The following is a 57,671-nucleotide window of genomic DNA, read 5'->3' as shown; positions in this document are numbered from 1 at the left end:
ATTTTGACATCTGGAATAGTAATTAGTGAATATCCGGCGAGAACTGCACCCAACCGCACCCATTTTCCCCGTCGAAATCGCATTATTGCTGGTTTAAGCCGTGCATTATTAGTAATGGAAGCACCCATAAAATCAGGTGCATTAATTACTGCTACATACTCTAATGAATTTGGTAGAGATGTTTACGCATTACCGGGAAGAATTGATGATCAACCATCACAAGGTTGTTTAAAATTAATTAGTCAAGGTGCGGGTTTAATTAATCAAGAACTCAGTGAATTATTAATTATGTTGGGAGCAATTCCCCAAATAGATATAGAAACACCAATAGTTAAATCTGTTCCTATCCCTAATTTACCACCAGAATTACAACAGGTTATAGATACCTTGTCTATTGATGCTTTATCGTTTGATTTTATTATTCAAAAAACAGGTATGGATGCTGGTTTAGTTTCCAGTTCTTTATTGCAATTGGAACTCATGGGTTTAGTTACCCAACTTCCTGGAATGCGATATCAAAAATGTTAAGAAAGCTGGGAAACTTAGAAAATTTAGTCGAATAATGATTCTAAATCTCGATAACCACTAGCAATACGAGTAATATTAATTTCCATTTTCTCTTCTTGAGGATAGTAAAATATGATGTAGTCATCAACAACAAAACCACGCAGATTTTTTGCTAGTCTTCCATAACTTTTACCCATACTTGGAAAACTAGCAACTAATTTACACTTACTTCTAATTTTATCAAAAAGTTGACTAGCAGCTTTGGGATTACTATTACCAAGATACTCACAAATTTCTTCTAAATCTTGAATAGCTTCATCAGAAAATGAGTATTTACCCATTGTCTAATTCCTCTTCTATCTGTTTAATTTTTGCTTGTAGTCTAGCAAAAACCACCTCACCGTCTGTTACTTGTCCATTATGAATTTGTTCAGTTCCTACTGCTATTTTTTCCCTTAGTTCCTCTAATCTTCTTTCTCTACCCAGCAGTAAATTAAAAGCCTCATTTACTGCATCTTCTATATTTTCAAATCTACCTGTGGCAATATAAGCTTGTATTAATTCCTCTGTTTCCGGGTTGAGTTGAATATTCATGATATGTTCTCCATTTGATAGATAGCCTTAAAGCTGTTCTAACAACAAATTCACATTTTTTCTGCAACAGATTGGAATTTTGAATTGTTTTATTGGGGTGGGTAATATTGTGGAGTTGTTATAGGAGGTGGATAAGCGCCTACAGGTGGATTATTAACCATCCCATTAGGTGCAATTGGATTCATGAGCGGTGGTTGAATAGGTTGCTGAATTAAGGGTTGAACAGGTGGTTGATAATTTGTAGAATTATTTGGTGTAACTGTGGCTTGGCTAAAGTGTTGGTAAGCAGCACTAGAAATAGAACTAATTAATTTTCCCGCACGAGGATCATTATGGGGACGTTGTACCATGATAGCGGCGATATAACGCTTACCAGTGGGGACATCCACTAAACCCGCATCTCCTAACATTGTGCCAATATCACCTGTTTTGTGGTAAGCACTTGCTCCTTTTCCTAAACCAGCAGGTAAGAGATTATCCCGTTGAGTGCGACTCATGATATTAAGTATTAAATCACGCGATCGCATACTCACAACACTACCTTGATTCACCATTGAGATTAAATTTCCCAATTCTCTGGGACTGGTAGTATTAGTTCCTGGTAAATCTGGGAGAGGATTACGAATCATCGTCGTAGTCAATCCCCAACTGCGAAAACGCCCATTGAGTACCTCTTGTCCACCTAATTTAGCAATTAGCATATTTGTGGCGGTATTGTCGCTAATTGTCATCATTTTCGTAGCTACATCAAGAGCAGTGTACTTACTGTCTGGGGGTTGATATTGCATATTTCCCGAACCCCCAGCAATCATCTCTTTTTCCAGAGTTAACATTTCATCCAAGCGGATTTTACCAGCATCTACATCTTGGAAAAAAGCAATCAAAATGGGGATTTTAATGGTACTGGCAGCAGCAAAACTAGCATTACTATTAATATCTACATAACCACCATTATCTAAGTCTAATAAAAACACACCTGGAATGAGATCAGCGTTAGTTGTAGAGAGAGTTTGCAGAGTATTTTTTAAAGGTGCAATTTCCTGGGAAAGATATAAGCTGGTATTCTGAGATTGAGTTGCTGCTTGAGATGGTTTAGTTCCAGATACAGACGCAACTGAACTGATGCGATTAGCGGGGTCTAGGACTGACAAGAACGTGCCAACGATCGCACCCACACCTATCCCTACAATCAACAACCGCAAGGCATATAACATGGTTCTAGCCATGGGTTTTAACCTGGTCTTGCGTGATCCCCTTCTTTCTATTTTCGGCTTTTCTATACGTACAGTTTTTAACCTCACCGTTCCTGGTGGGGAAAGTTGAGTATTCTTCCTAACTTTGGGTATGGGTTTAACTCCTGGTGGCATCATCACCCGTGATGGTGGTCTTCGCCCCCCAGTCGCTATAGGAACAGGACTGTTATGATTATTTATACGTATTAATGTTGCAGCTTCTCTTTGGCTAGAAACTGGCTGTTGACTAATAACTTTTTTCTGTCCTGTCTTGGAGACTGGACGCTTACGCCGGCGACGCTGTACAGGTTGCCTTCGTGATAGAGGTATGAGTTTGTCACTTGATTCTGACATAGCTACTCCTTGTCACCTTCGACCCAGATTTTTAATTGATGCACCACTCTACTCAGTCTACCTTGGGGGACTAAGTAGTATTTTCGTATCCAGTTTACGCTATATTTGTATTTTTGGGTAATAACTGGGTATTTAATTATCCATTTTGTTAGTTATCTTGTTGTGCTGATTAATTGCCCATTCTACCTGCCGTAAAATCCCCCGTAACATTCCTACCTCGGCAGTTTGTAAATATGCCCGGTTATATAGGTGGCGAAATTTTTCCATGCGACTAGCTGCGGTATGAGGATAAAGATAACCAATGGAAAGCAATAAAGATTCCAATTGTTGATAATAAGCTTCTATTGCATCTAAAGGAGCAATTTCTGTGGGTGTGATATTTTGATCTGTGTATAAGTCTATAGATTGCGACAATTCATAACAACAAATAGAAACCGCAGTAGCTAAATTTAAAGATGGATATTCTGGATTAGTGGGAATAAAAACTAATTTGTGGGCATAATTTATTTCTTCATTAGTTAATCCCCGATCTTCTCTACCAAAAATTAAAGCTACAGGTTTTTCTGCGGCCGCTAATAGCCAGGGTAAAGCCATGCGGGGGGTTTCTAAAGGTATTTCTCCACTGTATTCACGCCCCATGGTAGCGATCGCTCGCACACATCCTTGCAATGCTTCTGGTAATGTCTTGACGATCAGCGCCGATTCTAAAATATCTTTACCATGAACCGCCATTTTTACAGATTCTAAAGATGAGCGATCGCATTGAGGATTTACTAATATTAATTGAGATAAGCCAAAATTTTTCATAACTCTGGCTACTGAACCTACATTCAACGGACCCGCTGGTTCTACTAATACTATTCTGATTCCAGCCAATCCCATATTTTACCTCTATAGAGTATCCTTTCGGACTATTTTACTCGGATTTCTCACAAGTCACGGAGTAATGAACCACGAAGAAGCGAAGAAAACGAAGGAAAGAGAGTTTGAGAGATATTTTGCGTAAGTCCTATAGATGTTTCTCAGGAATTTTAGTGAGCGATTCCCTTCAATCCTTACCTCCTCCACTGCCCAGATGTGTCAAAATAAAGAATTGTAATAAAAAATATTGTTAAGGAAATTTAGTGACTTCAACTGCTCAAGCTAGTGCGAGTGCGCGTCGTGCGGTCTTTCCATTTACAGCCATCGTCGGCCAAGAAGAAATGAAACTGGCGCTGCTGTTAAATGTCATTGACCCCAAAATTGGTGGTGTAATGATTATGGGCGATCGCGGCACCGGCAAATCTACAACTATCCGCGCCTTGGCGGACCTCTTACCAGAAATCTCTGTTGTCGCCAATGACCCCTTCAACAGTGACCCCAATGACCCGGACTTAATGAGTGATGAAGTTCGTCAACAAGTCGCCCAGGGTATGGAAATTCCCATCGCTCACAAAAAGGTGCAAATGGTAGATTTACCATTGGGCGCTACCGAAGACCGGGTTTGTGGGACAATTGACATTGAAAAGGCTTTATCTGAAGGTGTGAAAGCTTTTGAACCCGGACTACTAGCCAAAGCCAACAGAGGCATTCTCTACGTTGATGAGGTCAACTTGTTAGATGACCACTTAGTAGACGTACTCCTCGATTCTGCTGCTAGTGGTTGGAACACCGTGGAACGGGAAGGGATTTCTATCCGTCACCCAGCCAGGTTTGTTCTCGTCGGTTCGGGAAACCCAGAAGAAGGGGAACTCCGTCCCCAACTCCTCGACCGTTTTGGAATGCACGCGGAAATTCACACTGTCAAAGAACCAGCTTTGCGGGTACAAATTGTGGAAGAACGGGGCGAATTTGACCAAAATCCTCCTGAATATTTACAAAAACACACAACCCCCCAAGAAGCATTACAACAGCAAATTGTCAATGCTCAGGAATTATTACCACAAGTTAATTTAGACTATGATTTTCGGGTAAAAATTTCCGAAGTTTGTTCAGAATTAGATGTGGATGGTTTGCGGGGTGATATCGTTACTAACCGCGCTGCTAAAGCCTTAACTGCGTTTGAAGGACGGACAGAAGTTACAGTAGACGATATCCGTCGGGTAATTACTTTATGTCTGCGTCACCGTCTGCGGAAAGACCCCCTAGAATCCATTGATACTGGCTATAAAGTGGAAAAGGTCTTTTGTCGCGTTTTTGGTGTTGAACCACCAGAAGATGCTACACAGAAAAACGGTGCAGGGATGAAAGCCGGCGTTCGTTAGTTAATATAAATGTGAGTCAGTGGTTAGTATTTATTTTATTGACCACTGACAACTGACAACTGACCACTGACTATTAACAAATTATGAGAACCTGGAATTTTTGGTTAAATAGCTTGATTTTATCTAGTCAATATCATCCGCCACGATTTGTAGAATTATTAATGTTGACATTAGCGATCGCTATGTTAACAATTTCTACAATTATACCAGATCCGCCTTACATAATATTAGGTTTAAGTCTCGTAGTTGGCGCATCAACTTCTATTTTAGTCCGAGAATCAATCTCTCCCAATGAACACAGTCACATAGTTTTCACTCAACAACGCATCACCCAATTTACAGCATTACTCCTATTAGGAATTAGCATTTACGGTTTTGCAGATTTAATTCACACACTCTAAGTTTTCTCGGTGCATCATCCTTTACATTAAACTTTCAGGATCAATTCCTAATTTTTTTAACATCTCTGTTAATTTATGAACTTTTTCCTCACTTTCCTGAATCCGTTCTTCTGGTGTTAAAAATCTTTTTCCCTGTTCATCAAACCAATATAACCATTCCCTAGTTATTCCTTGATAAGTTCCTATCTCTTTACCAATTCCTAAACCTATTTCTGGTAGCCAAACTGGATTTCTGGGTTGTAAGATATATTCTCCATTTGTTAATTTATAAACCTCTAATTTTTCTTTTATTGTTCTTAGAGGACAATATATTACATAATATAAAATTTCCAAATCTTGAGCATATATGTTTCCTTTAGTTATATGTTCTTCTCGATAAGTTTTAGATACTATTTCCAATGCTAAAATTGGGGACTTTTTCTCTTCCCATAATACATAACTTGGACGTAGATCTTCATTAATACCTTTAACTCTAGGAACACCAATACTTAAAAACCCTTCTGGGACAATAGCAGGTTTCTTCGGATCATAATATATTCCCATACCTGCGCCAAAAAACCAATCTTGTCTTTGTGACCAGATTAAGGCTAAAATACTTTCTAATAATCCCGGAACAAGATGCTGTAATTGATTATCAAGTGGTGTGTCTTTAGAGTCAGGTAATGTGTGAGATGAAGGTAAACAATGTAAAGAGTCGTAATCTAGCATGATTGATACTACCAATTTTACTTAAATTAAACTTTCAGGATCAACACCTAATTTTTTTAACATCTCTGCTAATTTCTGAGCTTTTTCTTCAGATTCTAAACGTTTTCTTTCAGATTCTAAACGGTTTCTTTCAGATTCTAACTGTTTTCTTTCAGATTCTAAACGTTGTTCTTCACTTTGTAGAATCCGTTCTTCCGGTGTTAAAAATCTTTTTCCCTGTTCATCAAACCAATATAACCATTGTCTAGTGATTCCTTGATAAGTTCCCTTTTCCCAACCAATTCCTAAACCTATTTCTGATAACCAAACTGGATTTCCTGGAATTAAAACATATTCACCATTGACTAATTGATAAACTTCCAAAGATGCTTGTTCACTTAGTAAGGGATTATAAACTACATAATATAAGACTCCCAACTTTTGAGCATACATTTCTTTCTTAGTTTCATATTCATTTCTATAGGTTTTAGAAACTACTTCTAATACTAAAGTTGGTAATTTTTTCTCTTCCCATAATACATAACTTCGACGTAATTTTTCATTAATAATTCTGGGAACGCCAATACTTAAAAATCCATCTGGGACAATTGCAGGTTTATTGGTATCATAATGTATTCCCATATCTACACCAAAAAACCAATCTTGTCTTTGTGACCAGATTAAAGCTAACATGGCTTTTAATAAACCGGGAATTAAATCTTGTAGTTCGTTATCCACTGGTGTGTCGTCAGAGTCGGGTAATTCTTCAGATGAAGGTAAACAATTTAATTGGCTGTATTTTAACATGATTGATATTACCAATTCTTTTTATAGTATAATTCATTATTTCGATATAGTATTCGATATTTCGATATGCTACTCTTAGAACTAGATACCAACTTCTTAGATCATTTCATAATTTATAGCTTTACCGTTCTCTTTATGTAAAACAACATTTATTGTAGGTTGGGTTGAGGAACGAAACCCAACACTCGTATCTTAGAAGTATGTTAGAGGAAGTGGTAAAACCGAATTTATTTACAAAATGAAAACAGAAGTCGGGGATATTTTTATCCTTGAATTATCGCTTTTTCTGCTTCGGTTAAACCATATAATTTATAAACAATTTCATCAATTAACCAATCATATTGTTTTAGTTGCTTTTTGATTGGTAAGAGTGTATTTAAACTTGATTTATATTCTTTTTCTAATGTTTCTTGTTCTTTTCTCGCGGTGGGATCTATTTTTAGTTTTTTCTGATTCTTCTTGAGGATACCAATTAATTCATCAAAGGTTAAATGGTTATCTGCTTGTTTTTGTTTGGAATAATCACCTAAATAATTTTGAATTTTCGATTTATTGGTAAGATTATCAATATCAACACCGATAAATCTTTCTAACCATGTTAAAAAGCCTTTGATTTCTGTTTGTTTTTGTTTATTTAATTCTATCATTTGTTCTGCTAAATATGCGAGGAAATTATGAATTACATCTGCTTCTGATAGTTGTTGATTTAGGTGATGATCAATTTGGGTAAGTAAAATATCTGGTTGATGATTGATTTGATATTGTTGGTAAAGATTAATTGTGTTTTCTAGATATTCTTGGCGTTTTTCTGGGGAAGTTGTAAAGGAAATTTTAGGAACTGGTATTCTTGATAAATAAATAACTTTAACTTCAGCAAAAGGCTTACCAACCATCTGGAAATTTTTCTTTTGATACCACCATTTAATATAAAAAGAATTTAATATTGATAACAAAAAATAATCAGAAAAACTACTCTCTTCTTTTTTAATGAGACAATGTACAGAGTTTTGACAAATTCTGAAATCACAATCAATACTTGCAATAATTAAATCGTCAGTGCGTCGAACTATGATTTTTTGATTTCTAAATATACTTTCATTTCTTGGTGCAGCTAACCATGTACCATATTTAACATAAATAAGATCATTTTTAATTGCATATTTTTGTATATCTCCACCTGTAATTATTGGTTCAAAATCTGGTAGTAAGTTATTTGATGTATATGGTTTTTCCTTCAAAATTAACGGTGTTTGAGGGGGATTACCTTTTCCTTTTTCGTATAATTTTGTACCTGCATATATATTTACTAATTCTTCTAACTTAATACCTTGATTAGTAGACTTGTTCAAAATATTAATTTCTTCCATATTTAAATAATAATCAATCACATATCCTTCATTTAAAAACCATTCAGATGTCAAACGAGAATATTTAGAAATTATTTCTTGATTCGCAAAATTTAAAACTTCTGTATTTTCAGAACTATTAATATTTTTAGAAACTATTAAAGCAGCAGTTTCTACAATTGCATCTTGAAAAGCTGATCTAAATTCAGCTATTTTAATTAATTGCGTGGTTTGTAAAATTAATTTTCTAAACTCACAACCACTTTCTAGAGTCATCCATGTATTAGGAGTAATTAAGCCTATAGTACCAATTTTGGAAATTATATTTAATGATAATTCAATAAAAAATAGATAAATATCTTTGGAAGTGACAGTATTACTAATATATTGTAATTTAGCACTTGTATAGTCTTTATACGTTGATCCATAAGGTGGATTTCCAATCACAGCATCAAAACCGGGATTTTCTTTCCAACTTGCATTTTCTAAATCAATAAAAACCTCCGGAAATTCCAAATCCCAATGAAAAAACCGCTTTTCTTCAAACAACTTTCTCGCATCTTCATATACCGCAATATCAGCAGTATTCATAGTTTCAGGATTAATATTAATCGCATTAGTACCATAAACCCGTAAAAAATGATCAGCACGTTTCAAACCAAAATATTTAGAAACATAAATATCTAATAACCGTTTATAAGGTTTCGCAGCTTTATCAAACTCCTTAAATAATCTTTCGCTAGTTTCCACCTCCGCAAAAGTTGCATCACTTAACGTACTCACACCGCGCATAATTTCCGCAGCAAGTAACAACCCCACAAATGGACCAGTTAATAAATTTAATTGTCCACTTTCTTCCTTTACCATATTTGCTTCTGCTTCTCGCGCAGTCGTACCAATCAGCGAATTACCGCAACGTAAATGATGATCTAAAAAACTCAAAGGTGCGCCAATTGTGAAAGAATGTAACCATAAACTCACCTTAGCTAATTCTACCGCCATTGGGTTCAAATCCACACCATAAATACAGCGTTTCATTACCACACGTTGCAAAAGTTGAGTATCTTCTAATTTATTGGCATCAATAGTAATTCCCTGTTGTTGTAAATTTGCTAAAATGCTTTCGCGGGTTTTTGATAACATATCTAAAACCGGATTATGTTCAGGATATTCATTTAAAATAATGATTAATTCATCTGTAAAATAATCAACAGCTTCCACTAAAAAATGTCCGCTTCCCATAGCAGGATCACATATTTTAATATCCAGTAAAGTATTTGTACTTTTTCTTTTTAAACGTTGTAAATCCTTTTGTAACCCGTTACGACTTTGTACTCCTAATCTACCATCTGCCATTTTTTCATGTAATTGGCTAATTTGCACCATTAAATCCGCAAATTTTTGTTTTTTCTCCTCTAAAATCGGTTTGAGAGTATGACTAATAATGTATTTAACAATATAATCTGGTGTGTAATAAGAACCCGTTGCTTTTCGTTCACCTTTATCATTTGCTAAATGGACTTTTCCGGTATTTCCATCTTCAATAACTAAGCGATATTCTAATAAACCTTCATAAATCGAACCCAATTGTCGCACACCTAAAAAGCTGTAGTCAATGGGAAGTTTTTCAAACCGTGCTAATTTATCCAAAGCTGGAAATAAGACAGCATCAGATAATTGATGTTCATACAGAAAATAATTATCTGGATAATCTTTGATATCTTCAGTTTCATGAAAATCAAAATGAAATAAACCACCATTATAACGAGGTACTTCTAAAGCTGCATCACCTCTATCTACTATTTCAAATAAACCTAATAAACTCTTATAAATCTTTGTCGAAGTTTGACTTAATGTTCTTTGTTTATCAACGCTTTCCGCTATTTCTTGAGTAATTTTAATCAAACTATAATCACGGTAAGCGGTGGTAATTGGTAATAAATTTCTCGCTTCGGCATATAATAAAAATAACAACTTATATAAAAATGATAAAGTAGCTGCATAAACCTGTTTTGGTTCTCCAGTTTTTCCCCGTCGCATTGCGTCTGCAACAAAACCCCCTGCTAAGTCAGGAAATATCTGATCAAATACTAATGTTTTTAATTCGTTTCCTACTTGAGTCGCATAAGTTGTACTTCCTTCTCTGACTCTTTCTAAAAAGTTTTTATTGTAGCTGTCTTTTTCAAAAGCTGCACTTCTAAAAAATAACCAAAAGGATTTAAATTTCTCTAAATCTTCACTTTCTAATAATTCTACTAAATCAATGGGATAAAATTCCGTTGCGGTTGAAGATGCTTGACGATAATATAAACGCCATTCTCTACCATTGGTTAAAATTCCCCAATCAACTCCTGTACCTGTGAGATAACTAGAAATCTGAAAAGATGGGTTTTCGTTCTTAAAAATATCCCGTTTATCATTAGCAGAAACTTTACTTAATGGTCTTTCCCAATATTTAGCTTCTGCTATTACTAATACTTTACCATAAAAAGCAGTTTCATTATTTTGAAAAGAGTAAGCTATATCCCTTTCACTTTCATTTGCAAACAACGCATAATCAGGGCGTTCGGCTCTACCTTTCCCACGAGTAACGACTTGAGGAATATTAGAAAACCCTAAAATATCTAATACAGGTTTAATAAATACATCTTCAGTTTGTGCTTCATTGAGAGTAGGTAAAATTGCTATTTTTGATAAATAAAGATTTTTTAATTGCTCAAATTCTGCTTGAATATTTAATTGCCATTCTGGAGATTCTTGAATCCGATAGTCTAAATAATGTTGAGAGAATAATGGTTTATTGATATTTTTTGAATCTATCATAATTTCAACTCCAAAATAATGTATATAGATCTACTAAATCTTAAATAGGATTTTCTGATCATATCAAGTAAGTAACTAAACAAAAATAACTCAACTTAGATTAAGTAATGTAAAAAAGATTGAGATGATTTGGTAGTAAGGGCTTCAGCCCTTAAATGAGGACTAAAGTCCTCACTACAAACCTGGGTTCATATTGTACCTACATCAATTCCCTTTTCTTGCAACTTTGTTAATAATTCTTGATACTGTTGAATAGCTATTTCCTTTTCTTGACGTTCTTGTTTAGCAAGTTGATCAAATTCCACAGATGTGAGAAACTTTTTACCATCAGGATAATAAATTTCTAAATTATCAGATGTAATTTGAAAACGTATTCCCAATCTTGGACTTACCCAATTATAAATATCTTCAATAGCTACAAAACCATCTTCAGAATGCACAAAACCGGATAATTCTAAAGTATCAGGATCATAAATATAATATTCTTCCACACCATAACGTTGATAAAAAAGCGATTTATTAATCATCGCTGAAGTTCTATTTCCTGGAGATAAAATTTCAAAAACTACTTGAGGAGGAATATTATTCTCTTTCCACTGTTGATATGAACCTCTATCTCCCTTTGGTCTACCAAAAACTACTAATACATCAGGTGCTTGACGAATTTTCGGATTTCCCTCGACAGGATACCATAGTAAATCACCAGCAATAAATACATCTGGATTTGATGCAAATAATATTTCTAAATTTTCTTTAATTTTAACAATCCATTGATATTGTTTGGTATTATCTGCCATTGCTTGACCGTCGCTGTCAGGGTAGATGATTTCTGGTGTGGTTTCTGCTGATAATTGCTGTACCATAGTGGACATATCTCCCATAGGGATAGATTCTGATATCTACTGAATCAGGACTTACGCACAAGTCACGAAAGAACGAACCACGAAGGAGCGAAGGACACAAAGAAAATAGGGTTTCAGAGATATTTTGCGTAAGTCCTATGAATTAATCATAATAGACATCCCGTAAAAAAAAATGTAGAGACTTTCCATATCGCATTTCTACTGTAAAACGAAAAAATTAGATTTCTTTAACTCTTATTCTTTGCGTCTTTGCGCCTTGGCGTGAGGCTAATTCATACATTCAATTAGCAAAGCCAAAAAATCTCATAATTTTCACTTAATATATAAAATTAAAGCGAAAGATAAAACCAAACAAACAGACTCCATGCGTATTTCTCTAAACTGGTTAAAAGAACTCGTAGAAATCAAACAGACTCCAGAAGAACTGGCGGAAACCTTGACAATGGCAGGGTTTGAAGTAGAAGATATAGAAGATCGTCGCACTTGGGCAGATGGTGTTGTTGTGGGAAGAGTGCTAGAACGTCAACCACACCCCAATGCAGATAAACTGAGCGTTTGTACAGTTGATATTGGTGCTGCTGAGACTGTAAATATCGTTTGCGGTGCTGGAAACGTCCGCGCAGACATCTATGTTCCCGTCGCAACTACAGGAACTTATTTACCCAACATTGATTTAAAAATTAAACCTGCAAAACTGCGCGGTGTTCCCTCCAACGGCATGATATGTTCTTTGAAGGAACTAGGTTTACCCACTGATATTGACGGTATTCATATCTTCCCGGAGGAAAATCTTGTTCTGGGTAGTGACGTGCGTCCCCTGTTGGGTTTGGAAGATGTGATTTTAGATGTCACCGCTACCGCTAACCGTGCTGACGCTTTATCTATGGTGGGTATTGCGCGGGAAGTAGCAGCTTTAACTGGGGGAAAATTATCAATTCCCCAAATTGCAGAAGTGGAAAATACCAAAACTGCAAAAAATCTCACTTTGAAAATTTCCGAAACCCAAGCTTGTCCGGCTTATATTGGTACAGTTGTTGAACAAGTAAAAATTGCACCTTCTCCTGAATGGTTACAACAACGTTTGCGTTCTGCGGGTGTCAGACCAATTAATAATGTAGTTGATATCACTAACTATGTGTTGTTAGAAAGAGGACAACCTCTCCACGCTTTCGACAAAGAGCGTTTACAATCTGTAGGTGGGGGAGAAAATTTAATTATTGGTGTGCGGTTTGCGGAAACGGGAGAAACTTTAAAAACCTTAGATGGAAATAACCGGAATTTATCAACCCAAAATTTATTAATTACTGCTAATAATCAAGCGGTGGCTTTAGCAGGTGTCATGGGTGGTGCGGAAACGGAAGTTCATGAAGGTACACAAAGTTTAGTTTTAGAAGCTGCATTATTTGATTCTGTGGCTATTCGTCGTTCTTCTCGGAGTGCGGGGTTAAGAAGTGAGGCTTCTGGCAGATATGAAAGAGGAGTAAATCGGGCAGAATTAGAAATAGCTTGTCACCGCGCTTTATCTTTAATTAGTGAGTTAGCAGCAGGGGTAATTGTTCAGCAGGAAATTTCCGATTATCGTCCAGATGCTTCCACTTGGTCACATTCTATTACCTTGCGTTTGGATAGAGTCAATGAAGTGCTAGGTCCAATTGAATTAGCAGGAGAAACAGGAGAACTACAAGCAGAAGATGTAGAAAAAATCCTCACTGCTTTAGGATGTAAATTAATCACAATTGAAGAACAAATTTGGCAGGTAACAGTACCTCCTTATCGTTATCGGGATTTAGAACGGGAAATTGATTTAATTGAAGAAATTGCTCGTTTATATGGTTATGATAAATTCTGCGATACTTTACCAGAAAAATCTGAAGCTGGTTATTTACCTTTAGATCAAGAATTAGTTCGTAAGTTAAGATCGTGTCTAAGGGCTGAAGGTTTGACGGAATTAATTCATTATTCTTTAGTTAAACCAGGTGAAGATAGACAAATAGTTTTAAGTAATCCTTTGTTTGCTGAATATTCAGCTTTACGCACTGATTTGATTTCTGGTTTAATTGATGCCTTTCAATACAATTTACAACAAGGAAATGGGGCATTAAATGGTTTTGAAATCGGCAGGATTTTCTGGCGCGAAGAAGAAGGTTTAGAAGAAGCGGAAATATTGGCTGGGATTATTGGTGGTGATATAACTTCTGGTAAATGGTTACGGGGTGGGAAAGAAGAACCAATTACTTGGTTTGAAGCAAAAGGCATTTTAGAAAGTGTCTTTAGACAACTGGGTTTAGAGGTGGAATTTCAACCAGAAAATCGAGATTCTCGCTTACATCCTGGACGCACTGCTTCACTTTGGGAAAGAGGAAATAGATTGGGTACATTTGGTCAAGTTCATCCCCAATTACGGCGAGAAAAAGATTTACCAGATGCCGTTTATGTGTTTCAATTAGATTTAGATGCGTTATTAGATGCCGTAAGTAGTGAAGAGTTATTAACTCCCAAATTTACATCTTACTCTACTTATCCAGCCAGCGATCGCGATATTGCCTTTTTTGCCCCAATTAAAATCACAGTCTCGGAAATTGAAAAGGTCATTAACAAAGCCGGTAAGGGGTTATTAGACTCAGTAGAAGTGTTTGATGAATATCGTGGTGAAAATGTCCCCACAGGACAACGCAGTTTAGCTTTTCGCTTAGTTTATCGTGTGAGCGATCGCACTCTGACTGAAACTGAAATTGAACCAGTTCATGATAAGGTGAGGACGGCTTTAGTCGAGAAATTTGGTGTTAGTCTCAGAAGTTAGAATTTGGTAATTGGTAATGGGAAAAAGGTAATTCCCAATTCTCATTACCATTTGGGGTATATAGCAATTCCCATTTAAGTGAGGTACAAGAACAGGACTTACGCAAAATTATGAAGAAATGAACCGCAGAGGACGCAGGAGAGAAATTTCCTTCTCTCTTCTTCCTCCTGACTTCTTTACCTCGGTTTTCCTAGTGTCGTAATGTAGATAACGGCTTCATCAGTAGGGATACCCAAAACTTCGTTTACTTGGTCATCAAAGAAGCCAGCGATACCACTGACACCCAAATTGAGCCGAATAGCTGCTAAATTTAGTCTTTGTCCTAAAATACCAGCATCTAAATGTAAATAACGGTAAACACGATCTCCATATTGAGCGATCGCATTTTTTAAATCAGCGGTATGAAATAATACTGCTCCTGCATCCCTACCTAATTCCTGTCCCAAACACAGAAAATGTAATTCTCGACGGAAATTTTTAAAGCGAATTTGTCGTAATTCTTGCGCTTTTGGTGCGTAATAATAACAACCAGCATCTAATCCTTGCACTCCAGAAACAACAATAAATGTTTCTATTAAATTCAAATCGAAATGATCAGGATGAGGATCTAAATTTTGATCAATGTAATTTTGAGGTTGATAAGTAAAATCCAGTAAAGCTTTGAGTTCATCAAAATTCAAATTTTCACCATTATACGCACGGGTAGAACGGCGTTTATAGATAGTATTTGATAATTCTGATAAATGTTCTCCCCAATAAATTGGTGCAGTTCGAGTCGGAATCTTTTCACAGAAAGGAAAATTGTATTTATCTTCTAAAGACTTTTCTGGTTGGACATTTGGTAGATTTAACTTATCAGTTGTTGTAGATGAAATTTGGGTATGTAAATGAAAATATTTCAGCAATTCACCATCAGGAATAGATGGATAATTAGTATCAGTTGTTGAAGGTAAAGCAGTTCGTCCTAGAGGTAAATTTTGACGCACATCTAACAAATCTGCCAAAGCTAAAACAGCCGTTGTTCCTTCTTGTTCCTGATCAATATAAAGTAAATCATTAACAGCTTCATCCACAAAACCGCCGATTAAATGAGCGCGATAATCAGCAATATTAGCAGCCAACTCAATATTACTTAAAAGATGCCCAGTATCGAGAAAAATTCGGCGGTAAGCCCTGTCTTCATAACGCCAAGCAGAACGATAAAAAACCGCAGTAGTAATAATAGCTAATTGGGTACTTTCTAAAGCAGGATGCCAAAAACAAGCCGCTTGTAAAGTTTGCCAAACATCACTTTCCCAAAAGTGCATTAAAGAATGACTTCGACATTGATAGTTATAGAGTCCCGGTGGTAATAATGGCGTACCACGAGAAACTAAATATACCTCAGCCGGATACAACCCCCCAGCACTGGGAGCAGACCGTAGGTATACAGCACTACCCATAGAAGGCATTTTTGCCGTGAGTCCATAACTGTGAAATAATAGTTGAGAAAGTCGCCACCACCATTGGGTATCTGATTTATTGGCAACTGTTTCCACCGTTTCTTGCAGATAGGGTTTGAGGTCAATATCAGCACCAATTTTGTACTCTTTAAACGGTACAGGCTGTTTAGCCCAGTCTAAATTATGACTTTTAGAAGCCAGGGTTTGGGGGTCATATTTAGTCCGGTCGTGATAATGTTGAGCTATGGATTGATCGATTTCTGGCATAGTAATTTTAATATCCTCGTATTCCTATTCTTGATTTTGACATTCATTTGCTCGATTAATTCGTGCTAATCAGTACAATTTTCAACCATGCAAAATTAGAAACTAAAAGTTCAAACCTGAAAATTTATTTTTTCTGCTAAAATTCCCTCTCAGTTGTCCTCGAAAAGATTAAGAAAATGATACCTGTCCGTCACACTCTATCAACATCTGATATTCAACTTTCTTACCTGGAATGGAATCAAGGTCAAGAACCATTACTGTTGTTACATGGTATGGCTGATAATGCTTTGGTTTGGTCTAGTTTAGGAGATTATTTAGCAGCAGATTATCATATAATTGCACCAGATATGCGTGGTCATGGTGAGAGTAGTAAACCAGAAAAAGATTATACTTTTGACAGTGCGATCGCTGATTTGGAAGCATTAATGGATAAACTGGGATGGTCTGCGGCTCATATCGTCAGTCACTCTTGGACAGGGAAATTAGCCGCTATTTGGGCTAGAAAAAACCCAGCCAGGTTAAAAAGTATCACACTAGTAGATCCCATTTTTATCTGGAAAATGCCCAGTTTCCTCAAAATCACATTTCCTCTATTGTACCGCGTCTTACCTTTCCTCAAAAGCATGGGACCTTTTGCTAGTTACGAAGAAGCCGAACAAAAAATTCGACAACTCAGCCAATATCTAAATTGGAGTTCTTTACAACAGCAAGTTTTTCAAGCCGGAATTGAACAAAAATCCGATGGTACTTGGGGTAGCAAATTTACCATTGCCGCCCGTGACGGGATTTTTGACGCAGTAATGGACGTACCAGGTTTCATTAACCCAGTTGATACACCTGCCCTCTTTATACAACCAGAAAAAGGTGTCAACCGCCAAAATTGGCAAATTCAACCCTACAAAACCAACCTCAAAAACTTAAATTTCCTGCAAGTTCCCGGAAATCATTGGCCATTTTTAAGTAACCCCACAGAATTTAATCAAACAGTCGCTGCTTTTTTAGCAACCCAAAAATGAGATAATCATCTCAAGTTGTCAATTATCAATTATCAATTGTCAATTATTTATGAGCCTCTGCATTAATCCAGTTTGTCCTCAACCCAACCACCCAGATAATGATGAAAACCGCTTTTGTCAAAGTTGTGGTTCGCAATTGGAATTGATAGGACGTTATCGAGTCTTACGTTTATTGAGTGACAAAACTGGTTTTAGCAAAGTTTATGAAGCTTACCAGCAAGATACACCAAAAATTCTCAAAGTCCTCAAAGAAGAACTAGCAAATGATTCTAAAGCTGTTTCCCTATTTCAACAAGAAGTAAATGTTTTAGAACAATTAAATCATCCTGGTATTCCCAAAGCGGAAGGTTACTTTCCATATCAAACCAGAAATAATGTGATCTTACATTGTATGGTCATGGAAAAGATTGAAGGACCGAATTTAGAACAGTGGTTAAAGCAACAACAAAATCGCCCAATTTCCGAAGCTCAAGCCATAGCTTGGTTAAAACAATTATTAGAAATTTTAGATTTAGTTCACAACAAACAATATCTCCATAGAGATATTAAACCATCAAATATTATGATTCGTCCTGATGGACAATTAGTATTAATTGACTTTGGTACAGCCAGAGAAATCACCAGAACCTATCTAGCAAATGGTGGAGGAATGACAGCCATTTCATCATCTGGTTATAGCCCTCCCGAACAAATGCGAGGACAAGCCATAGCCCAATCAGATTTCTTTGCTTTAGGAAGAACTTTTGTATTTTTATTAACGGGATTTCAACCCGGACAATTATATGATCCTCATTTAGATATTTTACAATGGCGAAATCATGCAAATCATGTTTCTCCCATATTATTAGATTTCGTTGATTGGTTAATGTCAATGGAAGTGAATAAACGTCCTCACAATGTTGAAGAAATTTTGAGCAGATTAGCAGAAATTGAATGTCAACTAACAGAAAATACATCTGCAACTGTGAATATTGGAGGAAATTTAAAAACCGCAATAGTTAACAAAATAACTACTAATCACACCGTTATTCCACCCCAAAAACAACCAGAAAAGTTACCAATATTAGCCTGGTTTACTGCTTTAATTGTTTCCTTATTATTACTTTGGTGGATAGCATTCGCAAACAGAAATAATAAATTTACCGTTCTTCCTCCTGACTATGGACAAGCACCAGTTAAAAAAGGCAATGTTGATTATTTTCCTTATGAAGAAGGGAAAGATAGTCAAGGCAGAGTTGCCGAATTTAATATTGCGGTTTTATCAGTAGAATATAAATGGCAATTAGGTAGCACTTACCAAATTAAATATCAGGATCAAACTATTACCCTTGATTCCTTAAAATCTAACTTAGAACAAGAAGGTATCCAGAAAATTATGGAAAATCCCAGCGAGATTATTTCCGTAGGAACAGCATCTTGTGAAGGTGATATCGCTGCTGAACAAAGACGTGCGTTAGAACGTTCTCAGCAAATCCAATTATTAGGAAAAAAGATATTTAGTAATACACCCAGCGTTACAGGTTATCGCTTATTAAATCTGGGACAATTTCAAAGAAAAGATTGTCAATCTAGCCAAGACTCAACAGCTTATCAACGCAGTATTATTATTATTGGTGTCAAAAAACAAGCCGAAGGAGTAATATTAGATGAAGCTTTAAGAGATAGATTAGAGAGAAAGCCTTTTGCTGATTTTAAATTAGAAGATTATTCTCTAGGTTCACCAGATAAGTTTAAAACCATACCCAGTAATTTATAGTAGTTCTTTATGATTAAAAAAGCAGATATCAGCACCAAAAAATTAATCAGCCTCGCTCCCGAAAATTGGGTAAAATGGGTAACACAAATCCCCGATATTACCACCGGAGAAATTCTCAACTCCGAATTTCAATGGATAAGTAGAGAAAGTGATGTATTAATCAAAGCTACCAGTCCTCAGTACGGCGAATTTCTTGTTCTCAATGAGTTACAATTACGGTATAAGCCAGAAATGCCCAAAAGAATGCGGGCTTATACAGCATTAGCGGAAGAAAAATATGATCTTCCCATCTACCCCGTATTAATTAACATCCTGAAAGAAAGTGAAGCAGAAATTCCTAAACGTTATGAATCAGAGTTTGCAGGTTTACGGGCGCGTCAAGACTATCAGGTGATCAATCTTTGGGAAGTTGATGTAGAAATAGCTTTAAGCCAACCTATTCCCTCGCTGCTTCCCTTTGTACCAATTCTCAAAGGTGGAGGAGGAGAATCAACAGTTAGACAAGCATTACAAATGCTTCGTGCTGATGAAAAATTAAGCCAGTTAGAAACAGTTATGGCTTTTTTTGCTACATTCGTATTAGATAGCGCCTTAGTTCAACAAATCATGAGGTGGGATATGGAAATATTACAAGAATCTCCTTGGTATCAACAGATTAAGGAAGAAGGAAGACGAGAAGGAAGAGAAGAAGTAAGACAGGTAATGCTGTCATCTATTGAACTAATTTTAGAGTTGAAATTTGCTCAAGAAGGTTTACAATTCATGCCCAAAATATCAAAAATTGCTGATTTAGAACAGTTAAAAAATATTCAAAGAAGCATTCTAACTGTAAATACTCTTGATGAATTAGAGCAGTTTCTGCAAAGAAATTAAACTTGTGTTTTTAAATTAGTATTACTCTCCTAATCAGGGGAGAAATAATATCCAATTAGATAATTTCGTAGAGGGAGTATAGAGGTGTTAGAAAAATCTTTCTTTTATCAGGAAATTTTGCATAAAGGTAGAGAAGAAGGACGGTTGCAAGAAAGGCTTTCTGCTATTGAGTTATCTTTAGATGTAAAATTCGGCAGAGAAGGGTTAGAACTAATATCCGAAATCTCCCAAATTTCTGATTTGGAAAGATTAAAAATTATTCATAAGGATATTCTCACGGTACATAGTCTTGATCAACTACGGGAAATTATTCAGAACATTCACATTTCTGAACCAAATTAAATTATCAATAATTTATGCTCCCATTCCTGAATACTTCTTCAAACCCAAACGCCATAAAACACGATTAGCACCTAAAAATATTAAAAACCAACCTAATATTGATAAAAATCCTCTTGTTAAATCTACAGGTAATCCTACCAAAATCCTAGCGGGAAAATCAATAATATAGGGAAAAGGTGTTAACATAACTATGTTACGGACATCTTCAGGAAAAACATCTAAAGGTGCAATCAAACCCGATAAAAATAGAAAAAACAAAAACCATAGATTTTCTAAAGCGGTAGCTCTTTCTGTCCAAAATGCAAACATAGCAAAAGTATATTGCATAATAAACCGTAAAGCAAATGCCATAATTCCTGCCAATATGAATAGCAATAAATTAGCTATACTCGGCAACCAAAAAGCTTGAGGATATAAAACAAAAAATAACATTGATAAAAGCAATATAAAAGGTATTCGAGCTAATCTTTCAGCAGCATGATAAGCTACATCATGCCAAACTGGATCTATAGGTTGTAATAATTTTGGTGAAAGTTTACCTTCTACTACTTCTTTTTCAAATTCATAAATTACCCAGACAACGCTGATTTGTCTAGCTAGGAAAACCGCGAAAAAATACCGAGCAAAATCTACAGGTTCTAAGCCAAATATACCACCTTCAGCAGCTTGTACCCAAACACCCATCATGATAATTGGTAGAGAACCAGATAAAACCCATAATATTAATTCTGACCTATATTCCAACATATAGGCATAGTATACTGATAAAAAAATCAAGGCTTTTTTTAAATTTTTTTTCATGGTTATTAATAATTAGTTAAACCCTTTTTGAAAAACTCGGCCAATTACTTCTTCTACTGGTGGTTCTGTGACTGTTAAATCTACCACTTCTAAATCTGCTAAAATTTGGGAAACAGTGCGAGTCAATGCTTCTTGTTGCACAATAAATCTAACGGCTCTTCCTTCCACCATTTGCACATCACCATAGGACATAAGTTTTTCTAGTGGTAATGCTTGAACTAACTCCACATAAATTTCTCGATAAGGGGCAAAATTTTCTAATAATCCATCTAATCTGCCATCATACATGAGTTTTCCTTCGTGTATTAATAACACCCGTTCACACAAAGCTGTAATGTCAGCCATGTAATGACTAGTTAATAATACAGTTGCTTGATAAAGCCGATTATATTCTTTTAAAAAGTCACGGACTCCGACTTGAGCATTAACATCTAATCCTAAAGTTGGTTCATCGAGAAATAAAACTTGGGGACGGTGTAAAAGTGCTGCTAATAGTTCAGCTTTCATCCGTTCACCTAATGATAATTTTCGCACAGGTTGGGTGAGTTTACCTGATAAAGCCAGCATTTCTGTTAATTCACCTATTCGACGTTGAAATTCTTTGTCAGAAATATTATAAACTGCGGCGTTAATTCTCAAAGAATCAAGGGCTGGTAAATCCCAAATTAATTGCTGTTTTTGTCCCATCACTAAAGTGATTTTTTGCAAAAATGCTTCTTGACGATTAAAGGGAACAAATCCGCCAACTTTAACTGTACCATGAGAAGGATGTATTAGCCCTGTTAGCATTTTTAAAGTGGTAGTTTTACCAGCACCATTAGGTCCTAAAAAACCAACTATTTCCCCAGGTTCAATACTAAAAGAAACATCTTTAACTGCTGGAATTGAGCGATAAGTTCGGCGAAAAAAGTGGGTGATTGTTCCCCTGATCCCTGGATCTTTAATTGCTACTGGATAGGATTTACTGAGGTTTTCTGCTGTAATAATTGGCATAAAAATTTTGTCCCCTGCTACTTAATGACCTGGAGTTTTTCCACTCTACTAAGGATCGCACAGATGGCGTATAGAAAGCTTCTCTCCAGGAGAATCATTTTTTTCTAAATTTTTTAATTCCTGATTATTCTGCAAGTAATCTTTTATCCAATTACAAGCATAATCTAATTCGTTAAGAGCAAATATTTTGGGTAAATTCCAGATAATTGCCGTGCGATCGCGGCTAGTGGAAACTAAGGTGTTACCATCAGCACTAAAGGCTAAGGAAGACACAGCGTCAAGATGTCGAAACAGTGTAATTATTAGTTTTCCTTGCAGATCCCAGATTTGAATTGCATTTGTGCTATTTCCACCGGCGGCAAAAATTGTTTTTCCATCTCGGCTAAATCTTAATGGTCCTAATTTATATTTTGAATTTACCAATGTTCTTAAAAATTTCCCATCACGTTGCCATAATTTAATGGTGCGATCGTCGGAAGTCGAGGCTATCAACTGTCCATCTGGACTAAAGGTGACATCAAAAACTGCTAGATTATGCTCTTCTAAGGTCTTTAACAGCTTCCCCTCTCGACTCCACAGGCGGATGGTTTTATCATAACTGCCTGTTGCTAATACCTGACCATCGGGACTAAATGCTACACCCAGAATTGGCTCACTGTGTGCATCAATAATTTTTTGCAATCGAAAGCTAAACGGTTTTTTGTGATCTCGTTGCCAAAGCCGTAAGGTTCGATCAAAACCACCCGAAGCAAGAATTTGACCATCTGGACTAATTACTATGTCTTCAACGCCCCCAGTATGCCCTGGGAGTGTATCTATCAGAGTGCCATCAGTTTTCCAGATTTTGATAGTTTTATCCCAACTCCCAGTCACTAAATACTCGCTATCACGACTAAAGACAACAGAGGTTACGCCATTTTCATGTCCTTTAAGACTTCTGAGTAACGTACCATCAGGTTTCCAAAGATTGACGACGTTATCCCAATCTGTGGTAGCGATAATTTGATCATTGGGACTAATGGCAACTTTTGCCAGGTCTGATTGATGACCTCTTAAAACTTTGATTAAGGGATTTTGCAACTTCCAAAGTTTAACACTATTATCCAGACTAGCTGTAGCTAGAATTTTACTATCAGGACTCCAAGCGATCGCCCACACAGCTTCTTTATGTCCTGTCAAAGTATCCAAATCTTTACCATCAAGACTATAAATTTTTACCACTTTATCCCAACTAGCAGCAGCAAGGGTTTTATGATCAGGACTAAATGCCATGGCGATGATTGAATATCCGGCTTCAATGTTTTTCAGCTTTTGGCCATTAATACTCCAAAGCTCAATTTTTTTATTATTACCACCTGTAGCCAGCAATTTACCATCAGCAGAAATTGCTAAACCACGTACACCATCTTGACCACGATTGAAACTAACTAATTTTTTACCGTTAAGACTCCAAAGAACTGCTTTCCCGTCAGCACTACCAGTAATTAATTTCTGACCATCGGGCGTAAACAAAACTTTAGAGATAGTCGTTTGATGCGCTTTAATAATCTTGAGTTTTTTATCTGCTAACTGCCATATTCCTAAAGTACCATTATTTATCCCTATTGCTAGTAGTTTTCCATCAGGACTAAAAGCTATACTTTTAACTTCTTCACTAACACTAATATTTGCTAACTCTTGACCATCTAATGACCAAAGTTTAATAGTTTTATCGGCACTACCGGAAGCAATCATTTGACCATCGGGACTAAAAGCCACTGCCCACACTGTGGACTTCTGCGGTGTAAATTTGCGAATTAATTTACCATTTTGTTGCCATAACCAAATTTCATTCTGACTAGAAATGACTATCATCTGGCTATCAGGACTCCAGGCTAAACTCCAAATCAAACTAAGACCATCTGTCCAGAGACGATTCCATTCTTGCGCTCCATAAATTGTTTGACGCAGAACATTATTTGTTAGTTTTTCTAGTTCAGGATTGTTAATTTTTAAATTGTTTAATTTAGTTTTAGCTTGAATCGCACCCTGTAGTGCTTCTAATTCTTGATGGGAAGTAAATTGAGCCGCTGATGAAGATGCTAGGGCTTCAATCTCGCTCATTTTTGCTAATTTTTCATTTTGAAGAGATTGACGATATAACCAGAAAGTTATCCCTCCTAAGCTAACAGCAGTTAAAAAAGCTGTACTAATGACTCCCAAAATAACTTTTTGTAAGCGAGCATTTTTTTGTTGTTCAAGCAGTTGAATTTCAATATTTTTGGCTCTTTCTGCTACTAAAACAAGCTGTTGTTCTCTCCGTTCTAATTCTGCACTTTTAGCTAAAAATTGATTATCTAAATTTGTTAAACTTTTATCCCAAGCCCAAGCTTGAGCATCTTCAAGTGCTTGTCCTCTTAATAAACGAGATTCATCAGTTTGTTGGGAATTTACCCACGCAGCAAAAGTTTGAGAGTAGGGACGTAAATTAGCTAATTTTTTTTCTACCCAATCTAGATTAAATACTTTGGCATAAATGCGATTTTTAATAATTAATAATCCTGCTTTTTTCACTACCAAACCGGAAAGCAATAATTCTATTTGTTCTCTACTATCATCGCTTTTCACTGTTACACCTTGCAAAATTTGTTTATAAATTCCCAATAATCTGCCGACAAGCTGTTGATGATAAAGTAGCCGTTCTCTGATAGTTCTTAAATGTTCTGGTTCATCTTGGGATTCCCAATTATTAATAATATATTCATTAACAATATTATCTAGCCAAAACTCTTCATAACCTTTAGCAAAATCTAGATGATGATCACTTATTTTAAAGTTAATGATTAAATTACATAACTTTTGAGTTAAAAAAGGCTGCCCTCCTGTCCAATCTAAAATTTGTTTCATGACTGGTTGTGGATTAGGTATCACTAACTCTAATCCTTTAATTAAAGAATCTACCTCGGCTATTTGAAATCCTTTTAACTCAATGGCTTTACCAATATTAAAAGGTGTTCTCTGCACATCTTGAATTAAATCTGATGGAGTAGCTACTCCAAAAATTGCAAATGTCAATCGCTGATATTCTGGATCTATTGCTCTTTGATTATAGCAGTATCTAATTAATGCAAAAAAATCATCTACCGGAAACTCTAAGCGGAGTATACTATCAATTTCATCTATAAAAATAATTAACTTTTCTTCGGGAAATTGAGTTAATAATTCCGCAATAAACCGACTTAAGTTTTGTAGCAAGGAAATATCATCTCCTGTTTGCCACCATGATTTTAAGTTCAATTTCCCTAAAAGTTTAAACCCTCTGCATAAATCAGCAACTATTCCCTTATACCATTGAGTTGGGGTAATATTTTCACTCCCAATATTCGTCATATCCAGAGATGTACATTTCAATCCTTCTTGCTCTAAATGATGTTTAGTTCTCACTAATAAGGATGATTTACCCATTTGACGACAATTGAGAACATAACAAAATTCACCCTGTTTTAAAGCGTTATATATTTCTATATCTGCTTGTCTTTCTACATAACTAGGAGCATTATTTATGAGACTACCACCGACTTGATATGTATGAGTATTCATAGAGTTTATTTAAAACATTTTATGGTTATGGCGACTAGAAGTCGCTACTACACAAACAAAGTCCACACTATGGCTAACGCCACGCTACGCTATCAACAGGCTCAGTGACCACCTGCGTGGACTAAGATAAAATGAAGGTTTCTACCCCATGTAGATGGGTTTTATCTGTTTAGCTGCGACTTCTAGTCGCCAAGGCTTAGTATTGATTATTCATAATAGCCAAATTTAAATTTAGAACTTAAAATAGTGCGATCGCGTCCTAATTGCTTGGCTTGATACAGTGCTTGATCAGCAGCTTCAAAAAATTCTGTTATAGAAAAATATCCTGACGGAATAACACAAACAATTCCTAAGCTGATAGTTAATCTAGTTTTGTGCATTGCTTGAGTTTTATTAGTTAATCCAGAAATATTAATTCTCAATGATTTTACTGTTTCTCTGATTTCTTCAGCAATTATAATGGCTTCTTCTGCCTCTGTTTGTGGCAGAATTAAAGCAAATTCTTCACCACCATAACGAGCAACTAAAATATTGGGATCTTTGATTACTGAATTAATCGCTTGAGCAACTTGACGCAAACAATCATCACCACTTTGATGCCCGTAAGTGTCATTATAAAATTTAAATTCATCCACATCTGCTAATATTAAAGAGAGAGGTTCTTGGATATTTGCCATTCTTTGCCATTCTAATTTAAAGTTTTCGTCAAAACATTTACGATTGGCAATTTGAGTCAGTTGATCAATATTAACTAATACTTGTAATTGCTCATTTTCTTTTTTTAATTTATCCAGCCTAATATTATTATCATCTATGAATAAATTTTGTTGAAAAAATAACCGATACATTTCACAAAAAGGTTGATAATTCTTCTCGCCATTTAATTTAATCAAACCTAAACTATCTAATTTATAAACCAAATTTGTTGACAAATATATATTGCCATCTGTAGAATTGACAATTTGATTATATGCCTGAGATAATTCTGGATTTTTTTGTAATATATTTAGTAAACTTCTTAAATATTCACTGTAAATCCCATTATTAAGCACACAATTATCTAGGATTTCTGGTAAAGAAATTTTCTGCTGGTAGAGATAATACAAACCTTGATGAATTAAATAGGGATGTCCTCCCACCAAATTCATTAATTTTTCTACAGCTTGACTATCAAACCAATCTATTTCGTATTGTTTCGCTAATTTTGTCACTTGTTCAACTGTAAATTCTGGTAATTTCAATGACAAACCAACATTAAACGGAGATTGATTGATATTTAAAGGGATATAAACTTCGGTGGAGTGTAATAATACCAACCGGACTTTTTCCCAAATTGGAGTTTGTTTAGCTTGTTCATGCCAACTGCGTAGTAGAAGTAGAAAATCTTGGGCAATATGTTGATGCTCAAAAATATAATCTATTTCATGTAAAATTAAAACTAATGGACTCTGAATTTGCTCTAATAAATAACTCTCAAAATAAATTGAAGCACTAACTTTACTGCCAATTTCCTCATCCCAATAATCATCTAAAAGTGATATAACTGATAACTTTCGAGCTACATTCGCACAAAACCAACGTAAAAAATTATTAAGACTAAAAAAAGTTTGTCTATCTACTAGTTTAAAGTCTATGGTAACTATTGAATATCCCTCTGTCTGAGCTTGATCAATTAGCCGTAACATCAAAGAACTTTTGCCCATGTGTCGTGGTGCTTTAATGCGAATTAAACTCCCTGGTTTGAGTAATTCTGTATAAGCATCGCTTTCAATGGGAGGGCGTTCAATATAAAATCGGGAATTAGATGGTAGTGGATCACCTGGTAAAGTAATATTTTTCTTCATTTGCAATCTATCTTGTTAGTTTGGTATTAATCTTTGATTTCCGTTACGAAATCTGAAATAATAAAATTTTAAGTATAATCCCTCATTTTTTAACTTATGTAAGCACATTAGATAAATTAGTTATAAAAATTAACACTTCCTAAACTGGCATTGAATAACTTATTAATTGTCAATTGTCAATTGTCAATTGTCAATTGTACATTGTTAAACTACCTTAAACGCCCTGAGCGTAAAATACTAATAATCAACCATAATCCTAATAAACTAGCCGCACTAAATAGAACTATACTAATATAGGATAACTGTAATGTTTGGGTTTTAGTAGAAATAATAGCAGCACCCATAATCAGTGAACCTACTAAGATACTAAATGAAAGACGGTTAGCAGCATCATCTAATGTCCGCCGCATACCATCTAATCCTTTTAGTGATAAGTTCCACTGTAAAGTTTCAGAGGTTAAACGGTCTAATAATAATTCAATATTTCGAGGAGATTGTAAAGATAGAGTTTTAATATCTAGGGCTGTGCGTAAGAGCGATCGCACTGGACTATCTCCCAACAACTGACGACGAAATAAATCTGTAATTAATGGTTGAATCTCATCAAATAAATTGACTTCTGGATTAAAAGTGCGGGCTACTCCTTCTAAATTTGCTAAAGTTTTTGCGTATAAACCCATATTACTAGGTAATCTAATTTGATTATTTCTGGCAATTTGCAAAATCTCATAAATTACCTGACTAAAATTCATTTCTGTCAGACTCACATTATGATATTTTCGTAACATTCGATCATAATCACTTTCTAACCTGGGCAAAAGAATGGGTTGTGCAGAATCAGAAAGTTGTAAAGTTAATTGAGCGCATCTTTGAGCATCTAAATCAACAATTGCTAACAACATTTCGGTTAATATTTGTTGAGTGCGGGGATCAAGTCTACCCATCATCCCACAATCTAAAAGAGCAATGCGACCATCTATCAAATAAAATAAATTACCAGGATGGGGATCAGCATGAAAAAACCCATCAATATATATCTGCTGAAAAAATGCGCGAAATAGTAAAGTAGTAATTTCTTTACGCTTTTCTTGATCACTTCCCAAATCTGCCAATAGGAAAGGTACACCGTCTAACCATTCCATAACTAGCAATTTTTCTGTAGTTAAATGCCAGTAAATTTCCGCAACTACTATTTGTTGGGGATCATACCAATGACTTTGGGATAAATTGCGCCGTAATTGATCTGTAAAACCTGCTTCGCGGGTGAAATCTAACTCAGCTTCTAAAGCTTTGGTAAATTCTTCCGCAATTGATTTAATATCAGCAGTCTGTCCAAACTCTGTGCGTGCAACCAAATCCGCAATCCCTTGAATTAAAGTGATATCTTGGGCAATGGTCTCATCAATTCCCGGACGTTGCACTTTGAGAGCTACTTCTTTCCCATTTGCTAAAGTAGCGCGATGAGTTTGGGCAATTGATCCCGCCGCTACAGGAATATGATTAATAGTAGTAAATGTTTCTTCCAGTGGACTTTTTAACTGTTTACGAATAAGTATTTCTACCTCTAACCAAGAAACTGGAGGAACTTCATCTTGAAGAGTTGACAGTTCCTCAATATAAGCAGCACTAAGTAAATCAGGACGGGTAGAAAGCAGTTGACCAAGTTTTACATAAACAGGTCCCAAATCTATCAAAATATTTTTCAACACAGCAGGCGGTGGTAATTGGGGTTGATCAGCTTTACCACCAGTCAACAGTCTTCTCATGTAATCCCAGCCATTGCGGAGGAATACTTCAATAATTTCTCTTTGACGAGGAACAGTTTGGGTTAAGAACATTTTTGGTAATTTGTCAGTAGTCAGTTGTCAGTAGTCAGTAGTCAGTAGTCAGTTGTCCGTTGTCCGTTGTCCGTTGTCCGTTGAAAATATATTCCCCCTGCTCCCCTGCTCCCCTGCTCCCCCGCACCCATTGGGGAAATATTATGTTTTTGATCAGCAATAATAAAGTTTGATTGCGATCGCCGAAAAAAAAGGCTCAAATCTGTTAATTGACATATACTGTCACAAAATACTATCGACAGTCTAGTTATAATGAATAACAATACTTTGAGCCATCTACCAAGAGTTTTAATTTTTACAATAGGTTTGTAAATCGTCCATCGTTTTGCAGGGTTTTAAGGATTTGCTTAATTTCCTGAGTACGATCTTTTTTTACTACCAGGGTAACATTGCGATCGCGCACAATCACCACATCTTCTAAACCAATAGTCACAATGACATCATCAGGATTGGAGGCATAAACAATTGCTCCTTGGGTATCCAAGCCCACATGGGTAGCAAGTTCTACATTAGGATTATCATCCTGCTTCAGTAACCTTTCAATCGCATTCCAATCGCCCAGATCATCCCAACCAAATGCCACCGGTAAAACGTATGCTAGACTTGTTTTTTCCATCAGCGCATAATCTATACTTTTTTTAGGCAGGTGGGGATAAATATCAGGGCCTTGTTGTTCTAAGGGTTCAATAATTTCTGGTGCATGGGTGCGTAATTCTTCCAGAACAACCCCGGCTCGAAAAACAAACATACCACTATTCCAGCTAAACCGTCCCGTTGATAAAAAAGTTTCTGCCGTTTCTCGGTCGGGCTTTTCAGTAAAACGGTTGACATGATAAGCTGGCAAGTCGTTAAAGCTACCTATCTTTTCACCTTGTTCAATATAACCATAGCCAGTTGATGGAAAATTAGGCTTGATCCCCAAAGTAACGATCGCTCTTTTACTAGTAGCCAACTCGGTAGCCGCAGCTAAAGTTTCTGCAAACACCTCCGGGTCAGCAATCCAGTGATCTGCCGGAAAAAACCCAATAATAGCGTCTTCTCCATAACGCTTTTTAATTTCTAAACTTGTCCAAGCGACGGCCGCAGCAGTATCTCGTCCCTCTGATTCGATTAACAAATTTGACTCTGGTAGATCGGGAAGTTGTTCTCGTACTCCTTGAGCAATTGCACTAGAAGTAATTACCCACAGGTTTTCCCAACCGCCAGTTAGTGTTAACAACCGATCAGCGGTGGCTTGCATGAGGCTTCTAGAGCTACCATCAAGACTTAAAAATTGCTTAGGTCGGTCTAATCGGCTCAGAGGCCAAAAACGTTCACCTTTACCGCCAGCCAGAATTACAGGAAAAAATAAATTATTCATGCTGTCATACACACTGAACTTAGAACAATATAAGTGTACATTGATTCAATTTTGGATTGTATCCATTGCTGAATTTGATTGGTTGTATATGTTTCAATTATTACCTAGTAAAACGCCATACTTTGTCTAAATCAAAAAAAGTCTTGATTTGTAGGTTGGGTTGACGGATGTTACCCCACAAATGCTTATAAATGTTAGGTTTAGCTGTTGCTTAACTCAACCTACCAAACATGGACAAGGTATTAAAAACACCTGAGTTCGACTTCACCAAAAAAAGTCTGGCATTAACTTTTCTCAAATCTAGAATTTGCATAGTGAGTTTTAAATTGCAATCTTTGTAGCTTGCAGTAACATACCTTTAGGGAGTGGTTGAGTGGGGAGAAAATTGTGATTAAACAAGTTCAAGTCTCAGAAAATCAAGTAACGCTTCAGCAAGTCCCAGCACCAGAACAGGAAGTAAAACAGCAACCTGTTCACCAACTGGATCATCAGGTAACATCTCAACAAATACCAGCGCCAAATCCGCCGGTTAAAACACAACAATTCGTTAACTCTTCTCATAACGTCGTTGACTCGGTGGGCGCTATTCCAAACGAACTATATGACCGCTTGGGCTTATCCGTACCACGATGGTTATTGTGGGTATTAACTGTTGTTTTAGGGATCATTCTCTCTGGATTACTAGTATCAAGTTTAGCACTATGGACTCCTCTATGGAGTAATCTAGATCAAACCAAAGATGATGAATTTGGCTCTAATAGACAAGATCAAGTAAAAGTACCTGGAGATTTATGGACTAAGCTTTCCCAGTACAAACTATCAAAACCCATGAATATTTTAATTATGGGTATTGAACCAGTTCCTGGGACTGTAGATGGTTCACCAGAAAGTTTTACTGGTAACAGCGATACCATGATGTTAGTCAGGCTAAATCCCAGTGATCAATCAATTCGGGTACTGTCAATTCCCAGAGGGACAATGATAGCAATCCCCGAACAAGGATTAACTAAGGTATCTGAAGCTAACGCCAAAGGTGGTCCAGTTTTGGCCGCACGGGTAGTTAGTCGCAGTTTAAATAATGCCCCCATAGATAGATATATCCGTATTTCTACCAGCGGTTTTCGGCAGTTAGTTGAACAATTGGGTGGGGTAGATGTATTTGTACCCCAAACAATGAATTATCAAGATCAGGCTGGTGGCTTTTCGATGAATTTAGTCAGTGGTTGGCAAAGTCTCAACGGTGAACAAGCCGAACAATTTGCCCGTTTTCGGGAAGAAGGACTGGGAGATTTATCGAGAGTACAGCGACAACAAGCACTAATAACTGCTTTATTGCAACGTCTCAATAGTCCCACCGTTTTACCCAGGTTGCCACAATTAACTCGCATTATGCGAAAATATTTTGACACTAACCTGAAAATGGAAGAAATGATGGCGTTGGCAAATTTCTCCGTCAATGTGGAACGGGATAATTTCCAAATGGCCATGTTACCTGGTACTTTCAGCCGATTCAGTCAAGATCCCAATAGCTATTGGTTAAATATGACTGGCCAACAAAACTTATTAAATAATTATGTTGGCGTAGATGTACCCGGTATTAAGTCAGATAATCGGCCAGTTTCTATTCAGCGAGTAGCTGTTCAAAATACGACTAATCAACCCCAGCTAACAGAAAAAGTAATCACCTATCTCAAGCAGAAAGGTTTTACTAATGTTTATGCAATTCCCGATTGGCCAGATACCCAACGCCAAACTCAGATTATTGTCCAAAGAGGCAACCGACAACCAGGAATTGACCTCCAACAAGTTTTAGGACTAGGACAAATCGAAGTTTCTGGAAATGGCGATTTGGAATCTGATCTCACAATTCGCATTGGTAAAGACTGGAAATAGTCAGTAGTCAGTGGTCATTAGTCAGTGGTTAAAAAAACGACTGACAACTGACAACTGACAACAAACAATTAACAAATTTATGAACAAGATTTTTTTAAAGTTTTTAGGTTTGATATTAATTTTAATTTTGGCGGTTTTGTGGGTAATTATGAATCCCCAACCAGCTTTAGCTCAAATTAATACCATTAATTACAGTAATGCTAATTTAGAAAATCGTGACTTTTCTTATACTGATTTAGTTGGTGGAACTTTTGTGGCAGCGGAAATGCGGGGAACAAATTTCCAAGGTGCGAATTTAACTAATGCAATTTTGACTAAAGGCGTTTTATTAAAAGCAAATTTAGAAGGTGCAAATTTAACAGGTGCTTTGGTTGATCGAGTTACCTTAGATAATGCTAATCTAAAGAACACTATTTTCACAGAAGCAACTTTAACCCGCAGCCGTTTTTATGATGCGGATATCACTGGTGCTGATTTCACAGATGCACTTATTGATCGTTATCAAGTATCACTACTCTGTGAAAGGGCAAGTGGTATAAATCCGGTAACAGGTATTTCTACAAAAGATAGTTTGGGTTGTAGATAGAAAACTAATAATTGACAACTAACAACTGACCAATAATATTCGTGACACAACAAGATCAAAAACCCTCTCGTTCCTTTGCTGGCATTGCTGGTATTGTTGCCGCAGCAACATTAATTAGTAAAGTATTTGGTTTAATTAGACAACAAATAATTGCGGCAGCTTTTGGTGTAGGTGCGGCTGCTACTGCTTATAGTTATGCCTATATTATCCCTGGTTTTCTGTTAATCTTACTTGGTGGTGTCAATGGACCTTTACATAGTGCCATTGTTAGTGTTTTAGCCAAACACAAAAAAGAAGAAGCTGCACCGATAGTAGAAACAGTAACAACTCTTGTTGGTGGGTTGTTGATTGTGGTGACATTTATTCAAATTTTTTGTGCTGAATATATTATTGATATAGTTGGTTATGGCTTAGAAGCAACTACAAGAGCGATCGCTATCCGCCAAATTCAAATCATGGCCCCTTTAGCCTTATTTGCTGGCTTAATTGGCATTGGTTTTGGAACTTTAAATGCAGCTAATCAATATTGGTTATTATCCATTAGTCCTTTACTATCAAGTATTACTGTTATCATTGGTATTGCTATTTTAGTAGGGCAATATGGCAAAGAAATTATTAATCCTGAATATGCTTTAATTGGTGGCATGGTATTAGCTTGGGGAACATTAGCAGGAGGGATTCTGCAATGGTTAGTCCAGTTAATTGTCCAATGGCGCTTAGGATTGGGGACATTACGGCTGAGATTTAATTTTAAAGCTCCTGGTGTCCAAGAAGTAATTAAAATCATGACTCCAGCGACAATATCATCAGGAATGATGCCGATTAATGTCGCTACTGACCTTTATTTTGCTAGTCCTATTGCTGGTGCAGCCGCAGGTTTTAACTATGCTAATCTTTTAGTGCAAACTCCCTTGGGGATTATTTCTAATATTATTTTACTGCCTTTATTACCGATATTTGCCAAACTTTCTCACCCAGATAATTGGGAAGAGTTAAAATTACGCATTCGTCAAGGACTTTTATTAACTGCTGTTACCATGCTACCTTTAGGGGCTTTAATGGTATCTTTATCTGTGCCAATTGTCCAGATAGTTTATCAACGAGGAGCTTTTAAACAAGAAGCAACTGAATTAGTATCTTCTCTATTAATTGCCTATGGAATTGGAATGTTTGTCTATTTAGGACGTGATGTTTTAGTCAGAGTATTTTACGCTTTAGGTGATGGACAAACACCTTTTAAAATTAGCATATTTAATATTCTTCTCAATGCTGGATTAGATTTTTTACTGGTTAAACCTTTTGGAGCGCCTGGTTTAGTTTTAGCCACAGTGGGAGTTAATTGTAGTTCAATATTGATGTTGTTATTTTTGCTGAATCGTAAACTTAATGGTTTACCTTGGCAAGAATGGTGTTTACCAATTTTGGGTTTAACAGTTGGTAGTGTGATGGCTGGTGCAGCTAGTTTTGGGACTTTACTTGTTTCTCAGCAAATGTTAGGTAAACAGGGTTTAATTAATTTACTAATCGAATTATCTATATCTGCTTTAGTGGGAATTGGGGTATTTGCGATCATTGCTTCTAGAATGAATATCCCAGAAGTGAATACTTTTGTGATGAAGATGCAGCAAAAGTTTTTGAAGAAATAAATTAAAGCCGAGATTTTCTACCGGAACATCTCTATTTCTTGATAAAATCTTTAAAAATGGTGGGTTATGCGATCGCTAATCCCCTTTACAATTATTGGGTAATTTATTTTTGGGGAATCCTGACAGCATCTATCGGAAAAGTAAATTTCGGGCTAAACTAATCACTTAGCAGTGCTTTGCAAATTTTGATATCGCTATTCAATTTTACAAAAGGTTATGGACAAAAGTCCACCAGATGGCAGTAGTATCCTCCTCTAAGCTGGCGAGACAGTCTCCCAGCGCGGGGGAGACTTTAGGAGATTTTAATTATGCTTACACAGGAAGTTCGTAATTCCTTGGATATTGCTGATTTAAATCAGCTTAAATTTGACTTAAATTGTTTACAGCCAGTGGATGTGGGGGAGTACGTCACCCAATTACCTGAAAAACAAAGAGCGATCGCTTTTCGATTACTCAACAAAGATCAAGCCATAGATGTCTTTGAATATTTACCCACAGAAATACAGGAAGAACTAATCAATTCCCTCCATGATGCCCAAGTAGTCCACCTTGTTGAAGAAATGAGTCCCGATGAACGGGCAGAATTATTTGATGAATTACCAGCAGGAGTAGTCAAACGGTTATTACAACAACTCAGCCCCGAACAAAGACAAGCTACCTCCACGATTCTCGGCTATCCAGAAGGGACTGCGGGACGGGTAATGACGACGGAATATGTCCGCTTGCGACGAGGATTAACTGTTGGTGAAGCCCTCAGTAAAATCCGCTTGCAAGATGAAGATAAGGAAACAATTTACTATGCTTATGTCACGGATGATAATCGGACTTTAGTGAGTGTTGTTTCTTTGCGTCAACTTTTATTTACCTTTCCCGATGTCTTAATTGAAGATATTGCCAGTTCCCACGTTGTCAAAGTGAGAACAGAAACCTCACAGGAAGAAGTCGCCCGCGTGATGCAGCGTTATGACTTAATCGCCATGCCTGTAGTTGACAGGGAAGATCGATTAGTCGGTATTATTACGATTGATGATGTCGTTGATATTTTAGAAGAAGAAGCCACAGAAGATATCCAAAAATTGGCGGGGGTAAGTGGTGACGAAGAAGCTTTATCTCCCCCACATATCACAATTCGGAAACGGTTGCCTTGGTTATTGGGGATTATGGGATTGTATATTGGTGCTGCCAGTGCGATCGCTCCCTTTCAACAAGTCATTGCGGCTGTACCAGTCCTGGCTGTGATCATGCCGATATTTTCTAATACAGGTGGAACTGTCGGTATACAAGCCCTCACAGTCACCATTCGCGGCTTAGGTGTCGGAGAAGTCACACCGGAAGATACTTCAAAAATCCTCCGCAAAGAACTTTTAGCAGGTTTAGGAACTGCTGTAGCTTTAGGGATAACGATGATTGCCCTTTCCCTGATTTGGGCTAAACCCCAAGAAAGATGGGTAGCTTTAATTGCTGGGGCGGTTATGGCCACAAATACAATGGTGGCTGTTACACTAGGAACTTTGTTACCAATGGGTTTAAAGCATCTCAAACTAGATCCAGCTTTAATGAGTGGTCCGTTAGTGACAACTCTCCTCGATACCATTGGCTTTTTAACTTTTCTGAGTATGATCTCTATTGCTTTAAAAGTCTTTAATTTACCTACTTGAAAGCTAGGTAATTGATACAGCAGGGAACAGGAAACAGGGTTAAAAGTCTCTTGGTATATGCCTTGGGTTGTAAATTTTGTAACCCATTTACCTGCAATCTGCTGTAATTGTCAATTACCTCAATAATCTCAAATCTCAAATCTTAATGCCTACTACTACCTGGAATCGTCATCACATTCTCTCTCTAGCTGACTTCACAACCGCTGAATATAACGCCGTTTTACAAACGGCGGCTTCGTTTCAAGAGGTATTATCACGCAGGACGAAAAAAGTCCCTACATTACAAGGACAAGTTGTAGCAAATTTATTTTTTGAATCTTCTACCCGTACCCGCAGTAGTTTTGAAATTGCGGCTAAACGATTAAGTGCAGATACATTGAATTTTGCAGCAGCGACATCTTCTATGACAAAAGGAGAAACAATTTTAGATACTGCAAAAACCTATTTAGCCATGGGAACTGATATAATGGTAATCCGCCATAAAGATGCAGGAGTTCCTCAAGCGATCGCTCACGAAATGGATCGTTTAGGTGTAAAAGTTAGTGTCCTCAATGCTGGTGATGGCCAACATGAACATCCTTCTCAAGGATTACTTGATTTATTTACGATTTGTACATTAATTGATCCCGCACAACCTAAAATAGAATTATTAGCAGGTAAAAAAATTGCCATTGTTGGTGATATTTTACATTCTCGCGTCGCCCGTTCTAATATTTGGAGTCTCACCGCTAGTGGTGCCCAAGTCCATCTAGCCGCACCTCCCACATTATTGCCTAAATTCTTTGCTGAATATTTAGGATGCACAGAAAATTCACAAAGATTATTTACTCATTGGCAATTAGAACCAGCTTTAAAAGATGCTGATTTTGTGATGACATTGCGTTTACAAAAAGAACGAATGTCAGCCCATTTATTACCCAGTTTACGGGAATATCATCAACTATTTGGCATTACTCGCAGTAAATTAAAACTCTGTAAACCTAATGTCAAAGTTTTACATCCTGGACCGGTTAATCGCGGTGTAGAAATTAGTTCTGATTTAATGGATGATCCCGAATTTAGCTTAATTCAATCGCAGGTTACTAGCGGTGTAGCTGTCAGAATGGCGTTATTGTATTTTATCGGCAGCGGTAAAGCTTAAGGGATTTCTAAAAAATAAATTCCCGAAGAAACGTTAGCGTAGCGTGCGTGAAACGCATACCACAGAGGCGCAGAGGATACAGAGGTATGAGAGTTTGAGTGTTTTTTTAATTGGAGGTTTCTAATCTGTTAATTGGGAAAAATATGTACTTTATTATCTGCTATAGACAATTCTACTGGTGTACCTACTGCTAAAGCTTGATTAGCCATAATGCGAGCATGAATCTCTTTTCCAGAAGGGGTTTTTAAACAGTATTGATATTCACGTCCTAAAAAGCGTCGGGTACTAATCACAACAGGTGCATTTGTAGCTGGGTTTAAAATTAAATCTTCTTGGCGAATCATGATTTCGCCAGTATCGTATTTATGATCAGTGGGGATGCTAAAATTACCAAATTCAGTTTCCCATAAATTACCTTGACGACGAGCCGGCAGAAAGTTAGCTTGAGTCACAAATTCAGCTACAAATCGGGATGCTGGATGGGTATAAATTTCTTCCGGTGTACCTAATTGTTCTAAATTTCCTTGCTGCATAACTCCAACTATATCTGATATAGCTAGTGCTTCTTCTTGATCATGGGTAACAAAAATAGCTGAAGTCCCTGCTAATTTGAGAATATCTCGGATTTCTTCCCGCAATCTTAATCTAACTTGAATATCTAGATTGCTTAATGGTTCATCTAAAAGCATAATCTGGGGTTTAGGCGCTAAAGCCCTAGCTAAAGCGACTCGCTGCTGTTGTCCCCCAGAAAGTTCATAGGGGTAGCGTTTTTCTAAACCTTGGAGTCTGACTAATTCTATAACTTCAGCTACGCGCTTTTGTTTTTGTTCTTTACCAAATTGTTGTAACCCAAAAGCGACATTTTCTGAAACATTGAGATGGGGAAATAGGGCATAATCTTGAAAAACAACGCCGATATCGCGCTGTTCCGGCGGTATGTTAGTTGAGGCATCACTGACTACCTGTCCGGCTATTTGGATTGTTCCCGCTTGTAAACGTTCAAAACCAGCAATTAACCGCAAAAGTGTAGTTTTACCACAACCAGATGGACCCAGCAATGCCAAGATATCTCCTTGTGGCAATGTTAAAGATACATTATTTACCGCTGGAGAAACACTTTGGGAAAATTGCTTGGTGACATTCTGTAACTGGAGGATTGGTTGTTGCATGGCTCAATTATATCAATTCAAAAAACAGGGAATAGGGAACAATTCAAAATAGGGCGTTGCTGAAATTAAAACTTGGTTTGGAGTTCTCGTTTAGGATTGACTTTTTCTTTTTTGATATTCTCTTGAGATAACACCAATAAAGTTGCACCTATAGAGACTAATAGCATAACTAATGAACCAGCCGCCGCATCAGCAAAGTCTACATTCTCTGTAGCTTGCCAAATTTGCACAGCTAAAGTATTAAAACCTATTGGTGCTAATAGCATAGTTGCAGGGAGTTCTTTAATAGCTGTCAAAAATACCAAAACTGCACCACTGAGTATACCCGGTTGTACTAAAGGTAGGGTGACATCTTTTAAACTTTGCCAAGCTGTTCTCCCTAAACTTCGGGCTGATTCTTCTAGTTGGGGATTTACTTGTAATAGAGATGTACGGACTGTTCCTACTGTTTGTGGTAAAAATAATACCAAATAGGCAAACACTAGCATTGGTAGAGTTTGGTATAAAAATGGCACGTAGTTAGCCCCAAAAAATACCAAAGATAAGGCGACAACGATTCCCGGTACACCAAATCCCAAGTAAGAACAGCGTTCAATCATGGCTGTAATTTTACTGGGAAAGCGGACAGATAAAATCGCCACGGGAAGGGCAAAGAAGATGGTAGCTAAAGCCGCTAATGCAGCAGCGGAAACTGAGTTAAGGGCAGCATGTATTAAGTTAGGAAAGTTGTAGCCTGTGTTTAATCCCCTGCTTAACCAAAATAAGGTAATAGCCACTGGTAACACCAAGCCTAAACTAGTAATGAGTAGACAAAATGCAAAGGCTGGCCATTTCCAAATACCTAATTTGCTAATTTTTGGTGGACGGAGGGAAGCTGAACCACGACTATAATATGCTGCGCGCGATCGCACTCGATACTCTAACCATAAAATTACTAACACCAATATCACCAACATTAATGATAAAGCCGCCGCTGAATTTCGGTTAAAACTAGCTTTGTATTGCAGAAAAATTACCCTGGTAAAGGTATCAAACCGCATCAAGGAAGGTGTACCAAAGTCACGCAAGGCATACAAGGCTACCAACAATCCCCCCGCAATCAGGGATGGTCTCAATTGGGGTAAAACAACTTTAAAGAAGGTTTGCCGCTTGCTATAGCCCAAACTCTGGGCAGCTTCTTCTAAGGAAGGATCAATACCTTGCAGTCCAGAACGGACACTTAATAGCAGATATGGATAGGTAAACAAAGTAATACCTAAAACTGCACCTGGAAAACCATAAATGGAAGGTAATTCTTCCACCCCCAAAGGTGCTAGTAATAACTGCAAAAAGCTACCTCTGGGCGCTAAAGTGGCAATTAACGCAAAACTACCCACATAGCTAGGAACTGCTAGGGGTAATGTTGTGACTATTAACCAAAATCTGCGGGCTGGTAAGTCTGTCCGCACAGTTAAAAATGCTAATGGCACAGCAATAAGCGCAGAAAATACGGTTACTGTTGCGGCCATTGCTGCACTGTTCCAAAAAACTGAGATATTCCGAGGACGAGAGATTAATTTCCATAACTCTTCCCCACCAATACCTATGGTACGGATGACTAAATAAACTAACGGTAGAGCAATGGCTACTGCCACTACTCCAGCCGCTAATGTCAAAAATAATGGAGGGCGAACCGATTTCAATTTCTACAAAACTCCTGCTTCCTGTAATAATTCTAATGTTCCTGGCAAATCATTCAAGTTCGTTAGGTTGAGATTTGGGCGATTAATCTGGCTCAGTGGTACTTGGTTGGCTGGACCTGGTACACCTTTAACTAAGGGATACTCATTAGTACCTTTGGCAAAGTATGTTTGTGAACTTGGTTTGAGTAGGTAACTGATAAATCTTGCTGCGTCAGATTTTTGCTTGCTAGAGTCCAAAATTGCTACTCCGGCAATGTTAATCATTGAACCTGCATCTTTTTTGGTGTAGTGAGCAGCTACAGGAACGTTAGGATTAGCCTTTTTGAAGTTAGCTAGGTAGTAGTTGTTTACCAAACCAATGTGAGCTTCTCCCCGACCTAGTGCTTCGACAATTGCTGTGTTGTTGCGGTAATCTTTGACTCCGTTGGCTTTCATTGCTTTGAGCCATTGCAGAGTTCTGGGTTCTCCCTCTAGTACCCGCATACCTGTGACAAATGATTGAAATGAGCCATTGGTTGGGGCCCATGCTACTTTACCACGCCATTGTGGTCGGGTTAAGTCCCAAATAGAATTTGGTAGTTGGTTCTTTTTGACGAGATTGGTGTTGTAGTTAAATACACGGGCGCGTCCAGAAATACCTAACCAATGTCCTTTGGGTGAGCGAAAACGGGCATCTACTTGGTTTAGTAAGTTGGGGGGAATGGTTTGTGTGCGCTTCTGTCTTTCTAGTGTACCTAAAGCACCAGCATCTTGAGCAAAGAATATATCTGCACGGCTATTTTTGCCTTCTTCCAGAATAGCGATCGCTAACTCTGCTGTATCACCATAACGCACTTGAATATTCAACTTTAAATCTTTTTCTGCCTGTTCCAGCAATGGCTTAATCAGTTTCTCCCCTCTACCAGAATAGATAGTTATGGTTTTTGTTTGCGCGTTTACACTTAATCCTATGCCCGCACTGACCATCAAAGCTAAACCTGCTGCCGATGCTTTCATCAATGTTGAACTTTTCAATTCTAGCCTCCAATTCGTTTAACAGGAAATTTAAGCAATAATCTCACAGTCTTAATCAATACCATAAATCTGTACAATGAATCAAGAAGTATTCTCATAAATTTTAGATTTCCTTCCCATTCTAAATAAGAAACTATCTTGTCAGCAAGATCAACTTTCCTCTACGCAAGCAAGAACACAAGGAATTTAGACACTAAATATGAGCGTAGTAGAGCCTGCAATCCACAGCATGATGATTTTTTTATTTTTTGGTATTGATAAATACTGTTAATTAAGTCTTACTATTTACTTGACAATATTTTTTATTAAATCTGGTATATGCTGGAAACACAATAGCTCACAGATGAAAAATATTATCATATAGTTCCTGCTGAGGGGTATCGAAATGTTCTACAGTTAATAATGTTGGGTTTCTTTTTTGCTTTTTGAAATAAGTTGACTTATCGTCTCCCCTTTTTACTGAACTAATCGAAAACTTTTGCTACTCACTAGAGCGCAAATCCAGCTATAATCTATTTTTATCTGATACCTGCGCTGGAGATTTACCGATGATAACTCTATCTAGTCTTAATGAAGTAGCAAACTATTTAGAAGAGCATGAAAACTCAAAACGAATTAAAAAGTTGATATTCTGTGCTTGTAAAAATATTTGGGAGAATGATCAAGATACACTCGATAGATTTGAATTAACAAAATTAATTCGGGAATTATGTAATTTAAATCCAACTATTGATAACTTAAATTCCACATTATCTAATGTTGTCAACACTCTTAATAAACCAGGTGAATACGCTCTAGTTGCAAATCTAATTGTTAATGAAATTCAAAAACTATATTTAAACTCTGAAGAAGCTACAGGAATATTATCTCCATCTGATCAAGAAGAAGCAACGGGATTATTATTAAATCAACCTATTCAAAAAAAATCTATCATTTCTGAACCAGAAAAAATATCAGCAAATTATATAAAACCGTCACAATATAATTATTTTGATTTACGACAAAATCTTATGAAATATACTAATCCATTAAGGGCTAAAATAGTTATATTTTCTGCACTTGATCATAAATTTACTTTTAATCAGGAAGATTGGTTTAAACTAAGAACAGAAGAACTTGATAGTTTATTGCAAAGATTATTTGTTTCTTGTTCAACTATCTCAGAACTTGAATCTAAACTAAATACTGCTGTTAAATCTTTAGGAAAGATAGATGAAAATATTCAAGCTGCTGGGGCGATAATTCAATGTATGCGAAGTTTATATAGTAAGATATCAGTCAGCACCAACCCATATCAACTATTAAATAATAATTCATCTCCAGAAACTAGACCCTTAGTTAATACTAATAATCCCATACTATTTACTGAAGTTGATGATTATATTTATGAAGATGATGACCACGAGGCTAGTACCTGTCAATTTATAGTTCCTCCTATAGAGAATATGAAAAACCAGCAATAAAAACAAATTTTAATCATTATTAATTTTTATAAAATTCAAGAAAAAATGTGGCGCTTACAAGGAGAAAAATATGAATGCTAAGGATCTGCTCAAACGATATGCAAATGGAGAAATCCAATTTAGTGAAGTAAATTTAAATGGAGTAAATTTATTTGGTGCAGATTTGATTGGTATTATCTTAAATAAGGCAGAATTAAGTAATGCCATTCTTATTTTTAGTTATCTAAATAGGGCTATTCTCACTCAAACAAATCTAATTTCTACAAATCTCAGTGGTGCAAATCTTAATCAAGCGCGGTTAATCAGTGCTAACTTGCATGATGCTGATTTACATGGTGCAACTTTGCAGAGTGCTGATTTGCGGAATGCTAACTTAACTTTAGCTGATCTTTTAGATGCTAACTTAATGGGTGCTGATTTGCGTGGTGCTGATTTAAGTGGCGCTAATTTAACAGGTGCTTGCCTCCGTGGCGCTAATTTGCGAGAAGAAAAAAGAGCTTATAGTAGTGCTATTCTTCGGGGTGCTAACCTGCATAAAGCTGACTTGCGGGGCGCTAATTTAACTGGTGCAGACTTAGCTAAGGTTGATTTGAGTGGTGCTAATTTAAGTGAGGCTATGCTACGTGGTGCGGATTTGAGTGGTGCGGATTTGAGTGCAGCGATTTTACAAGGTGCGTTTCTCACCGACGCTAATCTGGAGGGCGCTAATTTGCAAAGTGCTAACCTCATGAATGCAAAATTAGAACGCGCAAATCTCAGTGAAGCTGAACTGACAAGGGTAAATTTATCTGGAGCAATTATGCCCGGTGCTACACTGGCTAAAGCCAAGATGAGTTTAGCAAATCTCAGTTTTGCGAGGTTGAGTAAAGTTGATTTCAGTCGGGCTATCCTGCGTCAGGCTAATTTAACTGAAGCAGATTTAGTAGATGCTTATCTAGCGAGAACAGACTTAACTGGTGCTAATTTAAGTAAGGCAAATTTGATGAGAGCCGAAATGAGTAGTACGAATCTGATGGGCGCAAATTTGCATGAAGCGATTATGCCAGATGGTACAATTAGTTAGGTGTTGCTGAATGAAAGTTTGAATTTGTTTCACGCAGAGGCGCAGAGGCGCAAAGAGGAAGAGTTTGAGACATGGAATTTTTAAAGTTCATATCTAAATTCAGCAACGCCATTAGTTAGCACCACACAATCCAAATCTTCACAATTTATAACGTCCTGCCCCCCAAATATAACCGAAATGCTACAATTCCATTCATGCTAGGGGTGCTTGAGAAACCAAGCTGAGATCAAACCCTTAACACCTGAGTCTGGGTAATACCAGCGGAGGGAAGCTGTATATTTGAGGAATTTCATAATGCGTACAGAATGGGTAGCCAAGCGACGTGGACAAAAAAACGTATCGCAAATGCACTACGCCCGTCAGGGTGTGATCACTGAAGAAATGCAATACGTAGCCAAGCGGGAAAACCTGCCGGCTGAACTGATTCGCGCCGAAGTGGCACGGGGACGGATGATTATCCCTGCGAATATTAATCACACTAACTTAGAACCGATGGCGATCGGTATCGCTTCTAAGTGCAAAGTCAACGCCAATATCGGCGCTTCTCCCAACTCCTCTAACCTGCAAGAAGAAGTTGATAAACTCAACTTGGCGGTAAAATACGGTGCTGATACCGTCATGGATTTGTCCACAGGTGGCGGTAATTTAGATGAAATTCGTACCGCAATTATCAACGCTTCACCTGTTCCCATTGGGACTGTTCCAGTTTACCAAGCTTTAGAAAGCGTTCACGGCACTATCGAAAATCTCACCGCTGACGACTTTCTCCACATCATCGAAAAACACGCCCAGCAAGGGGTAGACTATCAAACCATCCACGCGGGTATTTTGATTGAACATTTACCTTTAGTCAGAAACCGGATTACAGGTATTGTTTCTCGTGGTGGCGGAATTTTGGCGCGGTGGATGTTGCATCACCACAAACAAAACCCCCTGTATACCCACTACAACGACATCATTGAGATTTTCAAAAGATATGATGTTTCTTTCAGTTTAGGCGACTCCCTGCGCCCAGGATGTACCCATGATGCGTCCGATGAAGCCCAGTTAGCAGAACTGAAAACTCTGGGAAATCTCACCCGCAAAGCTTGGGAACATGATGTCCAGGTGATGGTGGAAGGTCCCGGACACGTACCTATGGATCAAATTGAGTTCAATGTCCGCAAGCAAATGGAAGAGTGTTCGGAAGCTCCTTTCTATGTTCTCGGTCCTTTGGTAACAGATATTGCTCCTGGTTACGACCATATTACCTCAGCGATTGGGGCTGCAATGGCGGGTTGGTATGGTACTGCAATGTTATGTTATGTGACACCTAAAGAACATTTAGGTTTACCTAATGCTGAAGATGTGCGTAATGGCTTAATTGCGTATAAAATTGCGGCTCATGCGGCGGATATTGCTAGACATCGCCCTGGTGCTAGAGATAGAGATGATGAACTTTCAGCGGCTCGCTATAATTTCGACTGGAATCGTCAATTTGAGTTATCTTTGGACCCAGAAAGAGCGAAGGAATATCACGATGAAACTTTACCAGCAGATATCTATAAAACCGCTGAGTTCTGTTCTATGTGTGGACCTAAGTTCTGTCCTATGCAGACTAAGGTTGATGCTGATGCTTTGACTGAGTTGGAGAAGTTTTTGGCGAAAGAACCTGTAGCGCAAAGCTAAGATAATTCTCGTTAAACATCGTTACTGGGTTAAACCTGGTAACGATATTAATCGTTTAACTGTGCTTGAATCAAAATCTCTAAATATTAACATTATTTTAGATAATTTGTTAGAGCAATAGCCATTTTTTACCAAATGCAGAAACACTATTTTATACAAAACACCACGTTAAATTTCTAATGTATGTCTGAGTGCTGCATCTACTAAAGACATTTCTGAGCAAAAACCAATAACTTTATCAATTTCTGTATCTAAAACAGTTGCTAAATTGTCTGTCATAATCACAGAATCAGTAATTAATCCCGTTTGTTTTCCTTCTGGTGTTGCTATATTCACAAATACTCGGCTAGGGTGTCCAGCACGAGAAATATTACTGGTAATCATAGCTATAATAGTTTGGGATAAACCAGTACCAATATTGTGAGATTGAACAACTAAAGCAGGACGACGTTTAGCAGTTTTTAAGTTTGAGTCTGGGAACAAAACCAGCACTACTGAACCGCGATTATAAGGCATCGTAAACTTCCATCTCTGGTTGATCCCAATCTTGTGCAAAACATTGTAATCTAGCTCTTAAATTTGCGGCTTGTTCTTCATTAATTCCGCGAGATGACAAATTTATAGAAGCATTTGCATCAAGAAAGGTAACAATTACTCGTGCTGTATTTATGCCTGTTGGCGTTTCAGTTAACTCAATTTTCCCGTCTTTGTAAATGCCTTCGATTGATTGTAACATTAGTTTAATTTTTAGAGTATAAACTACTATTAAAAGTATAATTACTACAGTAACATACTTATTATATAACATTTTTCATGTTTAGTGTGATTTTTTGTATAATCAAATGACTCGACAATCTCATGATCAATTCGCCAAAGAATATCTAGAGGAATTATTAACGCCTCTAGGAACAATTAAAAAAAGCGAAAAAGTTAAAAGTGAAGTTCAAGAAATTGATGTTTGGTTTGAACCATTTTCTGATCAAAATCAGGAAAATCTCCCTTTAGGTTTATTAGGGAAGATGGCAAAAACTCAATGTTTATTTGAGCCTTTTCGTAATCCACCATCGGAAATAGAAATTCGCAGTTGTTTACTTAAATTATATGCTGTTCATGGCGATGTAGTCAGGAAAGCAAAACGCGAAAACAGAAATATTGCTGAATCAGATTTACCGATTTTATGGATTTTAACACCAACTTTTTCATCTCGGATGATTGCTGGTTTAGGTGCAGTTGAAATGGGAGAAGATTGGGTTCAAGGTGTTTATTTTCTGCCGAATATTCTGAAAACAGCAATAGTTGTAATTCATCAGTTACCAGAAAATGAGGACACTTTATGGTTGAGAGTTTTGGGGAAAGGAGGAACACAAAAAAGAGCAGTGGAGGAGTTAACTGAGTTACCAGAAAATAACCCTTTTCGAGAGAATTTGTTAGAAATTTTAGCGGACTGGCGCAAGAATTTAGAATTGAGAGATAATTTAAGTAGGGAAGAAGAGGAAGTAATTATGAACTTGTCACCGGCTTATTTACAACAAATAGAAGACTGGAAGCAAGAAGGAAAGCAAGAAGGACAACTTTCTTTGATAACTTCTCTTCTGGAAGGGCGTTTTGGTAGTTTAGATGCTGAGTTATCTGGTTTGGTGGAAAAGATTGCTAATATTCCTATTGCTGAACGTACTCAGTTACTTCTTTCTTTGGGTAATTTATCCCGTGAGGAATTGTTACAAAGATTGGGGAATGAGGAAGGTTAGGGTAATATATTTTTTAGCAGTTTGAGGAGATTTCCCAAACTGCTCATGTTTGTTTGATGCTGATGCTTTAACTGAGTTGGAAAAGTTTTTGGCAAAAGAACCTGTAGTACAAGGATAATAATAGAAGGATGGGCATTGCCCACTTTTCTCTTTTAAATTAAAAGTAGCATTGTAAAATCAAAGCCTTTATGTCTAATCAGCATCAAATTCTTCTTAATTCTATAGCAACGACAATTGCCGATTATAGACAGGGTGAAATTCCTGTTATTGATCCAAACCATGTAGAAAAATGGGTGAGGCAGTTTGATAAATTTGGCTTTGATGAAAATTCTCAAAAGGTTATTCTTGAGCAAATGGATAGAATTCTCAAAAATTACTATATTTCTCGCCAAGTAGCTCAAGAATTTGTTACTGCTGTTTTGACTTTTCAAGCAATTTTCGGATCTAACCCCGCTAAAACAATAAAAAATGCTCAATTTTTACGAGTTCAAACTAAAGGAAATAGTCAGAACGATTTATTAAGTCTTACTGAACAATCTTTACAGAATTTGTATGGTCTTAATTTTGACGATTGCGGTAAATCACCTGTTATATATATCTATTTGGATGATTGTTTATATTCAGGAAATAGAGTACGACGTGATATTGATTCCTGGCTGTCTAATGCTGTTGAAGGAACAACTTTACATTTAATATTTTTAGGAATTCATACTGATGGATACGATTACTCAAAAAAATTAATTAAGCAAAAGGCTCAAGCTAAGAATATTATAGTAGAATTTTGGCGACTACATGAATTTCATAATAATCGTTGGAAACCATCAAGATTTGACTGCTTTTGGACAAGCGAAATTTCTGAAGATGAATCAGTTGATAGATTTGTTCAACAAGTAAACGAGGATCGCCAGAATACAAATAAATCTCTACCATCTCTATTTCGTCCTAATAATGTACCAATTGAAGACAACATATTTTCTTCACCTACTGATCGTAAAGTTATTGAGTCCGCGTTTCTAAAAGCTGGTGCTTACATTGTCTCATTGCCAAAAAATCCGAATTCAAGTATGCGACCTTTAGGGTATGACTATCTTAAGTCACTAGGATTTGGCGCAATTTTGGTAACATATCGTAATATTGCCAATAACTGCCCTTTGGCATTATGGTGGGGTGATCCTAATAAAGCTTATCCACTAAATGCGTGGTATCCCCTGTTTCCTAGAATAGTTAATGAACATTACTCCAATCCCTGAATAGGAGAAATTTAAGATGGTAGCAGCATTAAAGCTTCCTGAATCAAGAACATACAATAGGCAAGATTGTATTACTTTTCGCAAAACGGCTGAAAGGTTTGGTGGATTATCCAACATGGCAGGAGGATACCCATTATTTGTCAACGGTGTTAGGATTCTTACTTCTGAAGCATTGTATCAAGCCTGTCGTTTTCCTCATATACCTGACGTACAGCGTTTAATAATTGCTGAACGAAGTCCCATGACAGCAAAAATGAGGAGTAAGCCTTATCGTGATAATTCCCGTGTCGACTGGGATTTAGTTCGGACAAAAATTATGCGCTGGTGCTTACAGGTAAAGCTCATTCAGAATTGGGAAAAATTTAGTAGTCTCTTACTTGAGACAGAAAATCAACCAATTGTTGAAGACTCGAGAAAAGATGATTTTTGGGGAGCTAAACCAGTAGATGAAGAAATTCTTATTGGAATAAATGTTCTCGGTCGATTACTAATGCAATTAAGAGAACAGGTCAAAACCGGAGAAATTACTTCCCAAACAATTGTAAGACCTCTATCAATTTCAAACTTTCTACTTTATGAGCGAGAAATAAATCCAGTATCAAGAGATGGCGAATGTTATCTAGATAGCAACGCAGAAGTTTCAGTTGAAGTTGATAAAGAAGTAGCTAGTCAACTAACTCCAGAAGTAGTTTTACTGAGTGAGGATAAATATGAGATAGTTGGTAACAAAAATGATGCTGTAAATAGCATTGTTGAAATTGAGAGTGATTTTAACAAATACGATGCTTTCCATATAGTGTTACCTCATCTTGAAGAGTTGTTGAATACAGAATTTACGGATAAAGAGTTAGCTGAACGTTTAAACATTCCTTTAACTTTAATGCGTACTTGGTTAGAAAGAGCAGTAAAACTAGGTAAGGTTTCAAAGCTTCGTAAGCCAGTTAGATATGTTTTAGAATGCCAATTATCTTTACTTAACCAAATGTAGAATTGCGGTTGATTATGTAAAATTGCGTTGAATTATATCAATGAAATATAATGCCAAGTCTGATCGCTTGTAGTGTGATTATGGAGAGAGCGATCGCTTGTAGGATGAATTTGGGGAGTGCGATCGCTTGTGGTGAGATTTTGGGAAGTGCGATCGCTATTAGATAAAATAGAATAAAATAACTCTGACTCTACATACCACACAACCTCAAACACATCCAGTAGGAAAATATGACATTAACCGAGTTACTTCCGTCGGTTCGACAACTTTCAGCACCAGAAAAGCTCAAATTAATTCGCATCCTTGCAGAAGATTTGGATACTGCTGAAGATATTTCTCCATTAGAACCTTTCAAAACCTATCACCTACCAACGCCTTATAACAACTTCGGGGCTGGAGAAATTCTCATGGAAGCACTAAATCAATCAGTTTCTAATGATTAAAGTTTATGCGGTTTAAGTATTCAACAAGCCACCCCAGCCAAAACGAATTTGATAGTTTACCAAGAGTTCCATTAATTTTACGTCGAGGAGATCAAATAGTAGAAGGACTTGGTTTAGTAGATAGTGGTGCGACTATCAATATTTTACCTTATGAAATAGGTCTTCAATTAGGTGGAGTATGGGATGAAAGCAAAGCCATTTTTCGTAAATGCTGAAATAGGTGAATTTCCCTCAGTTAGATTGGCTTTTGCATGGGTAAGTAAACCAAATGCACCTTTAATTTTGGGACAAACTAACTTTTTTATGGAATTTGATGTTTCTTTCTATCGTTCCCAACTTTAATTTGAGATTAAACCTAAGTCTTAGGAAAATAACCTCTATCCCTAAATGTTTAAATTAGTACCATGATTTCAACAGTCGGAACTTCACAATTAACAGCAGAAACAATTGCCAATTACTTTATTTGGCAAGCTAGAGAAACAGGCTCATATATCAGTAACTTGAAACTGCAAAAACTTGTTTATTATGCTCAAGCTTGGTATTTAGCTATTTATGATCAACCTTTATTTGATGATGATTTTGAAGCATGGATTCATGGTTCAGTCATTCCTAAATTATATGAACAATATAAACAATTCGCATGGATGCCAATTTTAAAAGAAGTTGAAAAACCAAATTTTTCTAATGAAATTAATGAGTTTTTAGAACAAGTAACAGAAATTTATTTTGGTTGTGATACTTTTGAGTTAGAGCAAATGATTCATCGAGAAGATCCTTGGATTAATGCTAGAGGTAATCTTCCTATGGATTCCCCCTGTAATGCAATTATTAGTAAAGAGTCAATGAGGGAGTATTACAAGCAACGTGCCGCAGAAAAAGAATAAAATTAAAAAACTGAATATTAATCAAAGTTCATCACTAGGAATAAACCCTACAAAAATTGAAACTGCGAAAGGAATTAGTTTCTCTTACACTTATTTTCAATATGATAATGATAAATTTTCGATTAAGGATAAAGATGCTAAATATTTACAAACTTTGCTTCAGAGATTGCGGGATTTATCAAGTATGACAGTTAACGAAATGACGGTAAAAAATGCCAAAAATTTGCGTTGTCATCCTATAAACTGGAAAGATACTACTGAAACTAGTTTTGGTCTTCTGAATGAAGAACAGTTAGTAGATATACCATATCAGTTTCAACTTTCATCTAACGAATATGGTAGAGTTCATGGTTTTTTTATTGAAAATGTGTTTTATATTGTTTGGTTAGATCCAAATCACAAACTTTATTCTTAAATAAATTAACAATGACTACTTCATATCTGGGAAAATTCTTATTGATACCAATATTATAATAGTAATAAATAAAAGTGATGGGAGTTATAGATCAACAAATCAGTCAACAAAAATTATCACCTTTAACAAAAGGATTTCAATTACAATATACCCATCCTTGCGGAAAGATTTATCAAGGTAATTCGTTAGATTGGTTAGCTTCTCTTGATTCAGAAAGCGTTGATCTAGTTTTTGCTGACCCACCTTATAATATTAAAAAAGCTGAATGGGATAATTTTGAGAACCAAGAAAAATATATTGAGTGGTCAATTGAATGGATTAGTCAAGCTTCACGTATTCTCAAGATCACCGGATCTCTTTACATTTGTGGTTTTTCCGAAATATTAGCTGATTTAAAATATCCGGCATCAAAATATTTTAAAAATTGTCGTTGGTTAATTTGGCATTATAAAAACAAAGCTAACTTAGGTAATGATTGGGGAAGATCCCATGAAAGTATCATTCATTTTCGTAAATCAGATCAAGCTAAAATTAATATTGACGATGTGCGAATTCCTTATAGCGCACATACATTAAAATATCCTACCCATCCCCAAGCAGAAACAAGTGCTTATGGAAAAGGTAAAACTAAAAAATATAATAACTGGACACCTCACCCAAAAGGTGCAAAGCCTAAAGACGTTATAGAGATTCCTACTACTTGTAATGGAATGGGTGAAACAACACCTCATCCAACTCAAAAACCAGAAGAATTATTAAGAAAATTTGTGCTTGCATCGTCTCAGGAAGGAGATTTAATTATTGATCCATTTTCAGGATCAGGAACAACTCTTGTGGTTGCAGAACAACTTAATCGTCGCTGGATGGGATGTGATCTCAATATTGATTATAATTCTTGGGCAATTAAAAGATTAGAAAATGTCCGTCCCATGACAAAAGCAGAATGGATCATCTTTGATCGCAAAAATTCAGAACGGAGGGAGTCTATTCGATAAAACTAAAATATTTGATCAATATTGCATTTATTGATTTTATAATCATATATAATCTAATTTTTGAGTTACTGTTACTTTTATAGATTGATGACATTTTCATATATATCTGCCATTTCTAGAATCAATCCAACCGAATCTAAAACTAATTTATCATTCCTATTTATCAAAATTTGGATTGTCCAATTACCTTGTTTATCCTGACGATAAATGTCTACCTTGACTTCATCCTGAGAAATTAAAACATATTCCCGTAAACTTGTTAAACTTCGGTAATTAACCAGTTTTTCTCGTCTATCTATAGTTTCTGTACTTGGTGATAAAACTTCTATAATTAAACAAGGATAATTCAAAAAATAACGGTCTTGATCTTCAGTATCACAACTAACGATAACATCAGGATAGTAAAATATAGTTTGATGATCACTGGCTAAATTTATCCTCACTTTCATATCAGACATGAAGACATTACAGAAACTACCCCGCAACTGAGAACGTAGGCTACTAGCAACATTTAGACTAATTATATTGTGTTCCTTGCTACCTCCAGCCATAGCAAAGACTTCACCGCCAAAATATTCATGACGAATATCGCTAGTTTGTTCTAATTCTAGATATTCTTCAATATTGAAAAGGTAGAGAGGGGACTGCATATTTTTTCCCTTTTTAATAATTATCAAATTATTGTAACTTGAATTTAGGAAGAACCAAACTTGGTCAGCAGATATAGAAAAACGTCATAACTACGTTATTTTATAAAATATTTACTGACGAAGATTAATTTTTATAGGAATTTGACTACTTGCTCTAGAAGTAAATTAGGATGGATTCAAGAATACTCAACTAATTGGTGTAATTACTGCAAGGATAGCCACTAATGAGAGAACCAAGTAAAAATTTCAAATCTCTATTTACTCAAGAAACTCCAGTAGAAGTAGAAGAAATGGGGTTAACCTGGCTAGTAATAGCAGGTGTCGTTACTGCAATTATGTGGCAAATACCCATAGGTAATTATATTTTATACCCCTTTTCTATACTAGCAACCTGGTTTCATGAAATGGGTCATGGTTTGATGGCCTTGATGTTAGGGGGAAATTTCCAAAGATTAGAGATTTTCGGTAACGGTTCTGGTGTAGCTCATTATTCTTTAAGTAGAACATGGGGCTACTTGGGTATCGGTTTAGTTGCGGCTGCTGGTCCAATGGGTCCACCTCTTGCTGGTGCAAGCTTAATTCTTGCTTCTCGCAGTTTGAAGACAGCTTCTTGGAGTTTGAAGATTTTAGGTGGATTTTTACTACTATCTACATTAATTTGGGTGCGTTCTTTGTTTGGTTTTGTGGCCATTCCCCTGTTAGGTTTAATGATATTAGCAATTGCGTTCAAAACACCTCTTTGGGTACAAGGGTTTGCGATTAAATTTTTAGGTGTGCAAGCTTGTGTAAGTACCTATCATCAACTTGATTATTTATTTAGTTATACCGCAGGACCGCTAGGACTATCAGATACAGGACAAATGCAGCGATATTTGTTTTTACCTTATTGGTTTTGGGGATTCTTAATGGCGATCGCCTCCCTCATTATCTTAGTCCAAAGTCTCCGCGTTGCCTATTCCACAAAGCAGCAATAAAATATCACCTATGTTAAATATTCCCAAAAACCTCCTTAATTTAACCCAAACCCCCCACAGCGGCTATCATTGGGACGGTAGCAGTCGTCGCTTCTTTGAAGGTTGGTATTACCGCGTCACACTGCCCGAAATTGGTCAAACTATCGCCTTCATGTACTCCATCGAAGATCCAAGCGGTAATCAACCCTACAGCGGTGGTGCAGCCCAAATCCTGGGCATAAATGATGAATACCTCTGTCGCACCTTTCCTGATGTCCACAAATTTTGGGCAAGTAGGGATAACTTAGCATTAGGACATTGGGGAAAAACTAACTTACAAGTATCTCCCCTGTATCTCCTCCCCAATGAATTTTCCCACCATATTCAAGAAGGTTATCAAGCTACAGCCACCTTAAATCAAGGTATAATTACTGATCCTGCTACTGGTAATTATTGCCGTTGGGAGTACGAAATTCAACCCGTATACGCATGGGGAAATCAAAATAGCCTCCAGCAATCAACCGCAGGTTGGCTATCATTTTCGCAGATATTTGAACCCGGTTGGCAAATTTTAATGGCTCACGGTTTAGCCAGTGGTTGGATAGATTGGCATGGTAAAATTTATGAGTTTACAAACGCCCCAGCATACTCAGAAAAAAATTGGGGTGGTGCATTTCCGCAAAAATGGTTTTGGCTAAATTGCAATTCTTTTATTAATCAACCCGACTTAGCTTTAACAGCCGGCGGTGGCAGACGTGGTGTATTATGGTGGATGGAATCCGTCGCGATGATTGGTATCCACCACCAAGGCAAATTTTATGAATTTGTTCCGTGGAACTCAGAAGTAAAATGGCAAATTCAGCCTTGGGGTAGATGGCAAATGCAAGCCAAAAACCTAAATTATGAAGTTGAACTGACAGGAACTACTCATTTACCAGGAACACCACTCCGCGCACCAACAACCGATGGTTTAACTTTTTGTTGTCGAGATACAATGCAAGGGGAACTAAATTTAGAATTACGAGAAATTAATGGTGGTAAATCTCAAGTTATCCTCAATGCAAGTAGTAATCTTTGCGGTTTAGAAATCGGTGGTGATAATTGGGATAATTACTGGCAGTCTCACTAAAAATACTGCTATGATAATATTTGGTTCATCTTTGGGGTTGTAGCTCAGTTGGATAGAGCGAGCGCCTCCTAAGCGCTAGGCCGTGCGTTCGATCCGCACCGATCCCGTTTATACCCATAATTTAGTCATAGTAGGGGCGAAGCATTCGGGTGATTAATTATCGGTTTTTTACCAAGTTTATTTTCCGAATGCTTCGCCCTGACACCGAATGCTGATGCTTGCAATTATCGTCAGAGATACGCCCGTATAAGAGACAAGAAGAAGGAGTTAGTTATTAAACGTTGTCAATTATCAATTGTCAATTGTCAATTAATTTGACTACAACCATTCAATGATTTTGGCATTTTCTGGTAACTGCGCCTCTCTTTGTCCTTCCGAACGCGCTTTTGCAGTGAATAAACCAATGGGAGTATTTAATAAATCTATCAATTTAGCTTTACCAATAATATTTTTAATAGTTTCTCTTGGTACTTCTTTCAAGAACCAACGCAGTAGACAATAACCATATTCTTTTGTGTTCATTTCCTTCATTAACTCAACACCATGTAATTCATGTAAATAACGGTTAGAACGTCCATAACGTCGCCATTGACTGGCTAATTCTTTCATGGAGATGCGGTGACGGTGTTGAACAATAGCGTTGGGAGCAAATTCTAATTTACCAAGGTTAGCTTTAAGAATTCGCCAGCAAATATCTGCATCTCCTCCTGTGGAAAGATAGGGACGAAATAAACCTGAAGTGTGGAAAATGTGACGACGAATTGCCAAATTTGCGGTTTGTCCATAGGGACAAAATTTATGAGTAAGGGTATGTTTTTGAGATAATGTTTCTTGTTTATCTGCAAATTTTTCTAATAAACTTGTCCCTGGTAAAGCCACAATTTCACCAGCAACAATGACTACTTCAGAACTTATAAACGGTTGAATTAATGTCTTTAACCATTGGGGTTGGGGACGACAATCAGCATCAGTAAAAGCAATGATTTCACCTCCAGCAGCTTTAATACCTGTGTTGCGGGCTGCGTAAGAACTTTGAATGTTATTTTCACTTAAAGGGTGAATAGCAATTGGGGACTTTTCCGCGGTTGTTTGCAGAATGGTCAGGGTGCGATCGCTGCTATTATTATCTATTAATAAATACTCTACTTGATCTTGGGGATAAGTTTGCGAAAATAGACAATTCAGTAATTCTGGCAAATCTGCTTCACCATTATATATGGGAATAACCACCGTTACCTTTGGTGTAAATGGGTAATCGGTGGTTATATCAACTGGCTGGGAATTGAGCATCTCAGATGAAGTGGTAAGAAAATAAGTAATAACTGAAAATTGAATTTAATCCCACCCCAAAGGATGGAATTAAAACTCTGTCGGTTAAGCTAAAATTTCAAGTCTTCAGCGCGGACACTAATAGACTGAGAATCTGGATTTGTGACTGGTTGTGCTAATTTGCCATGAGAAAGAGCAGCAATAGCGCGAAGATATTGGGGATCACTATTTGTACCAATCAAATTTGGATTAGAAGCCAATTGGCGCTCTTGATTTTGTGTCAAGTCTAATTTAATATCGGGTACAATCCCTTTTTTGTTGATATCTGTACCATTAGGTGTGTAGTAATGAGCAATGGTAACAGCTAAACCCGAACCATCTGCTAATTTATGAACTGACTGTACTAAAGCTTTACCAAAGGTTTGACTACCAACAACCACAGCCCGTTTATTGTCTTTGAGTGCGCCGGTCAGAATTTCACTAGCACTAGCAGAATTACCATCAACTAAAACTGCTAAAGGGAGATTAGTTATAGCTGTACGATTAGCTTTTTTATCGTCGTTGAATCCTTTACGGTCTACGGTTTTCACGATATTACCGTCGTTTAGCCACATTCTAGCAATTTCTATACTCGCATCCAACAAACCACCAGGATTACCTCGTAAGTCTAATACATAGGAATCCACTTTTTGAGCGTTTAATTTGCGAATGGCTACACGCATTTGATCAGCAGCGTGAGAGCTAAACTCTTGTAATCTAATATACCCAACTTTTCGACCAGCTTCTTCTTTCAGGGTATACCTAACTGTAGGAACTTCTATTGTTGCCCTTGTTAATTTTATACTAAATTTGTTACCTGGTCGTTCCAGATCCAAGTTTATAGAAGTACCTTCTTTGCCACGAATTAATCTTGAGGCTTCTTCCAGTGTCATTTTTAAGGCAGATTTACCATTAATTGCCAAAATTTCATCGCCTGGCTTGAGTCCGGCTTTGAGTGCTGGAGAATTTTCTATAGCTTCTATAATGGTAAGACGCTTGGTTTTTTCGTTCAATTCCATGCGAATACCAATCCCAGAGACTTCCCCAGAAGTTTGATCAGTCAAAGCTTCATATTGCTTGGGGTTCATAAATCGGGTGTAGGGATCATCTAGCTTCTGCAAAGCTTCGCGGATTGCTATATAGGCTTCATCTTGAGA

51 protein-coding genes, 1 tRNA gene and 1 riboswitch (2 of these 53 cut by a window edge) are annotated in these 57,671 nt (G+C 36.9%); of the genes, 28 read left to right on the top strand and 24 right to left on the bottom strand.

All coding sequences use genetic code 11. The annotated features are described in order from the left end of the window. Positions 1-528 carry the final stretch of a DNA-processing protein DprA gene (dprA, locus tag FJR04_RS04180; RefSeq protein ID WP_168492080.1) on the top strand. 591 nt of this gene lie to the left of the window's left edge, so the window shows 528 of its 1,119 coding nt (coding positions 592-1,119); its start codon lies off the left edge, out of view; its stop codon occupies positions 526-528. A gap of 23 nt (positions 529-551) precedes the next feature. Here the strand turns inward: dprA and FJR04_RS04175 are convergent, their stop codons facing one another. From FJR04_RS04175 to FJR04_RS04160, 4 genes are all read right to left on the bottom strand, one after another. Then, positions 552-848, bottom strand: coding sequence for a type II toxin-antitoxin system RelE/ParE family toxin (locus FJR04_RS04175; protein ID WP_168492078.1), 297 nt, complete (start codon positions 846-848; stop codon positions 552-554). Then, the gene (locus FJR04_RS04170; RefSeq protein WP_168492077.1) at positions 841-1,101 is read right to left on the bottom strand and encodes a type II toxin-antitoxin system ParD family antitoxin; all 261 of its coding nucleotides are present in this window, start codon (positions 1,099-1,101) and stop codon (positions 841-843) included. Before FJR04_RS04170 ends, FJR04_RS04175 begins: the two co-directional genes overlap by 8 nt. An 89-nt stretch (positions 1,102-1,190) precedes the next feature. Next, positions 1,191-2,687 (bottom strand): serine hydrolase, encoded by a 1,497-nt coding sequence (locus FJR04_RS04165; protein WP_168492076.1) that lies wholly within the window; start codon positions 2,685-2,687, stop codon positions 1,191-1,193. A 132-nt stretch (positions 2,688-2,819) separates the two neighbouring features. After that, positions 2,820-3,569, bottom strand: coding sequence for an RNA methyltransferase (locus tag FJR04_RS04160; RefSeq protein WP_168492075.1), 750 nt, complete (start codon positions 3,567-3,569; stop codon positions 2,820-2,822). A gap of 242 nt (positions 3,570-3,811) precedes the next feature. Between FJR04_RS04160 and bchI the strand changes: the two genes are divergently transcribed. Further along, a complete protein-coding gene (gene bchI / locus FJR04_RS04155) occupies positions 3,812-4,930 on the top strand; it encodes a magnesium chelatase ATPase subunit I (protein ID WP_168492074.1) in 1,119 nt (372 codons plus the stop codon). Positions 4,931-5,013: 83 nt separating this feature from the next. Further along, positions 5,014-5,331 carry a hypothetical protein gene (locus FJR04_RS04150; protein WP_168492073.1) on the top strand — a complete coding sequence of 106 codons (318 nt, stop codon included), beginning with the start codon at positions 5,014-5,016 and terminating at the stop codon, positions 5,329-5,331. 21 nt (positions 5,332-5,352) lie between these two features. Here FJR04_RS04150 and FJR04_RS04145 read toward each other — a convergent pair whose 3' ends face one another. From FJR04_RS04145 to FJR04_RS04130, 4 genes are all read right to left on the bottom strand, one after another. Then, complete coding sequence (locus tag FJR04_RS04145) at positions 5,353-6,039, bottom strand: Uma2 family endonuclease (protein WP_168492072.1); 687 nt, start codon at positions 6,037-6,039, stop codon at positions 5,353-5,355. A gap of 21 nt (positions 6,040-6,060) precedes the next feature. Next, entirely contained in the window at positions 6,061-6,825 is a 765-nt protein-coding gene (locus FJR04_RS04140; protein WP_168492070.1) for a Uma2 family endonuclease, read from the bottom strand. 263 nt (positions 6,826-7,088) lie between these two features. Continuing rightward, positions 7,089-10,994: an Eco57I restriction-modification methylase domain-containing protein gene (locus tag FJR04_RS04135; RefSeq protein ID WP_168492068.1), complete on the bottom strand. Its 3,906-nt coding sequence runs from the start codon at positions 10,992-10,994 to the stop codon at positions 7,089-7,091. Between the two features lie 188 nt (positions 10,995-11,182). Further along, positions 11,183-11,857 (bottom strand): Uma2 family endonuclease, encoded by a 675-nt coding sequence (locus FJR04_RS04130; RefSeq protein WP_168492154.1) that lies wholly within the window; start codon positions 11,855-11,857, stop codon positions 11,183-11,185. A gap of 364 nt (positions 11,858-12,221) precedes the next feature. Here FJR04_RS04130 and pheT point away from each other — a divergent pair, with 364 nt between their 5' ends. After that, on the top strand, positions 12,222-14,657 hold the full coding sequence (gene pheT, locus FJR04_RS04125; RefSeq protein ID WP_168492065.1) for a phenylalanine--tRNA ligase subunit beta: 2,436 nt from the start codon (positions 12,222-12,224) through the stop codon (positions 14,655-14,657). A 176-nt stretch (positions 14,658-14,833) separates the two neighbouring features. Here the strand turns inward: pheT and FJR04_RS04120 are convergent, their stop codons facing one another. Continuing rightward, positions 14,834-16,366 carry a SagB/ThcOx family dehydrogenase gene (locus FJR04_RS04120; protein WP_168492064.1) on the bottom strand — a complete coding sequence of 511 codons (1,533 nt, stop codon included), beginning with the start codon at positions 16,364-16,366 and terminating at the stop codon, positions 14,834-14,836. A gap of 176 nt (positions 16,367-16,542) precedes the next feature. On the opposite strand from FJR04_RS04120, the gene FJR04_RS04115 reads away from it, so the two are divergent. The 4 genes from FJR04_RS04115 to FJR04_RS04100 all read left to right on the top strand — a co-directional run bounded on the left by FJR04_RS04115 (position 16,543) and on the right by FJR04_RS04100 (position 20,353). Further along, positions 16,543-17,382 (top strand): alpha/beta fold hydrolase, encoded by an 840-nt coding sequence (locus FJR04_RS04115; RefSeq protein ID WP_174763498.1) that lies wholly within the window; start codon positions 16,543-16,545, stop codon positions 17,380-17,382. A 49-nt stretch (positions 17,383-17,431) separates the two neighbouring features. Further along, positions 17,432-19,138 (top strand): serine/threonine-protein kinase, encoded by a 1,707-nt coding sequence (locus tag FJR04_RS04110; protein WP_168492062.1) that lies wholly within the window; start codon positions 17,432-17,434, stop codon positions 19,136-19,138. Positions 19,139-19,147: 9 nt separating this feature from the next. Next, positions 19,148-20,011 (top strand): Rpn family recombination-promoting nuclease/putative transposase, encoded by an 864-nt coding sequence (locus tag FJR04_RS04105; protein WP_168492060.1) that lies wholly within the window; start codon positions 19,148-19,150, stop codon positions 20,009-20,011. Positions 20,012-20,095: 84 nt separating this feature from the next. After that, entirely contained in the window at positions 20,096-20,353 is a 258-nt protein-coding gene (locus tag FJR04_RS04100; RefSeq protein WP_168492059.1) for a hypothetical protein, read from the top strand. A gap of 12 nt (positions 20,354-20,365) precedes the next feature. On the opposite strand, the gene FJR04_RS04095 is transcribed toward FJR04_RS04100, so the two are convergent. The 7 genes from FJR04_RS04095 to FJR04_RS04065 all read right to left on the bottom strand — a co-directional run bounded on the left by FJR04_RS04095 (position 20,366) and on the right by FJR04_RS04065 (position 30,768). Beyond that, positions 20,366-21,154 (bottom strand): ABC-2 family transporter protein, encoded by a 789-nt coding sequence (locus FJR04_RS04095; RefSeq protein WP_168492057.1) that lies wholly within the window; start codon positions 21,152-21,154, stop codon positions 20,366-20,368. Between the two features lie 12 nt (positions 21,155-21,166). Continuing rightward, the gene (locus FJR04_RS04090; protein WP_168492055.1) at positions 21,167-22,147 is read right to left on the bottom strand and encodes an ATP-binding cassette domain-containing protein; all 981 of its coding nucleotides are present in this window, start codon (positions 22,145-22,147) and stop codon (positions 21,167-21,169) included. 48 nt (positions 22,148-22,195) lie between these two features. Further along, positions 22,196-25,726, bottom strand: coding sequence for an AAA-like domain-containing protein (locus tag FJR04_RS04085; protein ID WP_168492053.1), 3,531 nt, complete (start codon positions 25,724-25,726; stop codon positions 22,196-22,198). 206 nt (positions 25,727-25,932) lie between these two features. Continuing rightward, the gene (locus tag FJR04_RS04080; RefSeq protein ID WP_168492051.1) at positions 25,933-27,570 is read right to left on the bottom strand and encodes an AAA-like domain-containing protein; all 1,638 of its coding nucleotides are present in this window, start codon (positions 27,568-27,570) and stop codon (positions 25,933-25,935) included. A 209-nt stretch (positions 27,571-27,779) separates the two neighbouring features. Next, positions 27,780-29,408, bottom strand: coding sequence for an AarF/ABC1/UbiB kinase family protein (locus tag FJR04_RS04075; protein ID WP_168492044.1), 1,629 nt, complete (start codon positions 29,406-29,408; stop codon positions 27,780-27,782). A 41-nt stretch (positions 29,409-29,449) separates the two neighbouring features. Further along, positions 29,450-29,608 (bottom strand): hypothetical protein, encoded by a 159-nt coding sequence (locus tag FJR04_RS04070; RefSeq protein WP_168492042.1) that lies wholly within the window; start codon positions 29,606-29,608, stop codon positions 29,450-29,452. A 95-nt stretch (positions 29,609-29,703) separates the two neighbouring features. Further along, positions 29,704-30,768 (bottom strand): mannose-1-phosphate guanylyltransferase, encoded by a 1,065-nt coding sequence (locus FJR04_RS04065; protein ID WP_168492040.1) that lies wholly within the window; start codon positions 30,766-30,768, stop codon positions 29,704-29,706. A gap of 387 nt (positions 30,769-31,155) precedes the next feature. On the opposite strand from FJR04_RS04065, the gene FJR04_RS04060 reads away from it, so the two are divergent. The 5 genes from FJR04_RS04060 (at position 31,156) to FJR04_RS04040 (ending at position 37,692) form a co-directional block, all read left to right on the top strand. Continuing rightward, complete coding sequence (locus tag FJR04_RS04060) at positions 31,156-32,661, top strand: LCP family protein (RefSeq protein ID WP_168492038.1); 1,506 nt, start codon at positions 31,156-31,158, stop codon at positions 32,659-32,661. 79 nt (positions 32,662-32,740) lie between these two features. Further along, positions 32,741-33,247 carry a pentapeptide repeat-containing protein gene (locus FJR04_RS04055; RefSeq protein WP_168492036.1) on the top strand — a complete coding sequence of 169 codons (507 nt, stop codon included), beginning with the start codon at positions 32,741-32,743 and terminating at the stop codon, positions 33,245-33,247. Positions 33,248-33,288: 41 nt separating this feature from the next. Beyond that, positions 33,289-34,893 carry a murein biosynthesis integral membrane protein MurJ gene (murJ, locus tag FJR04_RS04050; protein WP_168492034.1) on the top strand — a complete coding sequence of 535 codons (1,605 nt, stop codon included), beginning with the start codon at positions 33,289-33,291 and terminating at the stop codon, positions 34,891-34,893. Between the two features lie 308 nt (positions 34,894-35,201). Then, positions 35,202-36,551, top strand: coding sequence for a magnesium transporter (mgtE, locus tag FJR04_RS04045; RefSeq protein WP_168492032.1), 1,350 nt, complete (start codon positions 35,202-35,204; stop codon positions 36,549-36,551). Between the two features lie 145 nt (positions 36,552-36,696). Next, positions 36,697-37,692, top strand: a complete 996-nt coding sequence (locus FJR04_RS04040) for an aspartate carbamoyltransferase catalytic subunit (protein ID WP_168492031.1) — start codon at positions 36,697-36,699, stop codon at positions 37,690-37,692. 128 nt (positions 37,693-37,820) lie between these two features. Here FJR04_RS04040 and FJR04_RS04035 read toward each other — a convergent pair whose 3' ends face one another. The 3 genes from FJR04_RS04035 to FJR04_RS04025 all read right to left on the bottom strand — a co-directional run bounded on the left by FJR04_RS04035 (position 37,821) and on the right by FJR04_RS04025 (position 41,539). Then, positions 37,821-38,861 carry an ABC transporter ATP-binding protein gene (locus FJR04_RS04035; protein WP_168492029.1) on the bottom strand — a complete coding sequence of 347 codons (1,041 nt, stop codon included), beginning with the start codon at positions 38,859-38,861 and terminating at the stop codon, positions 37,821-37,823. 65 nt (positions 38,862-38,926) lie between these two features. Beyond that, a complete protein-coding gene (locus tag FJR04_RS04030) occupies positions 38,927-40,543 on the bottom strand; it encodes an iron ABC transporter permease (RefSeq protein WP_168492027.1) in 1,617 nt (538 codons plus the stop codon). A 3-nt stretch (positions 40,544-40,546) separates the two neighbouring features. After that, positions 40,547-41,539, bottom strand: coding sequence for an iron ABC transporter substrate-binding protein (locus tag FJR04_RS04025; protein WP_168492150.1), 993 nt, complete (start codon positions 41,537-41,539; stop codon positions 40,547-40,549). A 566-nt stretch (positions 41,540-42,105) separates the two neighbouring features. On the opposite strand from FJR04_RS04025, the gene FJR04_RS04020 reads away from it, so the two are divergent. From FJR04_RS04020 to thiC, 3 genes are all read left to right on the top strand, one after another. Then, the gene (locus FJR04_RS04020; RefSeq protein WP_168492026.1) at positions 42,106-43,020 is read left to right on the top strand and encodes a hypothetical protein; all 915 of its coding nucleotides are present in this window, start codon (positions 42,106-42,108) and stop codon (positions 43,018-43,020) included. Positions 43,021-43,090: 70 nt separating this feature from the next. Further along, positions 43,091-44,083 (top strand): pentapeptide repeat-containing protein, encoded by a 993-nt coding sequence (locus FJR04_RS04015; RefSeq protein ID WP_168492024.1) that lies wholly within the window; start codon positions 43,091-43,093, stop codon positions 44,081-44,083. Between the two features lie 189 nt (positions 44,084-44,272). Further along, positions 44,273-44,369: riboswitch (TPP riboswitch) on the top strand. Between the two features lie 8 nt (positions 44,370-44,377). Then, on the top strand, positions 44,378-45,751 hold the full coding sequence (gene thiC / locus FJR04_RS04010; RefSeq protein ID WP_168492022.1) for a phosphomethylpyrimidine synthase: 1,374 nt from the start codon (positions 44,378-44,380) through the stop codon (positions 45,749-45,751). A gap of 168 nt (positions 45,752-45,919) precedes the next feature. Here the strand turns inward: thiC and FJR04_RS04005 are convergent, their stop codons facing one another. Both FJR04_RS04005 and FJR04_RS04000 read right to left on the bottom strand, forming a co-directional pair. Further along, positions 45,920-46,267: a type II toxin-antitoxin system PemK/MazF family toxin gene (locus FJR04_RS04005; protein ID WP_168492020.1), complete on the bottom strand. Its 348-nt coding sequence runs from the start codon at positions 46,265-46,267 to the stop codon at positions 45,920-45,922. Beyond that, entirely contained in the window at positions 46,257-46,487 is a 231-nt protein-coding gene (locus FJR04_RS04000) for a hypothetical protein (protein ID WP_168492019.1), read from the bottom strand. Before FJR04_RS04000 ends, FJR04_RS04005 begins: the two co-directional genes overlap by 11 nt. 106 nt (positions 46,488-46,593) lie before the next feature. On the opposite strand from FJR04_RS04000, the gene FJR04_RS03995 reads away from it, so the two are divergent. The 9 genes from FJR04_RS03995 (at position 46,594) to FJR04_RS03960 (ending at position 52,474) form a co-directional block, all read left to right on the top strand. Next, entirely contained in the window at positions 46,594-47,499 is a 906-nt protein-coding gene (locus tag FJR04_RS03995; RefSeq protein WP_168492017.1) for a hypothetical protein, read from the top strand. Positions 47,500-47,687: 188 nt separating this feature from the next. Then, the gene (locus FJR04_RS03990; protein ID WP_168492016.1) at positions 47,688-48,749 is read left to right on the top strand and encodes a hypothetical protein; all 1,062 of its coding nucleotides are present in this window, start codon (positions 47,688-47,690) and stop codon (positions 48,747-48,749) included. A gap of 16 nt (positions 48,750-48,765) precedes the next feature. Continuing rightward, entirely contained in the window at positions 48,766-49,737 is a 972-nt protein-coding gene (locus tag FJR04_RS03985) for an NADAR family protein (RefSeq protein WP_168492014.1), read from the top strand. A gap of 230 nt (positions 49,738-49,967) precedes the next feature. Beyond that, a complete protein-coding gene (locus FJR04_RS03980) occupies positions 49,968-50,180 on the top strand; it encodes a hypothetical protein (protein ID WP_168492012.1) in 213 nt (70 codons plus the stop codon). A 5-nt stretch (positions 50,181-50,185) separates the two neighbouring features. Then, positions 50,186-50,395, top strand: a complete 210-nt coding sequence (locus FJR04_RS26600) for a hypothetical protein (RefSeq protein WP_371717169.1) — start codon at positions 50,186-50,188, stop codon at positions 50,393-50,395. Continuing rightward, complete coding sequence (locus tag FJR04_RS26595) at positions 50,364-50,522, top strand: hypothetical protein (RefSeq protein WP_371717168.1); 159 nt, start codon at positions 50,364-50,366, stop codon at positions 50,520-50,522. Before FJR04_RS26600 ends, FJR04_RS26595 begins: the two co-directional genes overlap by 32 nt. Before the next feature lie 62 nt (positions 50,523-50,584). After that, positions 50,585-51,064 carry a Panacea domain-containing protein gene (locus tag FJR04_RS03970; RefSeq protein WP_168492011.1) on the top strand — a complete coding sequence of 160 codons (480 nt, stop codon included), beginning with the start codon at positions 50,585-50,587 and terminating at the stop codon, positions 51,062-51,064. After that, complete coding sequence (locus tag FJR04_RS26060; RefSeq protein WP_371717167.1) at positions 51,045-51,479, top strand: hypothetical protein; 435 nt, start codon at positions 51,045-51,047, stop codon at positions 51,477-51,479. Before FJR04_RS03970 ends, FJR04_RS26060 begins: the two co-directional genes overlap by 20 nt. A gap of 77 nt (positions 51,480-51,556) precedes the next feature. Then, positions 51,557-52,474 (top strand): site-specific DNA-methyltransferase, encoded by a 918-nt coding sequence (locus tag FJR04_RS03960; protein WP_168492009.1) that lies wholly within the window; start codon positions 51,557-51,559, stop codon positions 52,472-52,474. Positions 52,475-52,551: 77 nt separating this feature from the next. Here the strand turns inward: FJR04_RS03960 and FJR04_RS03955 are convergent, their stop codons facing one another. Next, a complete protein-coding gene (locus tag FJR04_RS03955) occupies positions 52,552-53,124 on the bottom strand; it encodes a Uma2 family endonuclease (RefSeq protein ID WP_168492008.1) in 573 nt (190 codons plus the stop codon). A gap of 224 nt (positions 53,125-53,348) precedes the next feature. Between FJR04_RS03955 and FJR04_RS03950 the strand changes: the two genes are divergently transcribed. The 3 genes from FJR04_RS03950 (at position 53,349) to FJR04_RS03940 (ending at position 55,313) form a co-directional block, all read left to right on the top strand. Further along, positions 53,349-54,098 (top strand): M50 family metallopeptidase, encoded by a 750-nt coding sequence (locus FJR04_RS03950; RefSeq protein ID WP_168492007.1) that lies wholly within the window; start codon positions 53,349-53,351, stop codon positions 54,096-54,098. A gap of 10 nt (positions 54,099-54,108) precedes the next feature. Beyond that, the gene (locus FJR04_RS03945) at positions 54,109-55,206 is read left to right on the top strand and encodes a tocopherol cyclase family protein (protein WP_168492005.1); all 1,098 of its coding nucleotides are present in this window, start codon (positions 54,109-54,111) and stop codon (positions 55,204-55,206) included. 33 nt (positions 55,207-55,239) lie between these two features. Next, a tRNA-Arg gene (locus FJR04_RS03940) sits at positions 55,240-55,313 on the top strand. Between the two features lie 211 nt (positions 55,314-55,524). Here the strand turns inward: FJR04_RS03940 and FJR04_RS03935 are convergent. Continuing rightward, positions 55,525-56,496: a glycosyltransferase family 2 protein gene (locus tag FJR04_RS03935; RefSeq protein ID WP_168492004.1), complete on the bottom strand. Its 972-nt coding sequence runs from the start codon at positions 56,494-56,496 to the stop codon at positions 55,525-55,527. A gap of 89 nt (positions 56,497-56,585) precedes the next feature. Further along, on the bottom strand, positions 56,586-57,671 hold the 3' portion of the coding sequence (ctpB, locus tag FJR04_RS03930; RefSeq protein ID WP_168492002.1) for a carboxyl-terminal processing protease CtpB. It continues 249 nt past the right edge of the window; only the last 1,086 of its 1,335 coding nucleotides appear in the window; its start codon lies off the right edge, out of view; its stop codon occupies positions 56,586-56,588.

The organism is Anabaena sp. UHCC 0204, assembly GCF_009711975.1.
Lineage (GTDB): Bacteria > Cyanobacteriota > Cyanobacteriia > Cyanobacteriales > Nostocaceae > Dolichospermum.
This window is presented reverse-complemented; position numbering and strand designations above follow the sequence as displayed.

Bases quoted from the DNA above. Each gene is read 5' to 3' on its own strand.
- FJR04_RS04175 (WP_168492078.1), bottom strand. From the start codon at position 848: ATGGGTAAATACTCATTTTCTGATGAAGCTATTCAAGATTTAGAAGAA.
- FJR04_RS04170 (WP_168492077.1), bottom strand. From the start codon at position 1,101: ATGAATATTCAACTCAACCCGGAAACAGAGGAATTAATACAAGCTTAT.
- FJR04_RS04165 (WP_168492076.1), bottom strand. From the start codon at position 2,687: ATGTCAGAATCAAGTGACAAACTCATACCTCTATCACGAAGGCAACCT.
- FJR04_RS04160 (WP_168492075.1), bottom strand. From the start codon at position 3,569: ATGGGATTGGCTGGAATCAGAATAGTATTAGTAGAACCAGCGGGTCCG.
- FJR04_RS04150 (WP_168492073.1), top strand. From the start codon at position 5,014: ATGAGAACCTGGAATTTTTGGTTAAATAGCTTGATTTTATCTAGTCAA.
- FJR04_RS04145 (WP_168492072.1), bottom strand. From the start codon at position 6,039: ATGCTAGATTACGACTCTTTACATTGTTTACCTTCATCTCACACATTA.
- FJR04_RS04140 (WP_168492070.1), bottom strand. From the start codon at position 6,825: ATGTTAAAATACAGCCAATTAAATTGTTTACCTTCATCTGAAGAATTA.
- FJR04_RS04135 (WP_168492068.1), bottom strand. From the start codon at position 10,994: ATGATAGATTCAAAAAATATCAATAAACCATTATTCTCTCAACATTAT.
- FJR04_RS04130 (WP_168492154.1), bottom strand. From the start codon at position 11,857: ATGGTACAGCAATTATCAGCAGAAACCACACCAGAAATCATCTACCCT.
- pheT (WP_168492065.1), top strand. From the start codon at position 12,222: ATGCGTATTTCTCTAAACTGGTTAAAAGAACTCGTAGAAATCAAACAG.
- FJR04_RS04120 (WP_168492064.1), bottom strand. From the start codon at position 16,366: ATGCCAGAAATCGATCAATCCATAGCTCAACATTATCACGACCGGACT.
- FJR04_RS04115 (WP_174763498.1), top strand. From the start codon at position 16,543: ATGATACCTGTCCGTCACACTCTATCAACATCTGATATTCAACTTTCT.
- FJR04_RS04110 (WP_168492062.1), top strand. From the start codon at position 17,432: ATGAGCCTCTGCATTAATCCAGTTTGTCCTCAACCCAACCACCCAGAT.
- FJR04_RS04105 (WP_168492060.1), top strand. From the start codon at position 19,148: ATGATTAAAAAAGCAGATATCAGCACCAAAAAATTAATCAGCCTCGCT.
- FJR04_RS04095 (WP_168492057.1), bottom strand. From the start codon at position 21,154: ATGAAAAAAAATTTAAAAAAAGCCTTGATTTTTTTATCAGTATACTAT.
- FJR04_RS04090 (WP_168492055.1), bottom strand. From the start codon at position 22,147: ATGCCAATTATTACAGCAGAAAACCTCAGTAAATCCTATCCAGTAGCA.
- FJR04_RS04085 (WP_168492053.1), bottom strand. From the start codon at position 25,726: ATGAATACTCATACATATCAAGTCGGTGGTAGTCTCATAAATAATGCT.
- FJR04_RS04080 (WP_168492051.1), bottom strand. From the start codon at position 27,570: ATGAAGAAAAATATTACTTTACCAGGTGATCCACTACCATCTAATTCC.
- FJR04_RS04075 (WP_168492044.1), bottom strand. From the start codon at position 29,408: ATGTTCTTAACCCAAACTGTTCCTCGTCAAAGAGAAATTATTGAAGTA.
- FJR04_RS04065 (WP_168492040.1), bottom strand. From the start codon at position 30,768: ATGAATAATTTATTTTTTCCTGTAATTCTGGCTGGCGGTAAAGGTGAA.
- FJR04_RS04055 (WP_168492036.1), top strand. From the start codon at position 32,741: ATGAACAAGATTTTTTTAAAGTTTTTAGGTTTGATATTAATTTTAATT.
- mgtE (WP_168492032.1), top strand. From the start codon at position 35,202: ATGCTTACACAGGAAGTTCGTAATTCCTTGGATATTGCTGATTTAAAT.
- FJR04_RS04040 (WP_168492031.1), top strand. From the start codon at position 36,697: ATGCCTACTACTACCTGGAATCGTCATCACATTCTCTCTCTAGCTGAC.
- FJR04_RS04035 (WP_168492029.1), bottom strand. From the start codon at position 38,861: ATGCAACAACCAATCCTCCAGTTACAGAATGTCACCAAGCAATTTTCC.
- FJR04_RS04025 (WP_168492150.1), bottom strand. From the start codon at position 41,539: ATGAAAGCATCGGCAGCAGGTTTAGCTTTGATGGTCAGTGCGGGCATA.
- FJR04_RS04020 (WP_168492026.1), top strand. From the start codon at position 42,106: ATGATAACTCTATCTAGTCTTAATGAAGTAGCAAACTATTTAGAAGAG.
- FJR04_RS04015 (WP_168492024.1), top strand. From the start codon at position 43,091: ATGAATGCTAAGGATCTGCTCAAACGATATGCAAATGGAGAAATCCAA.
- thiC (WP_168492022.1), top strand. From the start codon at position 44,378: ATGCGTACAGAATGGGTAGCCAAGCGACGTGGACAAAAAAACGTATCG.
- FJR04_RS04005 (WP_168492020.1), bottom strand. From the start codon at position 46,267: ATGCCTTATAATCGCGGTTCAGTAGTGCTGGTTTTGTTCCCAGACTCA.
- FJR04_RS04000 (WP_168492019.1), bottom strand. From the start codon at position 46,487: ATGTTACAATCAATCGAAGGCATTTACAAAGACGGGAAAATTGAGTTA.
- FJR04_RS03995 (WP_168492017.1), top strand. From the start codon at position 46,594: ATGACTCGACAATCTCATGATCAATTCGCCAAAGAATATCTAGAGGAA.
- FJR04_RS03990 (WP_168492016.1), top strand. From the start codon at position 47,688: ATGTCTAATCAGCATCAAATTCTTCTTAATTCTATAGCAACGACAATT.
- FJR04_RS03985 (WP_168492014.1), top strand. From the start codon at position 48,766: ATGGTAGCAGCATTAAAGCTTCCTGAATCAAGAACATACAATAGGCAA.
- FJR04_RS03980 (WP_168492012.1), top strand. From the start codon at position 49,968: ATGACATTAACCGAGTTACTTCCGTCGGTTCGACAACTTTCAGCACCA.
- FJR04_RS26600 (WP_371717169.1), top strand. From the start codon at position 50,186: ATGCGGTTTAAGTATTCAACAAGCCACCCCAGCCAAAACGAATTTGAT.
- FJR04_RS26595 (WP_371717168.1), top strand. From the start codon at position 50,364: ATGAAAGCAAAGCCATTTTTCGTAAATGCTGAAATAGGTGAATTTCCC.
- FJR04_RS03970 (WP_168492011.1), top strand. From the start codon at position 50,585: ATGATTTCAACAGTCGGAACTTCACAATTAACAGCAGAAACAATTGCC.
- FJR04_RS03960 (WP_168492009.1), top strand. From the start codon at position 51,557: ATGGGAGTTATAGATCAACAAATCAGTCAACAAAAATTATCACCTTTA.
- FJR04_RS03955 (WP_168492008.1), bottom strand. From the start codon at position 53,124: ATGCAGTCCCCTCTCTACCTTTTCAATATTGAAGAATATCTAGAATTA.
- FJR04_RS03950 (WP_168492007.1), top strand. From the start codon at position 53,349: ATGAGAGAACCAAGTAAAAATTTCAAATCTCTATTTACTCAAGAAACT.
- FJR04_RS03945 (WP_168492005.1), top strand. From the start codon at position 54,109: ATGTTAAATATTCCCAAAAACCTCCTTAATTTAACCCAAACCCCCCAC.
- FJR04_RS03935 (WP_168492004.1), bottom strand. From the start codon at position 56,496: ATGCTCAATTCCCAGCCAGTTGATATAACCACCGATTACCCATTTACA.